This is a genomic window from Aeromonas sp. DNP9 (genome assembly GCF_001728955.1).
Lineage (GTDB): Bacteria > Pseudomonadota > Gammaproteobacteria > Enterobacterales > Aeromonadaceae > Aeromonas > Aeromonas veronii.
Genome location: NZ_LYSQ01000002.1, coordinates 113703 through 171373 on the forward strand (window position 1 = coordinate 113703; position 57671 = coordinate 171373).

Below are 57671 nucleotides of genomic sequence, written 5' to 3' on the forward strand. Positions count from 1 at the left end.
AGGCAGCCTGGCGCAACGCCTGGGTCGGCGCGTGGATCAATTTGTTGGTGAGGCGATGGGCCATCGCCTTGAGCGCCTGTTCGGCACTCTCGCCCTGTGCCAATGCCAGCAGGGCCCGTTGCAACTCTTCATCAGCCACTTGCTGTGACTGATGGCGGTAATCGCGAATGAGGTTGACCGAGCTCTGGCCGCGATACCAGCCCATAAACTCGTCGCGCTCTTCCTGCACGATCACTTCCGCCTGTGCGGCAGCCCGTTTACGGGTTTCGAGGTTCTGCTCGATGATCCCCTGCAAATCATCCACCGTGTAGAGATAGGCATCGGAGAGCTCATCGACTTCGGCTTCGATGTCGCGCGGCACGGCAATATCCACCAGAAACATGGGTTTGAAGCGGCGGGCCTTCAGCGCGCGCTCCACCATCCCCTTGCCGATGATGGGCAGTGGGCTGGCGGTCGAGCTGATGACAATATCCGCCTCGTGCAGATAGTCGGGGATCTCTTCGAGCGTCATCACCTGGGCGCCGAATTCGGCTGCCAGAGTCTGGGCGCGCTGCAGGGTGCGGTTAGCCACCATCATCTTGGTGACGTTCTGCTCGCGCAGATGACGGGCAACCAGTTCAATGGTCTCCCCCGCCCCGACCAGCAGTACCTTGGTCTGGGAGAGATCGGAGAAGATCCGCCGACCCAGACTGACGGCAGCAAACGCCACCGACACGGCACTGGCGCCAATCTCGGTATCGGTACGCACCCGTTTGGCCACCGAGAAGGATTTCTGGAACAGCCGCTCCAGCGCCCCCTTCACCGACTCCGCCTGCTGGGCGTGGGCATAGGATTGCTTGATCTGCCCCAGGATCTGCGGCTCCCCCAGCACCAGCGAGTCGAGCCCGCACGCTACCCGCATCAGGTGGCGCACCGCCTCTTCATCGTGATGCTGATAGATGGCAGTGACCAGTTCGGCCGCGTCCAGCCCGTGGAACTGCTGCAGCCAGCGCAGCACTTGCTCCTGCCGCTCCTCCTCCAGATTGCAATAGAGTTCGGTCCGGTTGCAGGTAGAGACGATCACCGCCTCGCTGACACCGGGTTGGCTCACCAGCTCACGCAAGGCGCGATCGATGCAGTCCGGGCCAAAGGCGACCCGTTCCCGCAAGGCGACACTGGCGGTGTTGTGGTTGATTCCGAGGGCAAGCAAACTCATGAGTGGGCGACGATCATTTCATACGCTGGGTGCAAAGGCTGCCAATTGTACGAGAAAGGGTAAGTCTTTAAAAGCAATACGGCCGCCCCGTATACTGTGGCAAATTCCTCTCTCTGGAGCCGTCTCTTGCTGCTACGTATTTTTACCCTCACCTGCCTGCTGTTGCTGGCCGGTTGTGCCACCACCCAGCCCCAGCGTGACCAGGTGAACTGGAACCAGGAGCGGACTCGTCTCGAGCAACTGACCCACTGGCAGCTATCCGGCAAGATGGCCATCATCACGCCCCAGCAAAAGGGCAGCGCCCGTCTCAACTGGCAGCAGGATGGCGAGGATTATCGCCTCAACCTCACCAGCCTGATTGGCACCAGTATTCTGGAGCTCTCCCGCAGCAAGGGAGAGATCACCCTGCTCGACAGCGACGGCAATCGCCACCAGAGCCAGGATGCCGAAGCGCTCATCTATCAACTGACCGGCTGGAATATTCCGGTTGCGGGATTACCGGAGTGGATCAAGGGGCTACCGGGTCAGGCGGAGTTTGAACTCAACCCCGACAGCAGTCTGGCCAGCGTGCGCGACGGCCAGTGGCAGATCGTCTATGGCGATTATCGGGATCAGGATGGCTACCGCCTGCCGCACCAGCTGACCATGACTGGCCAGAACAGCCGCCTCAAGCTTCAGATCAACCAATGGACTCTTGCACGTTAATGGCTTCCACACGCTGGCCGGCACCGGCCAAACTCAACCTGTTTTTACACGTCAATGGCCGTCGTCCCGATGGCTATCACGAGCTGCAGACCCTGTTTATCTTCCTCAACCACAGCGACTGGCTCGAGTTTGAAGTGATACCGAATAGCGACACTCTCACCCTAAGCCCGGCCATTCCCGGGGTGCCGGATGAGCAGAATCTGATTATTCGGGCAGCACGCCTGCTGCAGGCAACCCTGCCGAGCCCGCAAGGTGCCCATATCCGGCTGGAGAAAGTACTGCCGATGGGGGGCGGCATTGGCGGTGGTTCATCCGATGCAGCGACCACGCTGGTGGCGCTTAACCACCTCTGGCAAGCGGGTTTGAGCGAAGATGAACTGGCAGCACTTGGCGTCCAGCTGGGAGCGGATGTACCGGTGTTTGTTCGTGGCAAGGCGGCCTTTGCCGAAGGAGTAGGCGAGCGGCTGCAACCGGTCGAACTGCCCGATGCCTGGTATCTGGTACTCAAGCCCGATTGCCATGTGGCGACCGCGGCCGTATTCCAGGATCCGGACCTGCCGAGAGCCACGCCGAAAATGGCGCTGGACAACCTGCTGGAAGGCGAGTGGAAAAACGATTGCGAATCACTGGTGAAAAAGCGCCACCCCGAGGTTGCCAATGCGCTCGGCTGGTTGCTAGAATACGCGCCGTCAAGAATGACGGGCACAGGAGCCTGCGTCTTTGCTCAATTTGAAGACGAAGTGACTGCTCGGGAAGTGTTGGCCTGCGTGCCGAAGGGACTTGATGGGTTTGTCGCCAAGGGCGAGAACATATCACCTCTCTTCTCCACATTGCAACAGTTCAAATGATTGGGGTATCGCCAAGCGGTAAGGCAGCGGGTTTTGATCTCGCCATTCCTAGGTTCGAATCCTAGTACCCCAGCCAATTTTACCGAACGGTATTGATGATGATTAACGTGGCCGGTTTTGCACTCGGCCACGGATTCGGGTTACCGGTATCATCACATTCATTGGGCAGCAGACACCTTGTACGTTATCTTGATAAATCGTTTGCCCCAAAACGATAGGGTCTGATTTCAGACTCCCCCACATACTGGATGCAACCCCGAGGTTTCAAACCGTGCCTGACATGAAGCTGTTTGCTGGTAACGCAACGCCGGAACTAGCCCAGAAGATCGCAGATCGCCTGTTTATCAAACTCGGCAATGCTGCCGTAGGTCGCTTTAGCGACGGCGAGATCAGCGTACAGATCAATGAGAATGTACGTGGTGGCGATATCTTCATCATTCAATCCACCTGTGCCCCGACCAACGACAATTTGATGGAATTGATCGTCATGGTGGATGCTCTGCGTCGTGCTTCAGCTGGCCGTATCACTGCCGTTATCCCCTACTTTGGTTATGCCCGTCAGGACCGCCGCGTCCGCTCCGCCCGTGTACCCATCACCGCCAAGGTTGTCGCTGACTTCCTCTCCAGCGTTGGTGTGGATCGCGTGCTGACCGTTGACCTGCATGCCGAGCAAATTCAAGGTTTCTTCGACGTTCCGGTTGACAACGTGTTCGGTAGCCCGGTGCTGCTGGAAGACATGAAGTCCAAGAACCTCGAGTCTCCTGTCGTTGTCTCCCCGGACATCGGTGGCGTTGTGCGTGCCCGCGCCATCGCCAAGCTGCTGGATGACACCGACATCGCCATCATCGACAAGCGCCGTCCCCGCCCGAACGTCTCCCAGGTCATGCACCTGATCGGTGACGTTGCCGGCCGCGACTGCATCATCGTTGATGACATGATCGACACCGGCGGCACCCTGTGCAAAGCCGCAGAGGCCCTGAAAGAGCGCGGTGCCAAGCGTGTATTCGCTTACGCTACCCACCCGGTCTTCTCCGGTTCCGCCGTCGAGAACATCAAGAACTCCGTGATCGACGAACTGATCATCACCGACTCCATCCCGCTCACTGCGGAGATGAAAGCGGTCGGCAAGGTCAAGCAGCTGACGCTGTCAACTGTACTGGCCGAAGCCATTCGTCGCATCAGCAACGAAGAGTCCATCTCTGCCATGTTTGAGCATTGATAGATTCAGCAATAACGAAAACCGCCATCAGGCGGTTTTCGTCTTTCTGGACCTTCTCTTTCCAACTCTCTGCTATCTGGTACGACCCTGCCCCCGGCAGGCTTAAGGATTTACCCATGAATTGCTTGCGTCCCCTCCTGCTCGCGACCCTCACCTCCGCCCTGTTCGCCTGTCAGCCCGCCAAAGAGAACCCGCCCTTCGTGCTGACCCTGGCTCACATGAACGACACCCACTCCCAGTTTGATCCGGTCAATGCCGAGATCAAAGGGCAGATCTTTGCCCAGCAGGGGGAGACGGACACCCTCTATACCCGCTTTGGCGGTTATCCACGCCTGCTGACCATGGCGAAAGCCTATCAGGCCGAGGCGCTGGCCAAGAACCAGCCCTTGCTGCTGCTGCACGGCGGTGATGCCTGGCAGGGCAGCGGCTACTTCAAACTCAACGAGGGGATGGCCAACGCCGAGTTGCTGAGCCAGTTCGGCCTCGATGCCATGGCGCTGGGCAACCACGAGTTCGATCTGGATAACCAGAAGCTGGCCCGCTTCATCGAGGGGGTCAACTTCCCGGTGCTGGCCGCCAACCTCGACACCAAGGCCGATCCGGCCCTCAGCAAGGCTGACAACCTCAAGCCCTTCGTGGTCTACGCCTTTGACGGCAACCAGAAGAGCCCGGTCACCGATCTCGACAACCTGCCACAAGGCAAACAGCTGGTCGCCGTCATCGGTCTGGTACTGGAAGACATGGGCAATATCGCCCCCAACGTCGGCAAGCTGCGCTTTGGCAAGGAGGTCGCCTCGGCTCAAGCCACGGTCGACATGCTGCAAGCCAAGGGGATCCATCAGATCGTGGCGCTCACCCACATCGGCAACGAGCGAGATCTGGCGCTGGCCGCCAAGGTAAACGGCCTCGATGCCATCGTCGGTGGCCACTCCCACAGCCTGCTCGGCGATTTTCGTAATATCGGCTGGGGCAAGACCGGCGATTACGCCAAGCTGGTGACTAATCCGGATGGCATCGGCAAAACCTGCGTGGTGCAGGCGGGCTCCTACGCCCAGGCCATCGGTCTGGCACAGGTGACCTTTGACAGCCAGGGTCAGGTGACCGACTGCCAGGGCCACAACAGCCTGCTGGCCAGCCGCGACTTCTTCGCCGATGCGGCGCGCAAGCAGGCGCTCGACGACGCCCGCAGCAAAGAGGCAAGCCAGTTTGTCGACAACCAGCCCAATCTGGTCACCGTGGATGAAGATCCGCGCCTGCGCGGCATCATCGACAGCCACTACAAACCGGCGCTGGAAAAAGCCTACGGGCCAGTGATCGGCACCATCCCCGAGCAGTTGCAAAATGCCCGTCGTCCCGGCGACAACGGCAGCGACAGCCACGGCTCAGATGTAGCGCCGCTGGTTGCCGAAGGGGAGTTCTACTGGGCCAATACCCCTGCAGTGCAAGATCTGACCGGCGGCCCGGTCGATTTTTCTCTGGTGGCCGTGGGTGGCGTGCGCGCCGACCTGCCTGCAGGCGAATGGCGCGAAGGGGATAGCGCCCTCACCCTGCTGCCGTTCAAAAACCAGCTCGCGGTGCTGACCCTGACCGGCGCCGAGGTACGCGCTCTTTTGACCGAGACCATCACCGCCACCCTGCCCGCCAGCGCCCATGCCGGCAAGTTCCCCTATGGCGGTCACCTGCGTTACACCTTCCAGGAGACCGACGCAGGTAAAGCGGGCACCCTGACCCAATTGCAGCGCAAAACCGCAAGCGGCGAGTGGCAGGATCTGGTTGATAGCCAACGCTATCGGGTGGTGATGAACGCCTACAGCGCCAACGGCAACGATGGCTGGCAGGCACTGGCCAATGCCCAGCGCCACCAGAGCGAGCGGGTCGACATCGCCAGCGTCAATGGCAAGTTGACCGCCTTCCCGGTGCTGAAGGTGGCACAAAACGGTGAACTGCTGAGCGCCGTCTATGCCCCGGGCCAGGCCCTCGATTGCAAGGCCACTGGCGTGGATTGCGGCACCGATGCAGCTTCCTTTGTGGAGTATGTGCGCGATGCTCGCCCCACCCTGACCGCACTGGATGAAGAGACCGTCACCCTGTTGCGTGCCAAATAACGGCTGTAGTCAACTAGGCACAATCCATCGGTAAACTGAAACGGGCCTCTTGCAAGAGGCCCGTTTGCCCACCGTTAGCCACCCATTGGCCGCAATAATGCTGCAAATCCCGCCATAACATGCGCATTGGTTGAGTGATCGCCACTCGGCGGCTAGAATATTGCGTCCTATTGCCCTGGGTAGTGTGCCCACGGCAGCTGCGAGTGAAGACATCAAGCGTGACAAGCGAAATCAAACTGATCGTCGGACTGGGCAATCCCGGCCCGGAATATGCCAAGACCCGCCACAATGCGGGCGCCTGGTATGTGGAGCAACTGGCCCGCTGGCATAATGTCAGCCTGCGTGAAGAACCCAAATTCTTCGGCCATACTGCCCGCATTCTGGTCGAGGGGCAGGATGTGCGGCTGCTCATCCCGAACACCTATATGAACCTCTCTGGCAAGGCGGTGGCCGCACTGGCGCGTTTTTATCAGATTGAGCCGGAAGCGATGCTGGTGGCCCATGACGAACTGGATCTGCCGCCTGGCATCGCCAAGTTCAAGCAGGGTGGTGGTCACGGTGGCCATAACGGCCTCAAGGACATCATCGCCAAGATGGGCAACAACAATAACTTCTTCCGGCTGCGTCTCGGGATCGGCCATCCCGGCAGCAAAGAGCAGGTGGCAGGCTTCGTCCTGACCAAGGCCCCCAGCAGTGAACAGAACCTGATCGACGCCGCACTGGATGAATCCCTGCGCGCCACCGACATCCTGTTCAAACAAGATATGACCAAGGCCATGAATCGCTTGCACAGCTTCAAGGCGGAAAAGGGTTAGGTCGGTTTGACCCTGTACGGGCATTGTGCCGGTGCATGAGCAACGACCAGAACAAGCATGACATGGGCCGCCTGCGGGCGACCCCCAACAGCATCCATCAAGTAAGGTAACAATCCATGGGTTTTAAATGCGGTATCGTGGGCCTGCCCAATGTAGGCAAATCCACCCTGTTCAACGCGCTGACCAAGGCCGGTATCGAAGCCGCCAACTTCCCGTTCTGCACCATCGAGCCGAACACAGGTGTGGTGCCGATGCCGGACCCGCGCCTCGATCAGCTGGCTGCCATCATCAATCCGCAGCGCGTTGTGCCGACCACCATGGAATTTGTGGACATCGCCGGTCTGGTTGCCGGTGCCTCCAAGGGTGAAGGTCTGGGTAACCAGTTCCTGGCCAACATCCGTGAAACCGAAGCGATCGGCCACGTAGTGCGCTGCTTCGACGACGAAAACATCATTCACGTTGCCGGCAAGGTCTCTCCCGCTGACGATATCGAAGTGATCAACACCGAGCTGGCCCTGTCGGACCTGGACGCCTGTGAGCGCGCCATTCACCGTCAGTCCAAGCGCGCCAAAGGCGGCGACAAGGATGCCAAGCTGGAAGTGGAAGTGCTTGAGAAGATCAAGGTCGCGCTGGAAAACGGTCAGATGATCCGCGGCATGAAGCTGGATAAAGAAGAGCTGGCCGCCGTCAGCCACCTCAACTTCCTGACCCTGAAACCCACCATGTATATCGCCAACGTGGCGGAAGATGGTTTCGAGAACAATCCCTATCTGGACAAGGTGCGTGAAATCGCCGCCGCCGAGAACGCGGTCGTGGTCGTGGTCTGCTGCGCCATCGAAGCGGACATCGCAGAACTGGACGACGAAGATCGCGCCGAGTTCATGGCAGACCTGGGCATCGAAGAGCCGGGCCTGAACCGCGTTATCCGCTCCGGCTACCAGCTGCTCAACCTGCAAACCTACTTCACCGCCGGTGTGAAAGAGGTGCGCGCCTGGACTATTCCGGTCGGTGCCACTGCCCCGCAAGCGGCTGGCAAGATCCACACTGACTTTGAAAAAGGCTTTATTCGCGCCCAAACCATCGCCTTTGAAGACTTTATCAACTACAAGGGTGAGCAAGGCGCCAAGGAAGCGGGCAAGATGCGCGCTGAAGGGAAAGATTACATCGTCAAAGATGGCGATATCATGAACTTCCTGTTCAACGTCTAATCCCATGACAGGCCAGCATTTGCTGGCCTGTTTTTTATCTGCCATTGCCCGGGCAATCATGGCAATGTCTTAAAAAAAAGCAGATTGTTGGGCTTTTGCGCAACAGAGACCAATAACTGGTCAAACGCACTCAAATTGCGTTTTTCTGGCAAAAAAAGGGTTGACGCCCCAGAGCCAGATACGCATAATTCGGCCCGCACGGTGACGAGGTAACGACTCACCGGAAGCAAGGTTGGCTATGTAGCTCAGTTGGTTAGAGCATCGCACTCATAATGCGGGGGTCACAGGTTCGAATCCCGTCATAGCCACCATCTCTAGTTGGGGTATCGCCAAGCGGTAAGGCAGCGGGTTTTGATCTCGCCATCCCTAGGTTCGAATCCTAGTACCCCAGCCATTTTTAAAAGTTCTTTGCCAGTCTCGCGACTGTTGAGGAACGCTGTTGGGGTATCGCCAAGCGGTAAGGCAGCGGGTTTTGATCTCGCCATCCCTAGGTTCGAATCCTAGTACCCCAGCCATTTTTGAAAGATGTTTGATAGTTTCTGTCATGCATCACTGTTGGGGTATCGCCAAGCGGTAAGGCAGCGGGTTTTGATCTCGCCATCCCTAGGTTCGAATCCTAGTACCCCAGCCATATTTCTGTTCTCTTCCACATCAGTGGTCGATAACAAACGGCTATGTAGCTCAGTTGGTTAGAGCATCGCACTCATAATGCGGGGGTCACAGGTTCGAATCCCGTCATAGCCACCATTATTTCTGTTGGGGTATCGCCAAGCGGTAAGGCAGCGGGTTTTGATCTCGCCATCCCTAGGTTCGAATCCTAGTACCCCAGCCATTTTTCTGTTCTCTTCCACATCAGTGGTCGATAACAAACGGCTATGTAGCTCAGTTGGTTAGAGCATCGCACTCATAATGCGGGGGTCACAGGTTCGAATCCCGTCATAGCCACCATTAATATTGCGGAAGTGGCGAAATTGGTAGACGCACCAGATTTAGGTTCTGGCGCCCTAGGCGTGAGAGTTCGAGTCTCTCCTTCCGCACCATTAATAGCAGTACCAAACAGACCAGCTCACGCTGGTTTTTTTGTATCTGAAATTTGCCTCTCCCCAGTTTTTCTCTCTCGCCTCTATTAACCCATCTCCACGTTAATTCCCGTTCACGTCACTCTTCGCTTATTCCGAGCACGCCTTGCCACTCTTGTCTCCCGACCATAAAAAAGCGGCCCGCAGGCCGCTGGTACACACATTCATCATCCCGGTTATCAGAACGGGAAGAACCAGGGAATAGCCACCACGCTGACCGCCATCACCAACAGGGTGAATGGCACCCCGATACGGATAAAGTCGGCGAACTTGTAGTTGCCCGGCCCCAGTACCAGGGTATTCACCGGTGACGAGACCGGCGTCATAAAAGCGGCCGAGGCGGCGATGGCAATGGTCATGGCAAACGGATAGGGCGAGACTCCCATCTGTTGCGCCGTGCCCAGCGCAATGGGCGCCATCAGCACAGCTGTCGCGGTGTTGGAGATAAAGAGCCCGATCACCGCGCAGAGGGCAAACAGGCTGGCCAGCATGACCCGCGGCCCCATCTCCCCTACCGCATTGATCAGACCACCGACGATCAGAGCCACCCCGCCGGTTTTTTGCAGCGCCAGCGCAAAGGGGAGCATACCGACGATGAGGATCAGGGTCGGCCAGTGGATCGACTTGTAGGCACTCTCCATGTCGATGCAGCGAAACTTGCCCATCAGCAGGCAGGCGATCAGCGCGGCAATCACGTTGGGCACCGGATCGGTCACCATCAGCAGGATCATCACTCCAAGGCAGAAGAGGGCATGAATAGCCTGACTGCGGGCGGGGGCCATCTCGTCCACTTCGGCAGGCAAGCCCATCAGCAGAAAGTCGCGGCTATGGGTCTGCAACTGTCTGATGTGGCTCCAATTCCCTACCACCAGCAGGGTGTCGCCCATCAGCAAAGGCTCGTCCACCAGCTTGCCTGCCAGTGCCTCACCGTCGCGGCGCAGCCCCACCACGCTCAACCCATAGCTGGAGCGGAAGGTCACCTCACGCACGCTTTTACCCAGCAGCTTGGACTCGGGGATCAGCGACACCTCGGCCATCCCCACCTCCCGCGCCTGATCGGAGAAGTACTCCCCGCGCAGGATCATGGGTTCGAGCCGCGCCTCGGTGCAAAACGCCCGCACATCCACCTCGGGGTCTGACATGTCGATCAGCAGCACATCCTTGGCCTGGAACTCACTGATCCCGGACACCGGCACCATCACCCGGCGAAACTTGCGCCAGCGCTCCACCCCGATGACGTGGGCACCATAACGGGCACGCAGTTGCAGCTCATCCAGGGTATGGCCAATCAGCGGGGAGTCCGGCCGCAGCGCCAGACGACGAGCCCGACCGGCCAGTCGGTAGTCTCGGATCAGATCGCGCAGAGTGCGGCGCCCGGTCGACTTGCCCTTGCCCTCTTCCCCTTCACCCACCAGGGAGCCGCGCACCAGCAGCATGTAGAGGATGCCCAGCCCCAGGATCAGCACGCCCATGGGGGTGAAATCGAAGAACCCGAAACCGTGAATGCCGTGACGCATCAGCTCGCTGTTGACCACCATGTTGGGGGGCGTGGCCACCAGCGTCATCATGCCGCTGATCAGCCCGGCAAAACCGAGCGGCATCATCAGGCGACCAGCCGGGATCCCCATCCGGTTCGCCACGCTCAGCACCACCGGGATAAAAATGGCCACCACTCCGGTGCTGCTCATCACAGCCCCCAGACTCGCCACCGCCACCATCAGCAACACCAGCAGCTTGGTCTCGCTGCTGCCCGCCACCTTCACCAACGCATCCCCCACCTGATAGGCGATGCCGGTGCGCACCAGCCCCTCACCCACCACAAACAGGGCGGCAATCAGAATGACGTTGGGATCGCTAAAGCCCGCCAGCGCCTCCGGCAGGGTGAGGGTGCCGCTCAGCACAAAGAGGATAATGATCAACAGGGCGACCACATCCATGCGCACCTTGTTGGTCATAAAGAGATAGATGGCGCCAGCCAGCAGACAGAGCACCCAGACAAGCTCGGAATTCAATACAACCTCCTTTTATCACGTGATTCTCCTCCCGGAGAGTGGACTCTATCAGACCACAGCCACGGCGCTATCATCTTGCTACATATCAATAAAGTCCGGCCCGCCGGGGCACCATAACCCATCACTGCTGGAATAACCGGGCAGCAGCGGCGATTTCTTTGATATGGGCCAAGTACGGGGCGGACAAAAGTCCTGCCCCTCCTCCCCCTCACCCCTTAGAATGGCGCCCTCGCATACTAACCCTCATGCCCAAGGATCAGAAAATGAGCATATTCGAGCTGTTCAGCATCAATAACACGCTAGTGACCATACCGCTGGGTGGCGGCTATGCCATGTCATGGATTGAAGCCATCGGCACCCTGTTCGGGCTGGCCTGTATCTGGTTCGCCAGTCAGGAGAAGACCATCAACTACCTGTTCGGTCTGATCAACGTCAGCCTGTTTGCCATCATCTTCTTCCAGATCCAGCTCTACGGGCTGTTGATGCTGCAGCTGTTCTTCTTCTGCGCCAACGTCTACGGCTGGTACGCCTGGACCCGCCCGGCCAACGATCAGGGGGATACCCTGCAGATCCGCTGGCTCAGCAAATCCAAACTGATGGTGACCGCCGCCGTGAGCGTGCTGGCCATCGCTCTGCTGACCCGCTATATCGACCCGGTCTTCGCCACCCTGGCACGCACCTCGGTCTCCCTGCTCAACCTGTTTGGTGCCAACCTTGCCATCCCCGAGCCCTCCCCCGATGCCTTCCCGTTCTGGGATGCCAGCATGACGGTGCTCTCGGTGGTCGCCCAGATCCTGATGACCCGCAAATACGTGGAGAACTGGATCCTCTGGGTCGTCATCAACATCATCAGCATCGGTGTCTATGCCGCGCAGGGCGTTTACGCCATGTCGCTGGAGTACCTCATCCTGCTGTTTATCGCCGCCAACGGCACTCGCCTCTGGGTGATTGCCGCCAAGCGCCAGCCACAAGGTCTGTAAGCCATGACTCTGTTACCCCATCTCCAGTGCCGCCCCGACCAGATTGCCGAGCGGGTGGTGCTGTGCGGCGACCCGGCCCGGGTCGACCGCATCGCCAGCCAGCTCGAGCAGTGTGAAGTGCTGGGGCAAAACCGGGAGTTTCGCCTCATCAATGGCCGTTATCAGGGAGTGCCGATCACGGTTTGCAGCACCGGCATCGGCGGCGCGTCGGCCATCATCGCGCTGGAGGAGCTGGTGCAGGCGGGTGCCCACTCGCTTATTCGGGTCGGCTCCGCAGGTGCCCTGCAACACGACATCGGCCTTGGCGACCTTATCGTGGTGGAAGGGGCGGTACGCAATGAGGGGGCCTCGCAGGCCTATCTGCCCGCCGAGTACCCCGCCTGCGCCGATATCTGGCTGCAGGCCGCCTTGCTCAACCATGTGGCAACCGGCAGCCAGCCTCATTGGCACGGGCTGGTACGCTCCCACGACAGCTTCTATCGGGATGATGAGCAGGAGGTATGCCGCTACTGGCATGCCCGTGGCGTGCTCGGCGCCGATATGGAGACCGCCTCCCTGCTGACCGTGGGTCGCCTGCGCAAGGTGCGGGTCGCCGCCGTGCTCTGCAACGTGGTGCTGTTCGAGCAGGATGTGCAAAAAGGGGTGGCGGATTACGCCAGCGCCGAACAGGCGATGATGGCCGGTGAGCAGCACGCCATCGCCGCCGCCCTCAACGCCCTGGTGCAATAAACCGCAAACCGTTAACTGCGGCACATCCGCTACCGTGCGGGCTGGTATCCGGCCCGCACTCTTGCTAGCCTCATGGCCCTCGTCATCTGGTGCGACAGGCAAGTCATGCAGCAACAGCCCTACCCCCTCGGCCGTTTTCACGCCGAACTCCAGCAGCTTGAACCCCGCTTTGCCGCGGCGCTCGACACCTGCACCCTGTTTCTGCGCCGCTACCTGCCGGGCGAATTGATCATGCGGCAGGGGGAGCAGAGCGAGCAGCTCTATCTGGTCGAACATGGCCGGGTCTCCCTCAGCAGCACGGTACACTCTGGCCGCCGCTTCCAGCTCGGCGAAATAGCCTGCCACAGCCAGATCTTCGGTGAGATGGAGTTCTTCAGCGCCACCCCGGTGCAGTGGAACGTGGTGGCCGAGACCGAGCTGGATGCCCGGGTCATCTGCGCCCACAAGCTGGCCCAGCGGCTGCTGGCCGAACCCGAGCTGACCCTGTTCTTTGCCGCCGCGCTCGCCAGCGACTATCTCGATACCCTGGAGATCACCACCAGCCGACTGCTCCACCCCATCGCCTACAACATCGCCTATGAGCTGTGGCGTGAGCGCCAGCGCACTCCGATGCTGGGATCGCGCAAGCGGGCTCACGAGGCGGCCCGCTTCGGCACCACAGAGCGGGTCTACCGCCGCGCCCTCAAGGAGCTGGTCGAACAGGGCATAGTTGCCGACGGCAGCGATGGCCCTGTTATCGCCGATCTAGCCAGGTTGCGCGCCTATCTCGACCTTTGATTTCCATTCACCTCATTTCGATTCACCCTGTCAGGAGTCACCATGTCTGCCCATCCCTATCCCGAATTCACCTTCTTCAGCCGCTTCGTCGCCGATATTCAGGCGGGCCGCAAGACCATCACCATCCGCGACGAGAGCGAGGCCAACTGGCAGCCCGGCCAACGTCTGGCGCTGTTCACCAACCCTGAACACCAGCCCTTTGGCACCATAGAGGTGCTCTCCGTCAATGCTGTAGCCTTCGATGAGCTCAATAACGAGCATGCCCGTCAGGAGAACATGAGCCTCCCCGAGCTCAAACAGGTGATCCGCGACATCTACCCCGATCTGCCGCCGCTCTATGTGATTGAATTCGTGCTGATTGAAGCCTGATTTTGTGAGCTGCCTCAGCTAACGCCGGTTGCGCTCTTTGGCTAAAAGCGCAAAATAACTGTTTTTATATACAGTTGTTGGTGAATTATGGATACACAACTTGAACCGGCCATTGCGGCCATGGTGGCAGAGTTCATTGCAGCAGGCCGCCCCAAGGCGAGCAGCCTGAGCTGGCAGGAGCGGCGTGAAGGTTATCTTGCTTCAGCCATATTGGGTGGTGAACGGGAGGAAGTCGGCGCTGTCGAAGAGTGGCAAAATGGCCATCATTCCATTCGCCTATATCAGCCAGCGCCAACCTCAAGCGCAAACCGTCCGGCCCTGATCTACTTTCATGGCGGCTGTTTTGTCAGCGGCGAGTTCGACACCCACGACCGCCAGATGCGCATGCTGTGTAATCGCGCCGAAGCACTGGTGTTCGCGGTACATACCCGCCTTGCCCCTGAACACACCTATCCTGCAGCACACGACGACGCACTGGCTGCTACGCTCGCCATCATGGCCGATGTGGAGAAATGGCATGGGGATCCGGCGCGGGTTGTCCTTGCGGGCGACAGTGCCGGCGGCCACCTCGCCCTCATCACAACATTGCGACTCAAGGATCAAGGCGCCCCTTTGCCTGCAGCCCAACTGCTCATCTACCCGATGCTCGATGCTGCGGGCGACAGTGACAGCTATCGGCAGCTAGGGGATGACTACCTCATCACCCGCGACATGCTGTTAAGCGGTTTTCACGCCTATCTGGGCGAGCTACCCGCCACTCATCCCGAAGCCAGCCCGCTCCACCATCCAGCCCTGTCAGGATTGCCGCCGACCCATATCGTAACGGCGGAATATGATCCGCTGCGCGATGAGGGGGAAGCCCTCTATCGCAAACTACTACAAGCCGGCGTCACAACCACCTGTCAGCGGCAACTGGGTGTTATACACGGCTTCTTCCAACTGGCCGGAGTCAGCCCCGCGGCGCGTCAACTCATTGAACAGCTCTCACTGCTGATCAGGAGACTCTGATTTGGCCTTTGCCGAGCGATGTGTTAATAGTGTGCTCTTTTGAATCAGGGAGGTGACCCAAGTGTTTGAAATAGCGAGCCTGAGAGAAGGGATGATGCACGGGGTCGAGCTGTTCCAGCTGCTGCTGGAGATCATCTCCATCGCCTGTGTGGTGATAGGGCTTGGCAAGACCCTCTGGCTGGCGGCAAGAGTGCGGGATCACCAACCCGGCTTTCCGCGTATTCGCCTCTGTTTTGGCAGCTGGCTCATTCTGGCGCTGGAGTTCCAGCTCGCCGCCGACATCCTGGCCACCACGGTCGCACCGAGCAAGGAGGAGCTGATCCGCCTCGCCATCATCGCGGTGATCCGCACCTTCCTGAACTACTTCCTCGGCAAGGAGCTGGAAGCACAAGCGGAGCGCCAACAAGAGAAGGCAGAACGCCAGCAGGAGCAGCGCAGCGAGCAGGACAAGGCTGCTCAATAACCAGTATTCCTGCATAGCATCAACGCTAAGTGCCGTGCCATCCCGACCACAGCCGTGGCTTGGGATGGCACCTTTGTGACCCTTCCCGCACTTTTGGCAATCAGCCAACTATGGAACCCTTTTCAAGGTTTCCCCTGCCCTGTTGAGTGCCCGCTCATCTGCGTAAGATAGAAAATCTCTTCCCCCAACCGGCCAAGCTGATGAACCCGCATACCCTCCACACGCCCGATATCGACCTCGAGAGCTGCGTCATCTACCAGATCTACCCCATGAGTTTTCAGGACAGCGATGGCGACGGCATGGGCGATATCAACGGCATTCGTCAGCGCCTCGGTTATCTGGCCACCCTCGGGGTCGATATGCTCTGGCTCACCCCCATCTATCGCTCCCCCAAACGGGACAACGGCTACGACGTGGCGGACTACCGCTCCATCGACCCCGCCTTCGGCACCCTGACCGAGATGGAGCAGCTGATAGCCGAAGCGGCCGCTCACGGCATCGGCATCATGATGGATATCGTCGCCAACCACACCTCCACCGAGCACGAATGGTTTATGAAGGCACTGGCCGGGGCTCCCCGCTATCAGGACTACTACGTATTCCGGGATCAAGCCTTTGTCGATGCTCACCCCATTACCTCGATTTTTGGCGGCAGCGGCTGGCAGTATGTGCCGGAGCTTGATCGCTACTACCTGCACAACTTCGATCCCAGTCAGGCCGATCTGGACTGGGACAACCCGGCGGTGCGGGCCGAAATGGCAGCGGTGATCAACTTCTGGCTGGGCAAAGGGATCAAGGGATTTCGCTTCGATGTGATCGACATGGTGAGCAAGGAGTGGGACCAGCTTGCCATGAGCAACGGCCCGCGCCTGCACGACTATATCCGCGAGCTCAATGCCGCGAGCTTCGGCGGAAAGGGGATCATCACTGTGGGGGAGACCTGGGGAGCCGATCTCGCCCATATGCAGAACTATTCGAACCACGATGGCAGCGAGTTCAGCATGGTGTTCAACTTCGAGCATCTGGGGCTGGGCAGTGACAAGTGGTCATCCCGCTTTGATCCCCTCGCCTTCAAGCGAGCCATGGCCCGCCACCAGCAAGGGCTGCACGGGCGTGGCTGGAACAGCCTGTTTCTCGGCAACCACGACCTGCCTCGCGCTGTCTCCCGCTTTGGCGATGACAGGCCAGAGTGGCGGGAAACCAGTGCCAGGCTGTGGGCCATGGTGCTGCACCTGATGCAGGGCACTCCCTTCATCTATCAGGGGGAGGAGCTCGCCATGACCAACCGTCACTGGCAGCCGGACGAGCTACGCGATGTGGAGGCCATCAACTACTGCGCCAGCCACTCAGGGCTGGATCCTGCCGAGCTGAGTCGGCGGCTCGATGCCATCGGCCGAGACAACGCCCGCACCCCAATGCAGTGGGACGCCGGCCCCCACGCCGGATTCAGCACGGCCACGCCCTGGATTGCCCTCAACGCCAACCACATTGAAATCAACGCCGCCGAGCAGCTGGCCCGTCCCGACTCGCCGTTTCACTGCTATCGCCAGCTTATCGCCCTGCGCAAGGCTCACCCTGTCGTTCGCCACGGCAATTTCGAACTGCTGGATGGGGATGATCCCGAGCGCATCAGCCATCGCCGCCACTGGCAGGATCCGGCCAGCGGAGAGCGGCACACCCTGCTGCTGCTCGCCAATCTCACGGCGAACCCCTTGCCGATGCCCCACTTCGACAAGGTGGCAGACGGAATGCGGTTGCTGCTGGCCAATTACCCAAGCGAACCGATGCAGCTCTTCGCCCCTTATCAGTGCGCCATCTGGCTGCAAGTGGAGCAGGGTTAACCCCGTGCTGACGGGCCATGTCAATGGCCCGTCAGCCACCTCCCGTTTGCTGTCAGCAGAAAATCATGCACCCACGCGTCGGGATTAAATTAACCACTATTACTGACTTATTAATTGATTATTTATCCCGTTTGATACGCTCTCATTGCCCCTCTTACTATGCCTGCGACCTATCCATTGCCGATGCAACTATCGGCCTTCAAACTGGCATAGCAAAGTGGAAAACAGATGATCACCACAGACGGGAATAACGCAGTCGCCTCGGTGGCGTACCGCACCAGCGAAGTCATCGCCATCTACCCCATCACCCCCAGCTCGGCCATGGCGGAGCAATCGTCGGCCTGGTCGAGCGAGCGGGGCAAGAACCTCTGGGGGGATGTCCCCCGGGTTGTCGAGATGCAGTCGGAAGGGGGCGCCATCGCCGCCGTCCACGGCGCCCTGCAGACCGGCGCGCTGGCGACCTCGTTTACCTCGTCGCAGGGTTTGCTGCTGATGATCCCCAACCTCTACAAGCTGGCGGGTCAGCTCATCCCCTTCGTGCTGCATGTGGCGGCACGCACCGTGGCGACCCACGCGCTATCGATCTTTGGCGATCACTCGGACGTGATGGCGGTGCGCCAGACCGGCTGTGCCATGCTCTGTGCCAGCAATGTGCAGGAGGCGCAGGACTTTGCCCTGATCTCCCAGATAGCGAGCCTCAACAGCCGCCTTCCCTTTATCCACTTCTTCGACGGCTTTCGTACCTCTCACGAGATCGCCAAGATAGCGCCGCTCGCTGACGACACTCTGCGTGCCCTGCTGCCCGCAGATGCCATCCGTGCCCATCGTGACCGGGCACTCACCCCCGACAAACCGGTCATTCGCGGCACCGCCGCCAACCCGGACACCTACTTCCAGTGCCGGGAGGCGAGCAACCCCTGGTATGACGCCGCCTATGGCCATGTGAGCGAGGCGATGCAGGCTTTTGGCAAGCAGACTGGCCGCCACTACCGGCCGTTTGAATATGTCGGCCACCCACAGGCGGAGCGGATTGTGGTGCTGATGGGCTCGGCCATCGGCACCTGTGAAGAGGTGATCGAGCGCCTGCTGGCCCAAGGGGAGAAGGTAGGTCTGGTGAAGGTGCGGCTGTTCCGTCCCTTCTCGGCCGGGCACCTGTTGGCCGCGATTCCCGAGAGTGCCCGCGCCATCGCCGTGCTGGACCGCACCAAGGAGCCGGGCGCACAGGCCGAGCCCCTCTATCTCGACGTGATGACGGCGCTGGCCGAAGCGGTCAGCCGGGGCGAGCGGGCAAGCCTGCCGCGGGTGATCGGCGGCCGCTATGGCCTCTCCTCCAAAGAGTTCGGCCCCGCCTGCGCGCTGGCTGTGTTTGCCGAACTGGCGCAGGAGAACCCGCGCCCACGCTTTACCGTCGGCATCTTCGATGACATCACAGGTCTCTCGCTACCGCTGCCCGCGCTCAATTCGCAAAGCCCCATCCACAGCCAGCAACACAAGCTGGAGGCGCTCTTCTACGGCCTTGGCAGCGATGGCACCGTCTCGGCGGCCAAGAACAGCATCAAGAGCCTCGGCAACCACACCGACCTCTATCCGCAGGGCTATTTCGTATACGACTCGAAAAAGGCGGGCGGCCTCACCGTCTCTCACCTGCGAGTGGGCGAGCGGCCGCTGCAATCGGCCTATCTGGTGGAAGAGGCGGACTTTATCGGCTGCCATCAGTGGCAGTTTGTCGACAAGTACCGGATGGCGGAGCGCTTGAAAGCGGGCGGCATCTTCCTGCTCAACACCCCCTACAGCGAAGCGGAGATCTGGCAACGACTACCCAGCGAGGTACAGCATGCCCTGCGCGAGAAAGAGGCGCGCTTCTACATCATCAACGCAGCCAAAATTGCCCGCGACTGCCAGCTCGGCAACCGCATCAATACCGTGATGCAGATGGCCTTCTTCCAGCTCAGCGCCATCATCCCCCCCGCAGAGGCGACCAGCCTGCTGAAGCAGGCCATCGCCACCAGCTATGGCAGCAAGGGACAAGCGCTGGTCGAGCGTAACTGGCAGGCACTGGAGGCAACCTGCGCCGCCCTGACCCGAGTGCCGCTGGGTGAGCTGGAGCCCGCCAGTCGCCCACGCCCGCCGGTGGTTTCCGCCAAGGCCCCCGATTTTGTCCAGACCGTCACCGCCGCCATGCTGGCGGGACTGGGTGACAGCCTGCCGGTCTCCGCCTTCCCGCCGGATGGCACCTGGCCAGTCGGCACCACCCGCTGGGAGAAGCGCAATATCGCCAAGGAGATCCCCATCTGGGAGGCGGAGCTCTGTACCCAGTGCAACTACTGCGTCGCCTCCTGTCCCCACTCGGCCATTCGCGCCAAGGTGGTAGAACCGGATGCGCTGGCCGCTGCCCCCGCCACCCTGGATGCGCTGGATGTGAAATCTCGTGACATGCGCGGCCAGCAGTACGTGCTGCAGGTGGCGCCGGAGGATTGCACCGGCTGCAATCTCTGCGTCGAGGTGTGCCCGGCCAAGGATCGCAGCAACCCGGATCGCAAGGCGATCAATATGGCTTCACGGCTCGATCACCTCGACGAGCAGAAGGCCAACTACGACTTCTTCCTCGACCTGCCAGAGCGCAGCGCCGAGCAGCTGGAGCGCATCGATATTCGCACCTCCCAGCTTATCTCGCCGCTGTTTGAATACTCGGGCGCCTGCTCCGGCTGTGGCGAGACTCCCTATATCAAGTTGCTGACCCAGCTCTATGGCGATCGGCTGCTGATTGCCAACGCCACCGGCTGTTCGTCCATTTATGGCGGCAACCTGCCCACCACCCCCTACACCACCAACGCCGACGGGCGCGGGCCGGCCTGGGCCAACTCGTTGTTTGAAGACAACGCCGAGTTCGGACTGGGCTTCCGTCTTACCGTCGATCAGCACAGGGAGCGGGTGCGCCGTCTGCTGGCGAGCCTGGGCGACACCATTCCGGCAGCGCTGCGCGAGGCGTTCGGCGATGCCACCCTGCCGGTTTCCGAGCAGCGGGCCCATATCCAGCAGTTGCGAGCGCTGCTGCAGGAGAGCCAGACCCCGGCAGCCCAAGAACTGGCTCGCGATGCGGACTATCTGGTGGAAAAATCGGTCTGGCTCATCGGCGGCGATGGCTGGGCCTACGACATCGGCTTTGGCGGGCTCGACCATGTGCTGAGTCTGGGGGAGAACATCAATGTGCTGGTACTCGACACCCAGTGCTACTCCAACACCGGCGGCCAACAGTCGAAGGCGACGCCACTCGGTGCCATCACCAAGTTTGGCGACCAGGGCAAACGCAAGGCACGCAAGGATCTCGGCGCCAGCGTGATGATGTATGGCCACGTCTATGTGGCGCAGATCTCCCTCGGCGCCCAGATGAACCAGACGGTGAAGGCAATTCAGGAGGCGGAAGCCTACCCGGGCCCCTCGCTCATCATTGCCTACAGCCCCTGCGAGGAGCATGGCTACGACATGGCCGAGAGCCACGAGCAGATGAAGCAGCTGACCGCCACCGGCTTCTGGCCCCTCTACCGCTTCGATCCGCGCCGCGCTGACGAGGGTAAATTGCCGCTGGCGCTCGACTCGCGGGCCCCCAATGCCTCGCTGGCCGAGACCTTGCGCCACGAGCCCCGCTTCCAGCGGCTGGAACGCCAGCTGCCGGAGGTGGCCAGCCAGCTCTATGAAGAGGCGGAGCAGGAGGCCAATCGCCGCTTCGCCTGGCTGAGCCAACTGGCGGGCAAGGAGAGCCCGGCGCAGGAGTAAGCCGCGTTCGGCTTGATGGCAGCAGCCACGCTATTCGCCAAATAACAATCAGGGCTCCCCGCGGGGAGCCCTGATGCTATCTATGGTGAGCCAATATCGGCGCAGGCCAAATCAGGCACTGATGGAGGCCAGCTCGTGGCGCTTCAACGCCAGCAATGTGATGAGCAGCGCCAGCGTGGCGATCAGTGCCATGCCGATATAGGTCGCGCTGAAGCCCGGGGCCAGCAGATCGGGGGCGAGCCGGCTCAAATCACCATCGCTGCCGGCCGGCAGGCGCAAGTGGAACAGCATGGAGCAGATGGCCACGCCGACGGCACCGCCGAGCTCCCGCCCGAAGTTGAACAGCGACATGCCGATGCCGCGATCTTCCCGTGGCAGGGCATTTTGCACTACTACCGAGAGTGCGGGCAGCACCAGACCCAGACCAATACCGGCAAACCCGAGCGCCAGTCTGACCCAGGCATCGAAGTGGATCTGCCACAGAGCCACTGCCGCGAGGCCAAAGCCCACCGCAACAAAGCTCTTGTAGTGACCGGTACGGCCAATCAGTTTGCCACCGACAAAAGCGCCAGCGGTGATGCAGATCATGAAGATGACCATGATGGCGCCGCTCTCGCTGGCGCTCATCCCCTTCTGCCACTGCATCTGCAACGGCAGATAGACCAGCACGGCAAACATCAGCAACTGGGAGAGCATCACCAGCAGCACGCTCACCAGATAACCGGGCAGCCGTGCCAGATGGGCAGGCAATATGGGGTCGTGAGCACGCCGCTCAATCAGAATCAGCAGCAGCAATGCGACGCCCAGCGCCGCCGAGAGCCAGACTGCAGGCAGCGCCGCTTCCGGCGAGAGCAGCAACAGGGTGAGCGTGGTGACGGTAATCAGCAGACCCGCCCCCTTCCAGTCGAAGCGACTGTGGCGACGCACGTTGAGCTGTTTGAGGTTGCGGTTGATGAGAAAGACCGCCAGCGCCCCGAGCGGCAGATTGATCCAGAAGATCCAGCGCCAGCTGAGCTGCTCGGTGAAATAGCCGCCAAGCAAGGGGCCAGCGATGCTGGAGACTGCATAGACCGCTGAGATGTAGCCCTGATACTTGCCCACCTCCCGCGGCGGAATGGTGTCGGCAATCACGGTAAACGCGAGGGCAATCAGACCGCCGCCTCCCAGCCCTTGCAGCACCCGCGCTGCCAGCAAGGTCGGCAGATCCTGGGAGAGCGCACAGGCCACCGAGCCCGCCAGAAACAGGCCGATGCCGATATTGAGCATCCGCACCCGGCCAAAGAGATCGCTCAGCTTGCCGTAGAGGGGCAGCACGGCGGTCGCGGCCAGCAGGTAGGCGGTCACCACCCAGGTGAGGGCGGCACCAGCATGCAGCTCGGCGCCAATCATGGGCAGCGGGGTGGTGACTATGCTCTTTTCCAGTGAACCGAGCGCGATCACCAGCGCCACACTGGAGAAGATGGTTTTGGGGGATATTTTCGAAGTCATAAGCGGACTCGCTGATCTGATATGCCAAAGTATCCGGCAATGAACGGATTATTGTCTCACAAATCAGCAAGAGATAGAAAAAACGGCGGCCACAATCTGCCCAACCATGAGGCCGATCCCACAAAACGCCGATAGTTTCTGCTAGCCTGCTCTATTTGATTCGAGGAGCCCCCATGAGCGAGCGTGAGCAGTACGGGTTTGATCACTACGATGCCCTGATTTTCGATATGGATGGCACTTTGGTAGATTCCATGCCTCTTCATCTGGATGCCTGGGAGCTCACCTGCGCCGAATTCGGCATCCCCTTCGAGCGGGATCAGCTCTATCAGTATGGCGGCATTCCCACCCGCAAGATCATCGCCATGCTGGCCGAGCAGCAGGGGCTGACGGTGGATGTCGAGGCCTTTACCCGTCGCAAGATTGCCCTCTATATGGAACATATCGACAAGGTCAGCGTCTTTCCCAAAATGTGGGAGCTGGTCAGGCACTATCACGGCAAGGTGAAGATGGGGATTGGCACCGGCTCACCGCGCAATCAGGCGGAGGCCATCCTGAAAAGCACCGGGCTCGATGCCTATATCTCGGTGGTGGTGAGCGCCGATGATGTCACCAACCACAAACCGTACCCGGACACCTTTTTGCAGGTGGCCGAACAGCTGGGCGCCAATCCCGCCAACTGTCTGGTGTTTGAAGATACCCGGATCGGGCTTGAGGCCGGCAAGGCGGCAGGGATGGATACCGTGCTGGTTATCGAAGGTGACCTGCACCAGCGCTAAACGGCTCAGGGCAAGCAGGCAAACCGATAAAATGGTGCCACGACAGTGGCACCATTTTTTGTTTACGTGAGCATAGCGGCAGCGTCAGTGCCCGGTCAGCGCGGCGATCGCCGCCGGAATAGCGGCAACCGTCAGACAAAGGGCGTTGGCCTGCGCCTCGTCATGTAGTGCCTGATGAGCGCGCAGCAGCTCAAGGGCCTCGGCCGGAGTATCTGCAAAGGTGGGGGCGGCGATGGCGGCAAATCCCTGTTCGACCAGTTGACGACGCTCATCGCTATAGCTGGGTGCATTCGCATCGAGATAGGTAAGCGACTGACCTTGCTTGAAAAAGTGATAGTTAGGCATCGATTGGCCCCGCAAAAATAAAGCGTCATTCTACTCCTTTTTGCTCCATCGCCAGCGTCAATCTGTGTCGTCTCAAGTGATCTCGTTCACATTTTTATCAACAAACTTTCACCTATTAGGCGCCGTCCAAATCCCCTCTTCACGCGGCGTCAGACAACACCCGATACCGTCACTCTGCGCCAAACAAAACGCCTCCACAAAGGAGGCGTTGCGACTGAAACAGGGTGGCTCCCGTTACATGGCATTCGTCGATTCGAAGATCTTGTCCGCCGAGGCCTCGACAAAGCCCGGATAGAGCACACCATCGGCCTGCGGATAGCGCAGGGCAAACTCGTAGAAGCAGCTCGGGATGGTACGCACCCCATCGCTGAACGGCACCTCGGCTTTGTCCGCCATGGTGGAGGATTGCTCCAGCATAACCTGCGGATCCCCCTTCACCTCGCCACCCACACTGTTGAGGACAAAACCCGCAGCCTTGAGCGCAGCATTGACCTGATGGATGGTGTCGAAATCCTTCAACTTGTTGATATTGACCGTGAAGTGGTTGGCACGATAACCCCAGGCTGCCATCCAGGCCGCATACTCGCTCTCCGCCAGCAGAGTCTGATAATCGGCATAGGAGACCTGCCAGGGGGCGCCGGTGTAGAGAAATGCCGGGGTATCGGTCAGATGATCAGGCACCTGATCCGCCAGCTTGTGGATGATGGCCTGGGCAGCCGGGGAGAGCTCTTCCACCTTCAGCTCACTGATAAACACCTTGGGAGCGTCCGGATCCTGATGCTCAAAGTGCTTGGCATAGAGCTTCTTGGCCTTGAAGACGTACTCGCCCTTCTGCTCGTAACCGAGCGCCAGAAAGTGGGCGGCCAGCTTCTCCAGCCCCAGCTTGGGCAGGTTGTAGGTACGAAACGCCACGTGATCGTTGACGATGGGCTCGCCGCCACCCAGCAGGGTGTGCACCTTGAGGGCACTCGGGGTCACCTTGATGTAGTTGTCCCACAGATGGCTGAACAGGGTGTCGATATCCTTTTGCATCTCTCTTTCCTTTGATTGCGGGTACAGACAAGGGCACCTGCTCAGCGCCCCTTTTATTGTCGTGGTCAGGCGCTAGCTCCAACGGAGATAGCGCCGACCTTGGCTTTCTTAAAACGTCAAACCAGGAGACAGCTGCTCCGGCATGGCGGCCTTGCTGTCTTCAACGGAGGCAACTGGATACGCACAGTAGTCAGCAGCGTAGTAGGCGCTCGCTCTGTGGTTGCCGGAAGCGCCGATGCCACCAAACGGCGCGGCACTGGAGGCGCCGGTGATGGGTTTGTTCCAGTTGACGATACCGGCGCGGATCCGCTTGAAGAAGTGGTGCCAGTCCGCCTCCTTGTCCCCCAGCAGACCGGCCGAGAGACCATAACGGGTAGCGTTGCCCTGATCGATGGCTGCATCGAAATCATCGTAACGAATGAGTTGCAGCAACGGGCCGAAGTACTCTTCGTCAGGCAGCGCGCTCACTGAGGTCACGTCGATAATACCCGGGGAGACAAAGCCTGTGCCCGCTTCCAGGTGCTTGAGGGTAAGCAGGCTCTCGCCACCGAGGTGCTGCAGGTTGGCTTGCGCCTCGACCATGCCCAGTGCAGCCTTCTCGCTTATCATCGAGCCCATGAACGGCTGCTCGGCGGCGTCATAGAGGCCGACCTTGATCTGGCTAACCACCTCGACCAGTCGATTGACCAGGGCATCGCCCCGCTCGCCGCGCTCGACAAACAGACGGCGGGAGCAAGTACAGCGCTGACCAGAGGTAATAAACGCCGACTGGACGATGGCATGGACGGCGCCGTCGATGTCGCTCACCTCTTTCACGATCAGCGGGTTGTTGCCGCCCATCTCGAGGGCCAGAATTTTGCCCGGCAGACCGGCAAACTGCTGATGGAGGAAATGACCGGTGCGGGAGGAGCCGGTGAAGAAGAGGCCGTCAATGTCGGGATTGCCCGCCAGCGCCTTGCCAGTCTCGACCTCCCCTTGCACCAGATTGAGCACTCCCTTGGGCAATCCGGCCTGCTGCCACACCTTGACCATGGCTTCGGCCACCATGGGGGTCAGCTCGGAGGGTTTGAACACCACGGTGTTACCCGCAATCAGCGCCGGGACAATATGGCCGTTGGGCAGATGACCCGGGAAGTTGTAAGGGCCGAACACCGCCACCACACCGTGGGGCTTGTGACGGACAAACGCCTTGGCGCCCGGCATGGCATTTTCAACGGTGCCGGTACGCTCGTCGTGCGCACGGATGGAGATGGCAATCTTGCCCTGCATGGCGGCTACTTCGGTGCGGGTCTCCCACAGCGGTTTGCCTGTTTCGCGGGCGATGGTCAGGGCCAGCACCTCTTTCTGCTCGCCAAGCAGGTCGGCATAACGACGCACTATGGCCAGACGATCCTCAAGGCTCATGTCCGCCCAGTGGTAGAAGGCGGCACGGGCGGCCTTGACGGCGGCATCGACCTGCGCCGCACTGGCGGCAGCCCCCTGCCAGATCACCTCGTTCTTGGCCGGATCCCGTGACTCGAACAGCTTGCCTTCACCGGCAAGCCACTGACCGTCGATAAATTGCACTAACTGGCTCATCCATTCACTCCCTGTCGCTGGCAGGCAGCCTCGGCTGCCTGTCTGATAATCGGTTTGCTTGTCCTGTTTGCCTCAGTCGAGGTCAACCACCCGCACCATGTCGCCATCCTGCACCTTGAGTGCCGCCGCCATCTTGGGCGGGATAATGGCTTCGTGCTTGTCGAGATCGACCCGGATATTGCCGTAGCAGGCGCGGTAATGCTCGAAACGGCTGTTGCAGATAAGGTGGGTCTTGCCACCGATGGGCTCGCCCACCAGCACCCGCAGCTTCTTGCTGCGGCGCACACTGCGGATATTCTTCACGTCACACTCGACGGTGGGGCCCGCATCGAAGATATCGACGTAGCCACGGTTCACGAAGCCCTCGTCCTGCAGCATCTTGATGGCTGGACGGGTCTTCTCGTGGGTCTGACCGATAACAGCCCGCGCCTCTTTGCTCAGCAAATTGACGTAGATGGGGTACTTGGGCATCAACTCGGCGATAAAGCGCTTCTTGCCGATGCCGGTCAGATAGTCGACGGTGGGAAAATCCATCGAGAAGAAATGGGTTTGCAGCCACTCGTAGAAGGGGCTGTGACCGTTGGCATCGGAGACGCCGCGCATCTCGGCGAAGACGGTCTCGTCAAACAGCTCGGGGTGCTCGGCCATAAACAGGAAGCGGTGCTTGGAGAGCAGGCGGCCGTTGAGCCCCTCGCGGGCACATTCGCGCAAAAACAGGGTGCAGAGCTCGGAGTTGCCGGTGTAGTCGTTGGAGAGGGTCAGGGTTTCAACGACGTTGTAGATGCCGAGCTTGGGAGAAGAGTGCACCACCTTGCCGATGTGGTAGTTGTAAAACGGCTGGGAGAGGCCAACCGCGGCATCGATGGCACAGGTGCCCACCATCTCGCCGGTCTCCAGATCCTCAGCCACGAAGAAGTAAAGGCAGTCCCCCTTGCCTGCGGGCTTGTCGGAAAAAGTCTGGGTAGAGGCATCGATCTTGCGCTGCAGCAACTCATCGTTGACGGGCAACGAGGTCATGCCGGTGCCGGACTCGATGGCGCAGGTCTTGAGCCCGGCAAAATCTTTTTGCTCGATGGGACGGATAACCAACATAAATGACAACTCCCTTTCATTGACGACAGGTGGGGTCCCGGCTCCTGCCGGGAGAGCTCCCCACCTCAATTTGGAATCAGGCGTTAACCACCTGGGCAACCGCCTTCTCGAAGCGGGCCAACCCTTCCTTGATCTCCGCTTCCGGGATCACCAGTGAAGGGGCAAAACGAACCACGTTGGTACCAGCCACCAGTGCCATCAGCCCCTGATCGATGGAGGCCAGCAGGAAGTCACGGGAACGCCCCTTGTAGGCATCGCTCAGGGCCGCGCCCAGCAGCAGACCCTTGCCGCGGATCTCGCTGAAGCAGTGGTATTTGGCGTTGATTGCTTCAAGGCCATCGCGGAACAGCTGCTCGCGCAGCTTGATGCCAGCCAGCACAGCCGGGGTATTGATCACATCGATCACCGCCTCTGCTACCGCACAGGCCAGCGGGTTGCCGCCGTAAGTAGAGCCGTGAGTGCCCACTTTCAGGTAAGAGGCGATTTCGTTGGTTGTCAGCATGGCGCCGATGGGGAAACCGCCCCCCAGCGCCTTGGCGCTGGTGAGGATGTCCGGCGTGACGCCCAGACCCATATAGGCATAGAGATCACCGGTCCGGCCGACGCCGGACTGCACTTCGTCATACACCAGCAGGGCATTGTGTTTGTCGCACAGCTCGCGTACCCCTTTGGCAAACTCGTCGGTAGGACGAATGATGCCCCCCTCCCCTTGCAACGGCTCCATCACCACGGCGCAGGTGTTGTCGGAGATCACCTCGGCCAGCGCCGCCAGATCGTTGTAGGGAACATGGGTAATGTCACCGGGCTTGGGACCGAAGCCATCTGAGTAGGCAGCCTGGCCACCGACGCTGACGGTAAAGAAGGTACGACCGTGGAAGCCCTGATTGAAGGCGATGATCTGGGTCTTCTGCTCGCCAAACTTCTCGATGGCATAGCGGCGTGCCAGCTTGAGGGCAGCCTCGTTTGCTTCGGCGCCGGAGTTGCAGAAGTAGACCTTGTCGGCGAAGGTGGCGGCGACCAGCTTCTTGGCCAGACGCAGGGCAGGCTCGTTGGTCATGACGTTGGAGAGGTGCCACAGCTTCTCGCCCTGGGTTTTCAGGGCCTCGACCAGCTTGGGATGACAGTGACCCAAACCGTTGACGGCGATGCCACCGGCGAAGTCGACATACTCGCGCCCTTCCTGATCCCAGACACGTGACCCTTCACCACGCACCGGGATGATCTTGGCGGGCGCATAGTTGGGAACCATCACTTCATCAAACACTTCACGTGTCACTGCCAACAACTCTGACATATAGCTCTCCTTCGATTCGGCGACAGAATAATCCACCGCCCAAAAGTTAAATCCGTGTAAACGTGACGGGATTATCACAGAAATAAAGTAAAAAGTCTGTAACAAGACGGCCTATAAGGAACAATGTTCGATTGCTCTTGAGATTTTAGGCAACCGCATTGCATAACGACTCAGGGGGGCTTGGCAAGAGATAATTTGGGCAGGAGAGGGGGTGAATAAAGTGTCAGGGAAATTTTTTTTGCCTTCTCTCGAACTTGAGAAGGCGATCACAACTTTTTATGAACGCGCCAGAAAGTTGGCCAGCAACTGATGGCCCTGCTCGCTCAAAATGCTCTCCGGATGGAACTGAACACCCTCGACAGGGAGCGTCTTGTGGCGCAGCCCCATGATCTCGTCAAACGAGCCATCGGCATGCTCACTCCAGGCGGTGATCTCGAAGCAGTCGGGCAGCGTGTCGCGCTCCACCACCAAGGAGTGGTAACGGGTCACCCTCAGCGGGTTGTTGAGCCCCTTGAACACCCCCTCATGGCGATGGCGGATGAGCGAGGTTTTGCCGTGCATTACCTGACGGGCACGCACTACGCGGGCGCCGAAGGCCTGCGCCAGCGACTGATGACCGAGACAGACGCCGAGAATGGGCAGCTTGCCAGCGAAGTGGCTGATAGCATCGAGAGAGATCCCCGCCTCATTGGGCGTACAGGGACCGGGAGAGATCACCAGAAAACGGGGGGAGAGCTGCGCTATGGCATCAAGCGTCAGTTCATCATTGCGCTTGACCACAACCTCTTGTCCCAGGGCGCCGAAATATTGCACCAGGTTCCAGGTAAAAGAGTCGTAGTTATCGATCAACAACAGCATGAGATAACCAACAGCGGAGAATTAACGATCGAGATAACGACCCTGTTCCATTTCCCGTTCACGCTGACACTCGGCCAGATAGATGGCGGCAGCAACGGCAGGGGTTTTATGGTGCTTGTCGATGGCATTGGAGACCATCAACTGCAGGGTATTGAGGTTTTTCGCCTTGCGAAATTTACGTAGCCAGTGACCTTTGTCACTCAGCTCTTCAGCAGAAATAGTTGGTTGAACAGGCATGCTTTCTCTTGGGGATATTACCCAGGTTGAAATAAAGAAATTAAACAAAATAGCCGGGCAGAAAATAAAGAAAGCCAGGCAAATACCCAGCTCTCTTCTACTACACCTTCCCAGTATGTCAGGCTCGAGGAACGAAGCCGACTACATCATATACGCTGGTCAGGGTTTTTTCAGCTCTTTCGCGCGCCTTTTGTGCGCCTTCTGCCAGAATCGCGATCAGATGGGCCTCATCCTGACGCAGCTCATTGAAACGGGCCTGAATCGGCTCCAGCAGTGCGACAACCGCCTCGGCGGTTTCGGTCTTGAGGTGACCGTACATCTTGCCTTCAAAATGCTGCTCCAGCTCGGGGATGGAGCGGCCGGTCACACCAGACATCAGGGTCAGCAGGTTGGAGACACCCGGTTTGTTTTCCGGATCGAAACGCACCACAGCCGGCTCGTCGGAGTCGGTCACCGCACGCTTGATCTTCTTGACGATCTGCTTGGGATCTTCCAGCAGGCCGATGAAGTTGGCTTCGTTGTCATCCGACTTGGACATCTTCTTGGTCGGATCCTGCAGACTCATCACCCGCGCCCCTTCGGTCGGAATGAAGGGCTCCGGCATGGTGAACACGTCACCGTAGAGGTTGTTGAAACGAGTGCAGATGTCACGGGTCAGCTCCAGATGCTGCTTCTGGTCGTTGCCGACCGGCACCTGATTGGCCTGATAGAGCAGGATGTCGGCCGCCATCAGCACCGGATAGCCGAACAGGCCGACGTTGACGTTGTTCTCGAAACGGGCGGACTTGTCCTTGAACTGGGTCATGCGCGACAGCTCACCCATCTGGGTGTAGCAGTTGAGGATCCAGCCCAGCTCGGCGTGCTGCGGCACGTGAGACTGGATGAAGACGGTGCTCTTCTTGGGATCGATACCGACCGCCAGATAGAGGGCGGCTGCGTCCAGACAAGCCTTGCGCAGGGCCGCCGGGTCCTGACGAGTGGTGATGGCGTGCAGATCGACGATGCAGTAGAGGCAGTCGAACTCATCCTGCATGTTGACCCACTGACGCAGGGCCCCCATGTAGTTGCCGATGGTCAGTTGACCGGAGGGTTGCGCTCCGCTCAATACGATTGGTTTAGTCATGAGAGTGTTAATCCTTGTTATTCAGCCAGCCCAGCTGCGCTATTAGACCAAAAGTGCATCGAGCTGGGCAAACTGCTCGAATACCCAGTCTGGATGGGAGTCGGCGATGGGGCGGCCATAGTTGTAGCCGTATGTAAGGCCCACCACCTTCATGCCGGCAGCCTTGGCAGCCAGCACATCATTTTCGGAGTCACCTACCATCAGGGTGCGAGCCGGACTCACTCCCAGCTCCTGGCAGGCGTGCAGCAAGGGCTCCGGACTCGGTTTCTTGACCGGTACGCAGTTGCCACCGAGCCAGAGCGCGAAGCAATCACTGATGCCAAGGGCATCGAGGATAGGGGCCACGAAATCGCTCGGCTTGTTGGTGACGATCGCCTGCTTGTAGCCCAAGCTTTGCAAGCGACGCAGACTCTGGGCCACCCCGTCATACATCGCCAGCCCTTGCAGCAGGCAGGCGTTGTAGTGCTGGAAAAAGATCGGGCGGGCCTTGGCAAACAGCTCGGGATCGGCCTCGCGATAGGCGAGCGCCCGCTGGATCAGCTTGTCGGCTCCGTTGCCGACCCAGGTACGGATCACCGCTTCATCAGCCTGCTCCAGACCCAGATCGGTCAGCGTCAGATTGACCGCCAGCGCCAGCTGGGCGGCGCTGTCAATCAGGGTGCCGTCCAGATCGAACAGCACCAAATCAAATGCGCGCTCAGCGTGTGGCATGAGCCAGCTCCGCACGCATCTGGTCGATCACCGCCTTGTAGTCAGGCTGGCTGAAAATGGCCGAGCCGGCGACAAACATGTCGGCGCCCGCTTCGGCGATCTCGCGAATGTTGTCGACCTTCACCCCGCCATCGATCTCGAGGCGGATATCGCGGCCGCTCTCGTCGATCAAGCGACGCACCTGACGCAGCTTGTCGAGGGTGCCGGGGATAAAGCTCTGGCCGCCGAAGCCCGGGTTGACCGACATCAGCAGGATCACGTCCAGCTTGTCCATCACATACTCGAGGCTGGAAAGCGAGGTGGCCGGATTGAGCACAAGGCCCGCCTGGCAGCCCATCTCCTTGATCAGGCCCAAAGAGCGATCAACGTGATCGGACGCTTCCGGATGGAAGGTGATGAGGGAAGCACCCGCCTTGGCAAAATCGGGAATGATGCGATCCACCGGCTTGACCATCAGGTGCACGTCGATGGGGGCCTCGATACCGTAGTCACGCAGCGCCTGACAGACCATGGGGCCAATGGTCAGGTTGGGGACATAGTGGTTGTCCATCACGTCGAAGTGAACCACGTCGGCACCGGCAGCCAGTACCTTGGCTACATCGTCACCCAGACGGGCAAAATCGGCAGAGAGGATCGAGGGGGCAATCAGAAAGTCTTTCATCAGCATCATCCATTGGCAGCCAGGGAGAAAAAGCGGCGCAATTTTAACGTAAAAGGCGGGCGAAAACGACTCGAATGCGGGGTAAATGGGGCAATCGCCTCCCCTCCCCCAGCAACCCGGGTTATAGGACATCGGCACGGGCGCGGACTCGCCCATAAAAAAACGGCGCCCCTGGGCGCCGCATGGTCTGTTACGTCAGTGGCAGCAGTTCGCTGTCGCTGGGATAGTAGCCCTGCTCCGGCTCGATACCGGGGGGATAGAGCGCCAGCAACTCGGCCACCTTGTTGCGGGTGCCGCCATTGCGGCTGATGGTGCGCTTGACCAGGATCTCGTCGAGGCGGGCACCGCGATAAAGCTCACGAGTCAGCTCAATATCGTGGTTGCTGATCAGCACCGGTACCCCTTTGTGAGCGGCTGTGTGACGGGCCAGTCGCGCCAGGATCGCCTGATCATCCAGGGTAAACCCACCGGAGGCATAGGTGGTGAAGCTCGCCGTAGTGGAGAGCGGCGCATAGGGTGGATCACAATAGATAACCCAATCCTCTTCGGCACGCTTGATGGCGTCGGCGTAGCTCTCGCAGATAAAGGTCGCCTTCTGCGCCTTTTCGGCAAAGGCCCACAGCTCTTTTTCCGGAAAATAGGGTTTCTTGTAGGAACCGAACGGCACGTTGAAGCCGCCCTTCTTGTTGTAGCGGCACAATCCATTGAAACCGTGACGGTTGAGGAACAGGAACAAGAGTGCCCGCTCGAAGGTGGTCTCGGTCTGATTAAACTGGGTACGCAGCCGGTAATAGGCCGCCTTGTGGTTGTGCTCTGCCACAAACAGCTTGCGCGCCTCGGCAATGAAACTGTCCGGCGTCAGCTTGAGGTGGTTGTACAGGCAGATCAGATCCGGATTGATGTCGTTGAGCACATACGCGTCGTAGTCGGTGTTGAGAAACACAGACCCGGCCCCGACGAAGGGCTCCAGCAACACACGCCCGGCCGGCAGGCGCTCGGCAATCTCTTCAACCAGGGAGTATTTTCCCCCGGCCCATTTTAAAAAAGCGCGTGTTTTTTTCATGGAAATCCGGTGTGTAAGAAGGCAAGACCCAAAAAGGGGGACGATTCTACCCCCTTATCCGGTATCAAGGCTATTGCTTCAGCTCTTTTTGTACTTGTGCAAACGACTTGGGCCAGGGCTGACCTTTCAGCAAGGCTGGCGGAAGCTTGCGAATGGCACTCTTGGCCTGGGTCAGACCGGCATAATCCCCTTGCAGCACAACGTACCAGGGGCTGCCACGGAATTTGGTCTGATAGACCCAGACCTTGCCCGCCAGACCATGCTCGGCGACAAATTGATCCACCGCCTTGGTGTTGCTCGCCCCCATCAGCTGAACGCTGTAGTGATTGCGCGGCTTCTTGTTCAAGGTGGCGACCGGTGTCAGGTCCACCTTGGGTGCTGGCGCGGCAACCGGCTCGTTGCTGGCTGTTTTGGTGGTGGCAGCAGGCGTTGCGGTTGTCACCGGGTTCTGTACCTTGCTAGTGCTGGCTGGTGGTGTGGTTGCGACTGCACCACTGGGGGCTGTGCCACTCGGGTTTTTGCCGGTCAGCTCGTCCACCACGTCAGTAGGCAGAGCGCCGCTCACCTTGGGTTCGGTCATCAGCTTTTGCACGACCTCGTCGGAGATCACCACCCGACGCCCTTCGTAATTGGTTGATTCGGTGGTCACGGTTTCGCTCTCTACCGACTTTGGCAGCACTTTCGCCTCCGGCTGCCAATCCTTCACTACCCCGTTGGGATTGCTGGCTGCATCGCTGTTTTGCGCACCTTGTGCAGCGGCATCTGTATTCGAACCGCCTACGGTGAGGGGATCGCCTCCCGCTACCGGGATCGGCAATGCCGTGTTCTGCGCCGGATCCTGCAATGCCGGTTTGCTTTCATTGTCAAACAGAGCAGGCAGCAGGTAGCTCAAAGCCAGCAGGCCGCCAGCGACCAGCGCGATAGCGGTGGCAATCTTCTTGACAGGCAACTCCGCCTGACGCTTCTTGGGCCTTCTGTCGGTCATGATATCCTCCAGTAACTGCATGATGGTGGACGGATGTCCGTTCGCCGTTTTCAGGATCTCCTCCACTTGCGGCTTGGGCAAGAGGGTCGCCGGGATCTTGAGCTCTTTGGCTTTCTCATACAAGAAGATGCGCTGCTCGGGCGGGCTAAGTGGCGGCACTTCCAGCTCAAGGGCTGGCATGGCACGCCCCTTGAGCTGCAGTCGTTGGGTACGACACCAGACGTCACTGCCCGAGACAATAATGGCCAGCTGATGGGGCGCCGCCAGGGTATCGTTATGACGGATGATCGCCCACAACTCTCCCAGCAATTCGGCTGGCAACTGATCAGCCCGCTCTATCAGCAGCAGCAGGGTGGCAGGCTTGCTCCCCTCCAGCATGCGAAAGAAGCTCTCCGCCAGCGCATCCTGTGGATTGAACAGCGGGCGCGCCACTACCTGTGGCAATAACAGCTGACGCACATCCACCATCTTCATGGCAGGTGTACCAATCAGGCTTACCACCCGCACTTTTTCAGGCAACATGCCGAGCAGGGATTCGCACAGGGTACCGCGACCACAACCGGGTTTACCGGAGAGAAAAATGAAAGGGTGATTGAATTCAATCAGATGCAGCAGCCGGTCAACCAGCTGCCGCTGGGAAGGAAGTTTTAGCAGTTTATTCGTCACGACCAGACTCGATCACCGCCAGCAACTCGGCATCGGACACATCCCCCACCACCTGCGCATGGCCGATGCCAACCGGCAACACCAGACGCAGCTTGCCTTCCAGCACCTTCTTGTCACGGCGCATATGGCGAATAAAGGCGGCGAAATCCATCTCGGCAGGCGCATGAATGGGCAGATTGGCGGCCAGCAGCAGAGCGCGCACTCGCGCAACGTCCTCTTCGCTCATATCGCCACGGGCCTGCGCAGTCCAGGCTGCCAGCATGGTGCCGGCGGATACTGCTTCACCGTGCAGCCAGTTGCCATACCCCTGCTCGGCCTCGATAGCATGACCAAAGGTGTGACCCAGATTGAGCAGCGCACGGACGCCGTGCTCGGTCTCATCCTGACCGACCACATCGGCTTTGATCTCGCAGCAGCGTTTGATGGCGTAGGCCAGCGCGGCAGGTTCCAGCTGTTGCAGACGCACCATGTTCTGCTCCAGCCAGCTGAAGAAATCAGCATCCCAAATGATGCCGTACTTGATCACCTCGGCCATCCCTGCGGCAAATTCGCGGGCTGGCAAGGTACTCAAACATTCGGTATCGATAACAACTTGTTTGGGCTGATAAAAAGCCCCAATCATGTTCTTTCCGAGGGGGTGGTTGACAGCGGTTTTACCGCCGACAGAGGAGTCAACCTGGGAGAGCAGAGTGGTCGGGATCTGGATAAAAGGAATGCCACGTTGATAGCTTGCTGCCGCAAAGCCCACCACATCCCCGATCACGCCGCCCCCCAGAGCGATCAGTGTCGTATCGCGCCCATGGTTGGTTTCAAGCAGAGCAGACATGATCTGCTCAAAGGTCGCCAGGTTCTTGTACGCCTCGCCGTCAGGCAGGATCAGGTGTTCAACCTGAAAACCCGACAGCAGAGCGGTTACCCGTTCAAGATAAAGCGGAGCAACGACCGTGTTGGTCACTATCATCACCCGCTTGCCCTTGATGGTCGATACCAGCGCCTCGGGGCGCTGCAACAACCCGGCAGCTATCTCGATGGGATAGCTGCGTTCACCCAGTTCGACCTTCAACCGTTCCATGGACGTCCTCTAGATTACATACCGATCAGCTTTACAATTTGATTGGCAACGATTTTTGCGCTCTGGTCATCGGTGTGCACAACAAAGTCGGCAACCTCTTCATACAGGGCATTGCGCTCTTGTGCCAGACGTTCCAGCACTTCGCGTGCCGGTTCTTCGGTCTGTAGCAGAGGGCGGCGTTTGTCTCGCTGTGTGCGCGCCAGCTGCTTTTCGATAGTGGTTTCGAGGTAGACCACGATGCCACGAGCAGACAACTTGTTGCGGGTTTCGCGACTCTTGATGGCACCGCCACCCGTCGCCAGCACGATACCCTGCTGCTCTGACAATTCGCCGATCACCTTCTCTTCGCGAATCCGGAAACCTTCTTCGCCTTCAACATCGAACACCCAGCCGATATCAGCACCACTGCGGCGCTCAATCTCATGATCTGAGTCGAAAAACTCCATATGCAGTTGTTCTGCCAGATGTCTACCTATGGTGCTCTTGCCCGCACCCATGGGACCTATCAGGAAAATATTGCGTTTCTCAGCCATGTCTTTTCGTTAGTAATTACAAACTGTACGACCCCGATGAATACTGGATCGGGGTACCTATGAACCTTATCTTGCGATGGATCAGGAGGGGGATTATCTCAATAGATATCGGGACTGGCAACCGCAGCCCTTACGCCCCAGCCTCATTGGGGCGTAAGGTTATATGTGTTTTACCCTCACATGTAAAGCATTCAGAAGGCGTCGGTGACTATCTTGGGCGTCACGAAAATCAGCAACTCCCGCTTTTTGTTCTCGCTGGTGGTCTTGCGGAACAAGGCCCCCAATCCGGGAATATCACCCAGCAGCGGCACCTTGGTCACATCGCTCTTGATGGTCTGCTGATAGATACCGCCGAGCACCAGCGTCTCGCCATTATTGACCAGCACCTGAGTGGTGATGGACTGGGCGTTGATGGAGACAGCATCACCGGTACCGGTCGGTACCGTTTCACCCTTGGTATCCTGGGTCACGGTCAGGTCGAGAATCACCCGATTGTCAGGGGTGATCTGCGGGGTAACCTTCAGGCTCAATACCGCCTTCTTGAAGGTAACCGAGGTAGCACCACTGGAAGAGGACTCCACATAGGGGATCTCGGTACCCTGCTCGATCAGCGCCGGTTTCTGGTTCGCCGTGGTCACCCGCGGACTGGCGATAATCTCGGCCTTGCTCTCTTTTTCCAGCGCCGACAACTCGAGATCCAGCAAGGTGCCATCAGCCAGACGAGCGACCTGAAATGCCAGGGTGCCAGCGGCATTGGTTACCGGTAGATTGACATTGAGACGCTGATCCAACGCAGCCGGGTCCCGGGTTATGGCAGAGTTACCATTATCATTACCAGATGAATCATTGCCTTCGATAGAACCGGACGTACTGTTGCCATGACCATCGTTTTTGGTCACCCCCCACCGCACCCCGAGCGCTTCATCAAAACCATCATCAATGGTCACCATCCGCGCCTCGATAACCACCTGCTTGACCGGAATATCGAGAATATCGAGCATCCGCTTGATGCTGCTGATGACATCGGCGGTATCCTTGACCACCAGCACGTTGGTTCGCTCGTCCACGCTCACCGCACCACGGGGTGAGAGCAACTTGGTACTTTCGGAAGAGAGCAGGGCCGCCACTTCCGAGGCCTTGGCATAGTTTATCTGCAGATACTCGGTATAGAGCGGGGCCAAATCGGCAACCTGATTTCGGCTCTCCAGCTGTTGCTTCTCGCGTGTTGCGATCTCTTCCGCTGGCGCTACCAGCAAGATGTTGTTATCCAACCGCTTATCCAGACCCCGCACCTTCAAAATAAGGTCGAGCGCCTGCTCCCACGGCACCCCATCCAGACGCAGGGTAATATTGCCTGATACCGAATCTGTGGTTACCAAGTTAAGGTTGTTGAAATCGGCAATCAGCTGCAATACGGTACGGACTGGAATATCCTGAAAGTTCAATGAGATGGGCTTGCCCTGATACTGCTTGGATGCCGTGGCCGTCGTCCGCTTTTTCACCTCGATAATGAAGAGCTTGTCTGCCTGATCGTAACGGTAATCAAACTGACCATTGATCGACAGTTCAAACAGGGTATCGCTGCCCTGCCGGGAGACTTCAACCTGAGAGACCGGCGTTGCAAAATCCTGCACATTGATCAGATTAAGCAAGCCATCCGGTACCCGAGTGCCATGAAACTTGGCCAGTACAGTCTGGCCGCGGCTGCTGACATCGACGGCGGCCGAGCTGTTATCCAGCGTGACCAGAAACTCCCCCTGGCCATCCTTGCCACGACGAAAATCCACACCGGTAACCGAGTTGAAGTAGGCGCCGCCCCCACTGCTTTGATAGTTGTTAAGCACCGGCTTGCTGGCGGGCTGTGTTGCTACCGGCGTTGTCACGGGCGCAACAGGCATCGACCGGGCAACGACTTGAGGATTGATCAACGCCGAGGGAGAAGGTGTGGCCACCATCGCAGAGGGCGCTGGCACAGTAGTAACCGAGGTTGCGGGTGCAATCAGCGTGCTCTCACCATTGATGAGCCCGGAAGAGGCCCCCTCGCCCAATGACACCAGTAATTTGTTCCCCTGTTGCTGCACCTGATAGGGAGCAAGCTGATCGAGTGCGATCTTGATATCCAGACCTGCGCCCTTACCCTCAACCTTGATATTATCAACCCCCAGGCGCTGGATCGGCAGCGGGTTCACTTTCAGCGCCCCTACCGCACCGGGAACATGCAACAACAGCTGATTGGGTTGGTAAGAGAGACGATCGGTAAAGCCCGTGACCGGCTCACTGAAACTGAGCTCCACCAGCAATTGATCGGCCAGCAGCGGATTGACCTTGATCTCCTGCAGGGTTGCCACTGCCCACGCCTGACTGAGGGCGCTGGCGCAAAACAGCAAAGCCACTTTGGATACACTCTCTATTGTTGTTCTCATTGCTGTTCGTCCCTGATTATTGTTTTTCTTGCACATTGGCCATCGCCAACTGGGTTTCTCTTGTTACCCAGCACCCCTTCCCGTCCGGAATGGTTTCCAGCAAATCCACGGCAGTGTCAGTGATCTTGATGACCCGGCCCTGATCAAGCCCCATATACTGGTTGAGTCCGACTCGCATCGATTTGCCATCCGGGGTGCTGATCAAGGCCCACAACTGACCTGCCTTACCCAAAGAACCATGCATCGACAGACTGGCCAGCGAATAATTTTCCAGCACCTCTTTCTCACGATCCATCAGGGTCTGAGCACAATCCGGCTGGGACTTGGTAGTGCTTGTGCTTCCGACCGTCGCCTCAGGCTGAGGAACCATGAAGGGGCTGCGCAGCTCGCGTTGCTGGTAGTGCATAGGGGCAAAAGGCTTCAGCTCGGGCAAGGGCTCGATAGGTATGGGTGGCCTTGCTTTGGTCTGGGCGACATAGCTATCCATGTCCTCCTGGCCACCACACGCCGCCAGCAAGAGGGCAGGCAATAACCAGCAGATGCGTCTCATTGTTTCGGCTTCACTGTTTTACCGTTGTACTTGTAGGTCTTTGCCAACATCGACATCGAAATCAGCTCCCCTTCATCCTTGCTCTGACCCAGAGTGAAGGAGTCAAGGATGACGATACGGGGCAAAGCGGCCATGTCAGCGGTGAACTTGCCAATTTCATGGTAAGTGCCCACGACTTCGATACGCATCGGTAGCTCTGTCGAAAACTCGTGCTTGACCTCGGGTTCCCAGTTGATCCGGTTCAATTTCAAGCCATTGTCGGTAGCAATAAAGCTGATATCGTCCAGCAGACCGGCGACCTCATGGGTATTGGGCAACTGCTTGAGCTGGGTATCAACCAGTTGCTCAAGCTGGACCATTTGTGCCTTGTATGCCCCCAGGTTGGCAGCCAGCATCGCCTTGCTTTCAAACTGGGCTTTCAGTTCGGTCTCTTTCCCCGCTTCCTGAGTCAAACTGGTCAGTGAGTTGGCAATCACGTAGTAGTAGATGGCTCCGCCGGTCAACACGCAGCAGAAAAAGATGAAGACCCCTTTTGCCCATTTTGGCCAGCTTGCTATGTCATTGATATCCAACTCGTTGAGTTGCTGAAGGTTCATTGTTGCTCCTTGGCCACATTCCCTGCAGCCGCAGCATTGTTGGCGATCAGGAACATCATGGAAAACTGGCTCAATGACACTGGCGCAACATCAGCCGCAAAAATAGTGCTTATCTTTGCCTGACCCAGCCAGCCGGAACCATCAATCCGCCGCATCATGCTGGCCACCCGACCATAGGCTTCGGTCTTGCCATTTACATCAATAATATTGTTCTGCATCGAGAGGGTGTTGAGGTAAACCCCGTTGGGCACCAATGAAGGCAGCTGATTGAAGAGGCGGACGGGCACATTGCGGCGCATCTGCAACTGCTCGATGAGCTGCATCCGATCGATCAGTTCCTTGCGACGCTCTTTGAGCAGACGGATCTCCCCCAGCTGGGCATCCAGAATAGTCATCTCCTGAACCAGCCGCTGGTTGCGCTGCTGCTGGGCGACGATCTGGCGATCAACCAGCCAGTTGGCAAAAAATCCCAACGCGACCGTGGCCAGCACAAAAATCCCCAGCAAGGCCCCGAACTGTTTCTTTTGGCGCTGGGCCCGGGCTTCACGCCAGGGTAGAAGGTTTATATTTGACATGGTGTGAAACTCCTCAGAGCCAACCCGAATGCCGTCATATATTTAGCACCATGTACCAGCTCGGCCTCCCCTTTCGGTTTGCCAAACAGGGCGAACAGATCCGGGTGCAACACCTCACAATTGACCTCTTCTTTTACCTGTACCAACAAACCGGGTAGCAGACTGCCTCCCCCCGTCAGCACCAGTTTTGCGATGTCGCGATAACCGGATGAACTGCAAAACAGCTGGATATTGCGCCGCACTTGCTGCAGCAGCGAGTTGATGTGGGGCATCAGCACATCCAGCTCATGGTCAACAGGCAAGGTACCTTTGGTTTTAGCCTGCTCAGCCTCATCCAGCGTCATGCCATAAAAGGAGGAGAGCGCCTGGCTGTACTGATCGCCGCCGAAGTTTTGCAAGCGGGAGTAGATCACCTCCCCCTTGACCAGCGCCGCAAAGGTCATGGCACTGGCACCTATGTCTATCACCCCGATTGGCCGCTCACTCTCCTGCAATTCGGGCAGACAGGCCACCACGGCACGCCCCAACGCATGGGCGCCCACATCCACCACCTTGACGGCAATACCGGCTTCGGCAAGGGCGCTGACCCGGCCGTTGACACTCTCGGTGCGGGCTGCACTCAGCAGCACATCCTGACGATCTTCACTGTTATTGGTGCTCAGCACCTCAAAGTCGAGGCTCACTTCATCGAGGGGGAAGGGAATGATCTGCTCGGCCTCCAGCTGCACCTGACTCTCAAGCTCCTTGTCGCTGAGGCGGGCATCAATCTGGATCACCTTGGTAATCACGTTGGAACCGGTCACCGCAGTGGCGGCATAGTCGCTGTGAGTTGGAATAAGACGCTTGAGGGTCTTGAGAGATTGGCTGACGCGCTCGATATCCTGCAATTGATAGTCAACCAGCGTCCCTTTCGGGGTGGCAATATCGGCGACCGATTCGAGATGAAGCTTGCCAGGTCGACCACTGAGGGTAACGGCCTTGATGGTCTGGCTGCCAAAATCAATGCCCACCAGAGGGAGGAGGGATCCCTTGTTAAAAAGCCCAAACATATACACATCCATGCGTTATTTGGTTTTATTCCTGAACAGAGTGTAGGACACCCGATCAGAGGAGTGCTTCACTCATCCTAAATGCTCTAACTATCAATGTCATAAAGTTTATGTCGAAAAGTGACCCATCTCGCTTTCTTCATGGCAAGTGGCCCTCCTTGGTTATTGCTCCCTGTAGTGCTAACCTCTCGCATCCTTTTGAGGTGGGTGGCTCGCCACAGGAAAACCTCGAATTCCCGATGGCAAAAGGGCTATACTCTGCGCCCGTTGGCTAATTTTAAGACGATTGGTAGTTCTTCCATGCTGAAATGGCTCGTTCGCCTGTTTATTGTCATGATGCTGGGTGCTGTGCTGGGTGTTGCCAGCCTCATCGGTATCTACTTCTATATCAAACCCCAACTGCCCGATGTCACCGCACTGCGTGATGTCAAGCTGGCAACCCCGATGCGGGTTTACAGCCGGGATGGGGAGTTGATCGCCCAATATGGCGAAATTCGTCGCATTCCGCTGCGTCTGGACGAAATTCCGCAACCCATGATCGATGCCGTACTGGCGACCGAAGATGCACGTTTCTATGAGCACCCGGGCATTGACCCGATTGGTATCATTCGAGCTGCATCCGTCTGGGCTGTTTCCGGCCATGCCCGTCAGGGGGCCAGTACCATCACCCAGCAGGTTGCCCGCAACTTCTTCCTGAGCAATGAGAAGACCATCATCCGCAAGATCAAGGAGGTCTTCCTGGCCTGGCGGATCGAGCAGAATCTCTCAAAAGATGAGATCCTCGAACTCTACCTCAACAAGATCCCCCTCGGTTATCGCTCCTTCGGGATCGGTGCTGCGGCACAGGTTTACTTTGGTAAAGAGGTCAAGGATCTGGGACTTGACGAGATCGCCATCATTGCAGGTCTGCCGAAAGCCCCCTCCATGCTCAACCCCATCCGCTCCCCCGAGCGCGCCTTTGCTCGCCGCAACGTCGTGCTGGGCCGGATGCTGGAAACCGGCAAGATCACCCAGGCTCAGTTTGACGAAGCGTCCAAAATGCCGATCAAGGCACGTTTTCACGGCGCCGAAGTGACCCTGCACGCCCCCTATCTGGGGGAAATGGTGCGCCAGAAGATGGTCGAGCAGTTCGGTGAAGATGCCTACACCATGGGCCTGCACGTCTACACTACCGTCTCTGCCGAACGTCAACGGGCAGCCAGACAGGCACTGCTGGATGGCGTCTTTGCCTATGATATGCGCCACGGCTATCGTGGCCCGACGGCTCAGTTGTGGAAGGCTGGCGAGACAGCCTGGGATTACGAGCAGATCGTCGCTCACCTTGGCAAGCAGCCCACTTATGATCCACTGATGGCGGCGGTCGTGACCAAGCTTGGTGATCGCAGCGCCACGCTGGTACTGAAAAATGGCAAGGAAGCAGAGCTCGGCTGGAACGGTATTAAATGGGCCCGCTCCTTTATTACCGACGACCGTCAGAGCTATGCCCCGAAATCGGCGCGCGATGTGCTGAAAGTCGGCGCCCAGATCTGGGTGCGGGAAGAGGGCGAAGAGTTGCTGCTGGCCCAAATCCCGGACGTCAACGCCGCGCTGGTTGCCATGAACCCGAAAAATGGCGCGCTGGAAGCACTGGTCGGTGGTTTCAGCTTCGAACTATCCAAATTCAACCGGGTCGATCAGGCGCGTCGCCAGATCGGCTCCAATATCAAGCCTTTCCTCTATGCGACCGCGTTGGAGCACGGCTATACCCTGGCGTCACTCATCAACGATGCGCCGATCAACCAATGGGATCCGTCAAAAGGGCCCATGTGGCAGCCCAAGAACTCCCCGGCCGTTTATGATGGCCCCACCCCGCTGCGTCTGGGACTGGCCAAGTCCAAGAACGTGATGTCGGTTCGACTGATGCGCGCCATCGGTCTGGATACCTATATCGACGGTTTAACCCGCTTTGGCTTCCCCCGCGACTTCATCTCTCCCCATGAGTCGCTGGCACTGGGCGCTGCCGAATTCACCCCCCTCGAAGTGGTACGTGGTTACTCGGTTCTGGCCAACGGTGGCTTCCTGGTGACCCCATACTTCATCGACAAAGTGACCGACAGTCTGGAGAACACCCTCTATCAGGCCAATCCTGCTATTGCTTGCACCACCTGCGAACAGCAGGCCGCGCCCGAGCAGAGCACACTGCCGGAGCCAACTGTTGATGGTGCCGCACAAGATGGCACGCAGACCCCGCTCGCGCCAACCATCGCCCCGCATACCATCAGTGCCCAGAGCGCATTCCTGATCACCGACACCCTGAGCACAGCCATCTGGGGTGGCAATGGCTGGCGTGGTACCGGCTGGCGCGCAGCCCGCGACCTGAAACGTCACGACATCTCCGGTAAAACCGGTACCACCAACGAATCGCGGGATGCCTGGTTCTCCGGCTACACCCCGGACATCGTTGCTACCTCATGGATCGGTTTTGACAACCACCAACGTGGCCTTGGCCGTGCCGAGTTTGGTGGCGGCGCCGCGCAGCCTATCTGGATCGACTTCATGAAAGTCGCCCTCAAAAAGCTGCCGGAGCACAAAATGCCGGTTCCCGAAGGGATCATGACGGTGAAGATTGATAGCGAAACCGGCCTGCTGGCAACCAGTGGCGGCACCGACGAATACTTCAAGGAAGGGACCGAGCCGACCCGCTACGCAGCACCGAGCTCGGATGGCAATCAGGTCTACGGCGGTGACAACCCCGATGTAGAAGGGCCTGTCTCAACCGACGATATCTTCTAAGCTGCTCTCGCGGCAGAAGCAAAACCGGCAGCCTTGGCTGCCGGTTTTTTTATTGGGCCAACTGCTTGCTCATCAGTGTGGCGATCGAGGCGGCCAACTCATTGAAGCAGGGGCGACGCACCGAGTAGTGGCGATAGAGCAGCGAGATGGTACGCCCCGGCACAGGGTCAACCACAGGACGATAGCTCACCCCTCCCTCATCATGATCAGCAGGTACAGCCAGCTTTGGCACCAGGGTCATGCCGCTACCGGCGGCCACCATGTTGCGCAGCGTCTCGAGACTGGTCCCCTTGAAACGTTGATCCTCACCTATCCCGCCGGCGAAACAGAATCCCATCGCCTGATCCCGCAAACAGTGGCCATCGGCCAGCATCAGCAATTTCTTGCCCTTGAGATTGCCAAGCGGCACCTGTCTGGCCTGTGCTTCGGGGTGATGGCAAGGCACCGCCAACCACATCGGCTCATGATAGAGCTGGATTGAACCAAACCCCTCCATCCCCGGCATCTCGGCCAGAATGACGCAATCCAGCTCCCCCTCTTCCAGCCGTTTGAGCAGGGTTTGGGTCTGCTCCTCATAGAGGTAAAACTCCAGCTGGGGAAAACGCTCACGCAGGGTCTGGATAATGCGGGGCAACAGGTAGGGGCCCACGGTCGGAATAAAACCGATATGGATCTCCCCTGACATCGGCTCGGAGAAGTGCTGACCGATGCTCTTGAGCTCGCGCACCTCCTTGAGCACCCGACGCGCCTGATGGGCCATGGCATCGCCAGCAGGTGTAAACAGCACCTTGCGCGAGGTACGTTCGATCAGAATGACCCCGAGTTCATCCTCCAGCTTGCGCAGCTGGCCGCTCAGGGTGGGTTGACTGACAAAGCAGCGTTCAGCGGCTTTGCGAAAATGTTTTTCCTCATCCAGCGCCACCAGATATTCGAGATCGCGAAGATTCATACAGCAAGAGTCCTGCCTGGAAAATGGGCCATCAGCATGCACAATATCGTCCGGCGGGACAAGTCATCCACTTGCAGTGAGCCTCTCTGGCTCCCCCTCCAAAACAGAAAAGCCCGATCACCTTGCGGTAATCGGGCTGTTTGGCTCGCCGAGGGATTACACCCTGAAACGGCGCACCATATCCTGCAACTGGGTGGCCAAATGGTTCAGCTCGTTGCACGCCTGAGCCATCTGGGTGGCACCAGCGGCCACCTCTTCGGAAGCATGGCTGATATTGACCACGTTGCGGTTGAGCTCCTCGCTCACCGCTCCCTGCTCTTCGGTGGCCGTTGCAATCTGGATGTTCATGTGGGAGATACTGCTGACCGAGCCACTGATCTGGGAGATGGACTCGCCCGCTTCCCGCGCGGTAGCAACCGTGGTGTTCATCAGCTCCTGACTCTGTTGCATGGTACTGCCGGCCTGTTCGGCACGCTGTTGCAACTCGGCAATGATGGTATTGATCTGGGAGGTGGAGTCCTGAGTGCGCTTGGCCAGAGTACGCACCTCATCGGCCACCACCGCAAACCCCCGTCCCTGCTCACCGGCACGGGCCGCTTCAATCGCCGCGTTCAATGCCAGCAGGTTGGTCTGTTCGGCAATGCCGCGGATCACCTCCAGCACCATGCCGATATTGCGGCTGTCATCCCCCAGTTGGCGGATCACCACCGCAGTGCTCTCGATAGCACCGGCGACCCGTTCAATACGTTGAATGGAGTCATTCACCGTTTGCGCACCAAGTTCGGCCGTCTCACTGGCCGAGGTGGCGGCACTGGCCGCATCGCTGGTATTGCGAGAGACCTCCTGCACCGTAGCCTGCATCTCATTCATCGCCGTCGCCAGCTGGTTCAGCTCATGTTGCTGGGAGTTCATATTGTCTGCTGACTGCCTTGCTACGGCACTGATCTCTTCTACCGCAGAGCTCATCTGTACAACAGAACCGGATACCTCCCCAACCAGTTTGCGCAAGTTTTCTTGCATCTGCGCAAAGCCTTTCGCCAGTTGTCCTAATTCATCCTGATTAAACGCATTCAACTCCACACGATGAGTCAAATCACCAGCCGCGACGCTACCAACAAGTTCCAGCAAGCGATTAACGGGTCTTTTGATTTGTTGACTCAAATACCATGCTATCAACATTACAAAGATGAGAGTCGCGGTGCCAGTCAAGATACTGAGGAATTTGGAGCTGGTGTATGCCTCCTCCCCTTGAGCATCCAACTCCTTGCCAATGCGTTCATTAATCTCTCGTAAATCCACAGTTAACTTTGTGGCTTGTTCCAGCGTGGTTCTGATATTCCCTTGCAGAATATCTCTTATCTTGTCGCTACCCTGTTTTACTGCCTGATATAACGGATCATGGGCTGCAAAATAGGCATCCCCTGCAGTTCTCAACGCGTTAAAAGTTTGCTCTTCATCAGCCGCATTAAAATCCAAGCCACCATAGTCAGCCGCAGCTTTATCGAACCGGATCTTGGCCTCCATCACACCTTGTTGAGTTCGTTCAATATCCGCGCTGTCGTTGTGGGCCATCGCAATCACCATAGATAATTGGAAACGCCGAGCATCAAGCAGTGCGATATGCATCTGACTTGCATAGCGAACAGAAGGGATCAGATTCTCTGCCAATACAGTGTTTTGTTGATTGAGATACGACAGTCGTGAGACGCCATACCCGGCAAGCAGGCATACGCACAGTGCCAGCACTGCAAAGCCAGTACTCAACTTCTGGCCTATGGACATATTCTGGAGCATAGATTCATCCTTAACTGCGTGTCATCGTTTAATGTCGGTTTTGATAGGTGCTATGGGGTCATGTTTTTGTAATTGAGCATAGCCGTAGAGCTGTGCTTTTGTAGTTTGCATAAACACCATATATCGCTATCGACACGCAGAGAGGGGCACTTTAACTACCGCAGACTATTAACGGTTTACTCTATTGCACGCAACAGTCGTGGGATCAGCAACTCCGGCTCCCCCAGATACTGGTTCACCTCTATCCTTTCGAGTTTTCCTCCTCGCTCTATACGCAAAGTAGGATAACCCTGACCACCCAGCCGTTTCATCCAGCCCTGGCTATCTGCCAGATGTTGCAGCAAGGGGGCCTGCAGATAAGCTTGCTGAAATGCCTCGGCTGCAATTCCCTGCTCTGCCGCCAGCGTGGCAAGAAACGCAAGCTCACCAATCCAGATCCCGTCCCGATAGTGGGATTGCTGGATCCGGTGCAACATGGCCAGCCCATCGCCCCCCAAGGCCGTGACGGCCAAAACCGCACGGATCGGCGGCTCGGAGTCCAGCAGACAGCCTTCCCGCAGCAGCAGTTCGTTAAAGTAGCGTTCGCCAAAATGCTGGCCGGTCAGCGCTTCGATCCGCTGATCATGGGGGCGCACATAATCACGCAATGCCTCGCCCATCGGCTGACGGCGACTCCCCATCCAGAGACCGCCCGCATGCAGATCGATCTTGAGCCCAGCAATGGTGGCTGCCGCCTGCAACAGGGGGGCGGCACCGTAGCACCAACCACAGAGCGGGTCATAGACATAATGGAGGGTGGTTTGTTGTTCGCTCATCTTTATTCTCGCTTCAATCTCGGATAAAAAACCGGGCCCTTAGGCCCGGTAAAAAAACACAGGGAAAGCAGGCTCAGTGGCTTACCACTTCATCTCGCCGGTATTGACCTTGGCACCGATGGCCAGACCATCGTCAACCGGCAGTGCCGGATAGGCTTTCTTCAGAGCCTCAATCAGCTCACCGGAGTTTTTCGCCTTGGCCAGCTCCTGTTCGAAACGCTCTACATAGTCACGGGTAAAGCTCACAGCAGCAGTGCCTTTGGGAGCAGTGCCCAGGAAGTGGCCCGGTACCACGCGCTCGGGTTTCAGGGCCAGCAGGTTGTCCAGCGCCTTGACCCAGTTGCTGCGGGCCGCCTTGGTCTGGCTGTCCGCCATCCAGACATGCACCCCGTGGTAAACCGGCACACCACCAAAAGCAGTCTTGATGGAAGGGGCCCAGAGGTAGGCATTCGGGGTATTCATCTCTTTGATTTCAATCTTCTCGCCATCCAACGTCAGGTGGCTGGCGGTCATCACTTGCGGTACGGTCAGGCTCTTCGGTGTGCCCTTGCCGAGGATCGGGCTCCAGTAGCTCAGCTTGGCATCCTTGGTTTGGTTAATGTGGTCAACCACATGCTGATCGGCCAGCACTTTGACATCCGGGAACGCCGCCATGACCGGCTCCAGACCGAAGTAGAAGTCGGGGTCACCGGCACTGATATAGACAGTGGTCAGCTTCTTGCCGCTCTTCTTGATCATGTCGACCAGAGCCTGACCATTTTGCACATCGAATTGGGCATCGATCAGGATGGCCTCTTTGTCACCGGTCACCAGTGAGGAGGAGACCGGGAAGATCGCCTTCTCGCCAGGGTTGTAGACGGTCACGCTCAGGGGGGAGGCCAGTACGGCGCCACTCAACAGGGTAGTAGCCAGAGTCAGGTTGCGGATCAGGGTGTTGTTCATCATCTATTCCTCATTAAGTATTCGGGGGTTCATTTGATGGACACAGTGTATTGGATCACTTAAGGTGCAAATACAGCATAAAAAGCGCATCACTGTTGCACATATCGAACATATAGAGAGCCGTACATGGATCGACTGACCGCCTTGCGGGTCTTTGTCAGCGTAGTCGAACAAGGGAGCCTGAGCGGCGCCGGAGAGAAACTGGATATGTCGCGCGCCATGGTGTCGCGCTATCTGGCCGAGCTGGAGAGCTGGATGGGCGCCCGCCTGCTGCACCGCACCACCCGTCGTTTGAGTCTGACCGGACCGGGAGAGGAGGCGCTGAACCGGGCCCGCGCCATGCTGGCGCTCGGCGAAGAGATGGAGCAGATCGCCGTGAAGGGGGATGACGCCCCCAAGGGACAACTGCGGATCACCAGCAGCTACTCCCTGTCAGAAGCGCTGCTGGTCGGGGCTGCCAACGACTATCTGACGCAATACGCGGGGACGGCCATCGACATTCTGCTGCTCGACAGAACCGTCAATCTGGTGGAGGAGCGGATCGATCTGGCGGTGCGCATCACCAACGACCTCGACCCCAATCTGGTGGCACGCCGTCTCGGCACCTGCCACTCGGTAGTCTGTGCCAGCCCGGCCTATCTGGCCCGTCATCCGATGCCACACAAGGTGCAGGATTTGGCGCTGCACAACTGCCTCACCTACACCTACTTCGGCAAGAGCCTGTGGGAGTTCAATGGACCGGATGGCCCCGAGTCAGTACCGGTCAGCGGTAACCTGAGCGCCAATATCTCCAACCTGCTGCTGGAAGCAACACTGGAAGGTGCCGGGATCAGCCTGCAACCCCGCTACTCGGCCCAACCCTATCTGGAGCGCGGGGAACTGGTGCCCCTGCTGACCGACTGGCAACCCAAGCGACTCGGGGTCTACGGGGTGTATGCCACCCGCAAACAGATGTCGCCACTGCTGCGCAGCTTCCTCGATTTTCTGCTGGCCCGCATGGCGGCGGATCCCATCTGGCAGGAGTAAGCACTCCGCACACCCAAACATAACGAAGGGGCCGCTGCGGGCCCCTTCTTCACTCTGATCCCTTGATCAGGCTTCAAATCCGAATGGTTCTGAGTGCGGCGCTTCCGGCTGCGCACTCTCGTCCAGGAAAATATCCCGATAAGCCACATAGATGGAGTAGTTGAGCGCCGGGATCACCACCAGCAGACCGACCAGCAACAGCACAGCGCCAAACAGCAACAACATGGCTGAGAGCAGCCCCCACCAGAAGAAGGGAAAAAAATTGCGCCAGCAGCCGAAGAAGCTCAGCCGTACCGCCTGGATGATGCCGATATCGTGGTGGAAGATCAGCGCAGGAGCAAAGGTGACCCCCATCAGCACGGGAATGATGAGCAGCATCCCCACCAGCAATACCAGCAGCAGTTGTTGCAACTGGCTGGCTGAGACCACCATGCTCTCGGGATCCTGCGTCAGCAGCGGGAGCAGCCCCCACATGGAGAGCAGACCGAGACAGACGAGGCCCACCAGGCTAAACAGCAGCAACACCAGCAGACCACCTAGCATCAGCGGGGTCAGCTTGTGGCGAAAACCGGCGAAGAGATCGGCAAACTGCAACGGCTCCCCCCGATAACCCCGAGCGGCGACCGCCACCCAACCCGCGCCCCACACCATGTAGAGCAGCTGGGAGATAAGGCCACCCGCCGGCAGTTGCTCCAGCAGCATACCCACCATAAACCAGACCAGCACCATGGCTACGCTGATCCCCATCCCCTTGTTGAAGATATCGAACCCGCTGCGAACCCAGAGCCAGCCACGACCTGTCGTGTACCGGGCCGGCGTGGTGCGCAAAGGGGGTAATCCGTTCATATCGTCTCCTCGGAGTGTCGGTGGCATCAGTGCCGGAAGCCGATTCTAGAGCCAGGGCGGGGGCGACTCAATGGCGAAGCGGCCCGACCACGACATAAAACCTGACGCAGCTATGCACAAAAGGGGCGTCAGCCACGCCTCGCCTCTGGCTGCCCCGACCATAACGAGGCACAATCTGTCCCCTCCCCCAGCCGCGCCAATCATGGCCAGCATGTCGTGATCACCCTTTAGTGATCGACGAATACCGGACAGGGGGTTGTCATCCCGCCATCCCGGGCGTTTTAACATCGCGTGGTATCGTCATGAGAGTTGTGTGTTGTCTGTTGTTGTTACTGGCCAGCCAGTCGGCCCTGGCCGAGGGTTTTATCAGTCGCCTGCTCAACCATCCGTTGCCAGGTGGCGTTGCGGTGATCCCTCTTGGCGCGTCACCCACTGCCCCCACGGCCCGCTTTCATGACAAACCCGTGCTGGTAGTGCGCGAAGACAACCAGTGGATCGCCATCGTCGGCATCTCTCTGAAAAGCACGCCCGGCGCCCAGCAACTGACCACAGGCGATGGCCGTACTCTCGGCTTCACCGTGACCCCCAAGCACTACCGCGAACAGCACATCAAGCTCAAGAGCAGCCGTCAGGTCAATCCACTCGCCGAGGATATGACACGTATCAACCGCGAGCTGGCGGAGCAGACCCGGGCTTACCAGACCTTCAGCCCCAACCAGCCGAGCAACCTGATGTTCGACAAGCCGGTCAACGGCCCCCTCTCCAGCCCGTTTGGCCTGCGTCGTTTCTTCAATGGCGAGGAGCGCAATCCCCACTCCGGCCTCGACTTCGCAGTGGGCGCCGGCACCCCGATCAAGTCCCCCGCCGCAGGCAAGGTGATCCTGATCGGCAACTACTTCTTCAATGGCAATACCGTCTTTGTCGACCACGGTCAGGGGCTCATCAGCATGTTCTGCCACATGTCGAAGGTAGATGTGAAGCTCGGCCAGAGCCTGCCACGTGGCGGCATCGTCGGGCGAGTCGGTTCGACCGGCCGCGCAACCGGCCCCCATATGCACTGGAACGTCAGCCTCAACGACACCCGGGTCGATCCCGCTATCTTTATCGGCGCCTTCAAGCCCTGAATCGGCAGAACCCGTTAACAAAACATCCTCTAACCAAAACAGGCAGCCTATGGCTGCCTGTCTGCTATCTGCACGTCGAACCTGATTACCTATCCGGCCAGCGCGTGGGCGCCGGACTCCCGACGCATCGCCCGCCACATCACCAACACCAGCAATGAGCTGCACGTTGGCAATGCCAGCCAGACCCCGGGCACGCCCCACAGGGTCGAGAATCCCCACAAGAAACCGCCGATCAGCACCAGCTTGCCACCGGTGAGCAGGGAGGCGATGCGGGCCCGGTTGATGGCCTGGAAGTAGGTGGCCCCCACCAGCAGCAAGCCCTCCATCGGCAGCCCCCAGAAGTAGAGCCAGATCCCGAGGCTCGCCACCGGCAGCAGGGTAGCGTTGTCCCCTGCAAACAGATAGACCGCCGCCTCCGGCCACAGATAAAGCGGGAACATGGCGCACAGGGCGATCCCCAACGTCACTCCGAGTGCCAGATTGCGGATCCTCAGCACCCGCAGCCAGTGACCGGCGCCCGCGTTGAAGCTGGCGATGGGCTGGATACCCATGGCGATCCCCTCGAACACCAGGTAGAAGAAGGCCTCGGTGTAACTGATCACCCCGTAGGCCGCCACATGCAGCGAAGTGCCAACCGCCAACAACGCCTTGTTGTGCAGCGCCAGCACTACCGAGAGATAGAGGTACATCAGAAAACTGGAGACCCCGAGGCGCACCGTCTCGCCCATCAGCCGCAGATCGGGGCGCAAGGTGTCCCAGCTTATCCGCAGCTGGCTGCGCGGTGTGAAGAAGTGCCACAGGCAGGCGAGGCCCGTCACTGCCTGGGAAAGCATAGTGGCCGTCGCCACCCCGGCCAGTCCGAACGGAAACACCACCATCAGCAGATAGTCGAGCAGCACGTTGAGCAGCCCCCCGACTACCATGATGAGGGTGACAAATCCGGGGCGGCCATCGTTGCGCAGCAGCGAGCTGAACGCCATCGACAGCACCGCAAAGACGCCCAGCCAGGCGTAGGTCTGCAGGTAGGAGAGCCCGGCGGTGAAGATCTCCCCCTCCGCCCCCATCCAAGCCAGCATGGGCTCACCATAACGGATCCCGATAAAACTGAGCAGTGCCGAGGCCAGCAACACCATCACCAGCGCATTGCCGACGATATGGCGGGCTTTGGCCGGGTTGCCCTGCCCCAGATAGAAGGAGACCAGCGACGAAGCCCCCATACCGATCAGCGCCCCCACCGCATAGAGCACGGCGCAGATGGGATAAGCCAACATCAGACCGGCCATGCCATCCTGACCCAGCACATGGCCAACGAAGATGCCATCGATGGTGACATAGATGCCGGTGATCAGCATGGCCGCCACGGTCGGGGTTACGTAACGCCAGAAAAGGCGAGATAGCGGGGCTGTGCCCAGATCAACAGCTGACATATTCGACTCGGTGGAGAGAAAGCGGCCGGGATCATAGCGAAACAGCAGCACGACTTCCTGTTATTTGTGTTATGAATCATTAATATAGACTGCTTTACCCGCCTCCCTGCCCTGTTTTAGGCTAGGGCCACCTCTTCTGAACGGAAACGAGCCTCATGTTGCAACGCCTGCTCACCCTCTTGCTGCTCTCCCTTATCTTGTTGCCGCCAGCCGTGCGCGCCGACGATGCAATTGCCCAGGCCGAATCCCTGTTGCAGAGCGTGCCCAAGAGCGATACCCCGGAAAACCAGAAACTGCGGGAGAGCTACCAGCAGGCGCTGCAATTTGCCAGAGAGGCCGAGCGCTACCGGGAGCAGAGCAAAGCCTATCAGCAGATCCTTATCGATTACCCCAAGGAGTCGGCGCGCCTCAAGGAGAGCCTGCACAACTATCAGCCCGCAGCTCGCCCGCCACTGGCGAGCCTCAAGGAGGAGGCGCTGCGCCAGGCCATTGGCCTGAGCAGCAACCGCCAGCTCAACCTGCGCAAGGAGCGGCAGGGGGTGATGGATAGCCTCAACCAGCTGGAGAGCACCGGGCAGGAGTATCACCTGCGGGTGGACGATCTGCGCAAACAGCTGCAACTGACCCGCAGCCAGCTGGAGCGACTGAGCTTCAGCAGCGAATCGGATCGCCAGCAGGAAGCCCAGCTGCTGCTGACCAGAATGAAGGAGCAGAGCCTCTCCGACCGGATCCAGATGCTGGAGCTGGAGCAGCTTTCGGCCCAGCAGCGCAACGATCTCGGCAAGCTGAAACTGCAGGAGCTCAATCTGGCCATCGCCGACGAGGATGAGTGGCAAGCCAGCCTGCTGACTCAGCAGAACCAGCTGCGGCGGGAGAAGACCGAGCAGGCGCTGGAGGAGAGCGAGCGGCTGCGCAAACAACTCACCACCGACATGCCGCTGCTGCTGGAGCAGCAACAGCAGAATCAGGCGCTCTCCATCCAGCTCGGCACACTGGAAGATCAGATTGAGCGGGTGCAGGACGAGCAGCGCAGCGTCGACAAGAATCTGTTTGAACTGAATGAGCTGGTCAACTCGGTACGCGAGCAGCTGGAGTGGTTGCAGATCAGTAATGCCTACGGCGAGAACCTGCGCAGCAAACTCTCCGATCTGCCCCCCCAGTTCCCCCTCGACAAGCTGGAGTCCGCCATCGTCAGCGCCCGCATGGCCAAGTACCAGTACGAGAGCGAGCAGGATGGGCTCAAGGATACCCGCCAGCTGCGCGACAAGCTGATGGCCGAAGAGGAGGTGACGCTGGATCGGCCGCAGCAAGCGGTGCTCGACAACCTGCTCAAGGCCCGGCGCCAGCTGCTGACCCGGCTCAACGACGCCTCCGACACCCTCATTCAGGAGCAGACCCGCCTCAAACTGCTCTACAGCCGTCAGAACAGCAAGATCGACGAGATCCGCGAAATAAGCGCCAGCCACCTGTTCTGGATGCCCGATGTGCGCCCCTTTACCCCGCAGGTCATGCTCGGCATTCCCGCCGCGCTGACCCTGGCCTTCAACCCGGACAACTGGTTGCAACTGCCCTACGCCATCGCCGAAAACAGCCCGCTGAGCCTCACTCTAGCCGGTATTGGTCTGCTGGTGCTGGCCTGGAGCTGGTTCAAGCTGGCCCGTCACCTGAGCCTCTATTGCGACCATATTGCGCCTCGGATCGGCAAGGTGACCCAGGACAAATTCAGCCTCACCAGCCGCTTGCTGCTGCGCTCCCTGCTTGCCGCCCTCCCCTTGCCCGCCATGGTGCTGATGGTGCGCGGCCTGCTCGAAGGGGCCTGGCAATACCCGTTTGCGGTGGCGGTGGCGCGCGGTCTTGGCGAGATCTGGTTTCTGCTGCTGGCGCTGGTGATGGCCCGCCATCTGACGCTGGAGCGGGGGATTTTGATCCACCACTTCCGCTGGCCTCGGGAACAGGTGCAAAAGGTGTGGGGGCAGTTTCGCACCCTGCTGCTGGTGCTGATCCCGAGTTTCTTCGTGCAGGGGATGGCCAACAGCTATCAGGAGCACGCCTTCTACGACTCCCTCGGCCGGATGGCCTTCATGATCGGTGCACTCTGGCTGCTGCTCTTCTTTGCCCGCCTCAACCGGGAGCGGCTGCCACTCACCTGGGGCCAGACCGACATGACCAAGCCCCATCTGCTGCACCACTTCATCTGGAACAGCCTGATGCTGGCGCCGCTGCTGGCGGTAATTGGCGCCCTGTTTGGCTACTTCTATACCTCGCGCACCCTGCTGCGCCAGCTGGAGCTTAGCCTGCTGATGGGGCTGGGTTGCCTGCTGGTCTACTATCTGGCCAGACGCTGGATGCTGATCCAGCGCCGCCGCCTCGCCTTCGAGCGCGCCAAGAGCAAGCGGGCCGAGATCCTGGCCCAGCGCGGCCGGGAAGAGGGGCATGACGAGCTCAGCTCCGAGACCCCGGACGTGGTGGAAGAGACTGAGCTGGATCTCGATACCATCAGCGCCCAGTCGCTGGGACTGGTGCGCACCCTGCTGATGCTGGGCTTCACCATGCTGGTGGTGGTGCAGTGGTCGGATCTCAACTCCGCCTTCAGCTTCCTCAGCAATATCGAGGTGTGGCAGGTGAGCAGCAAGATTGGCGGCATCGAGCAGCTCTCGGCCATCACCTTGCAGGATCTGATGCTGACCGCCTTCGTCTTCATTCTGACCGTGGTGACAGCCCGCAACCTGCCGGGGCTGATGGAGCTGACCCTGCTGCAACACCTCAGCCTCTCCCCGGGTACCGGCTTTGCCCTAACGACCACCAGCAAGTATCTGGTGATCCTGATCGGCGCCCTCACCGGCTTCTCCATGCTGGGCATCGACTGGTCGAAGACCCAGTGGCTGGTCGCCGCCCTCTCGGTGGGGCTGGGTTTCGGTCTGCAGGAGATATTCGCCAACTTTGTCTCCGGCCTCATCATCCTGTTTGAGAAGCCAATCCGGCTCGGTGACACCGTCACCATCCGCGATCTCACCGGCACCGTCACCAAGATCAAAACCCGGGCGACGACTATCGTGGATTGGGATCGCAAGGAGATCATCGTGCCCAACAAGGCTTTCATCACCGAGCAGTTCATCAACTGGTCGCTCTCCGATGCCATCACCCGGGTCAAACTGCGGATCCGGATCGGCCTGACCCGGGATCCGAAACTGGTGCAGCGCATTCTGGAAGAGTCCATCCAGGCATCGACCCTGGTATTGGAGACGCCAACGCCAGAGGTCTTCCTGATCGAATTCACCGACTCGGCACTGATCTACGAGATCCGCCTCTACGTCAACAACATGGATCACCGGATGCCCATCACCCACGAGGTTCACTCGCTGGTGCTGGAGAAGATGCAGCAGCAGGGACTTACCCTGCCCCATCAACAGATCGACATTCACCTGAGCCGCGGCTGATCCGCGAGGTAAAAGGAGCAGAACATGCAGATTATTGCCCATCGTGGCGCCAGCGGTCTGGCACCGGAGAACACCCTAAAGGCGATGGCCAAAGCGCTGGAGCTGGGAGCATCAGCCATCGAGATCGACGTGCAGGCGGCCGATGGCGAGTTGTGGGTCTTCCACGACCGGCGGCTGGAGCGCTGCACCAATGGCAAGGGGGTGCTGGCCGAGCAATCCCGCTCCTATCTGGAGCAGCTAGATGCCGGTGAGGGAGAGGTGATCCCGACCCTGTGGCAGGTGATGGAGATCATCGCCGGACGCTGCGAGCTGCATATCGAGCTCAAGGGCGCCCATACCGCCGATACGGTGGCAGCCCTGACCCGACGGGCAGAGGCCGAGCTGGGCTTTACCCCCGGCCAGTGGGTGGTCTCCTCCTTCCATCACCCGGAGCTGGCCCGATTTGCCGTCTTGCGGCCCGATATCCGGCTCGGTGCCCTGACCGCCAACCTGCCGCTCAACCTGGCGCAGTTTGCCGACGAGCTGGGGGCCTGGTCCATCAATTGCGATGTTGATTTCATCGACACCGCGCTGGTCGATGATGCACATCGCCGGGGGCTCAAAGTTCTGGTTTATACCGTTGATTATCCAGAAGATTATGAAGCGCTCTCTAGCATGGGGGTCGATGGAATCTTCACCAATCGACCAGATCGTTTTCTGACGCAG

48 protein-coding genes and 9 tRNA genes (2 of these 57 cut by a window edge) are annotated in these 57671 nt (G+C 59.0%); 29 read left to right on the forward strand and 28 right to left on the reverse strand.

Annotated elements, in window-relative coordinates:
* Positions 1–1195 carry the 5' portion of a glutamyl-tRNA reductase gene (gene hemA, locus A9G06_RS01585; RefSeq protein ID WP_069554065.1) on the reverse strand. 65 nt of this gene lie to the left of the window's left edge, so the window shows 1195 of its 1260 coding nt (coding positions 1–1195); it begins with the start codon at positions 1193–1195; its stop codon lies off the left edge, out of view.
* A 126-nt stretch (positions 1196–1321) separates the two neighbouring features.
* Here hemA and lolB point away from each other — a divergent pair, with 126 nt between their 5' ends.
* The 15 genes from lolB (at position 1322) to A9G06_RS01660 (ending at position 9135) form a co-directional block, all read left to right on the forward strand.
* Entirely contained in the window at positions 1322–1900 is a 579-nt protein-coding gene (gene lolB, locus A9G06_RS01590) for a lipoprotein insertase outer membrane protein LolB (protein ID WP_005353907.1), read from the forward strand.
* Positions 1900–2748: a 4-(cytidine 5'-diphospho)-2-C-methyl-D-erythritol kinase gene (gene ispE / locus A9G06_RS01595; RefSeq protein WP_042054540.1), complete on the forward strand. Its 849-nt coding sequence runs from the start codon at positions 1900–1902 to the stop codon at positions 2746–2748. The genes lolB and ispE overlap by 1 nt, the downstream gene beginning before the upstream one ends.
* Before the next feature lies 1 nt (position 2749).
* Positions 2750–2824: transfer RNA gene (locus A9G06_RS01600), tRNA-Gln, on the forward strand.
* Positions 2825–3019: 195 nt separating this feature from the next.
* Positions 3020–3967 carry a ribose-phosphate pyrophosphokinase gene (locus A9G06_RS01605; RefSeq protein ID WP_005343846.1) on the forward strand — a complete coding sequence of 316 codons (948 nt, stop codon included), beginning with the start codon at positions 3020–3022 and terminating at the stop codon, positions 3965–3967.
* A 116-nt stretch (positions 3968–4083) separates the two neighbouring features.
* Positions 4084–6072, forward strand: coding sequence for a bifunctional metallophosphatase/5'-nucleotidase (locus A9G06_RS01610; RefSeq protein ID WP_069554066.1), 1989 nt, complete (start codon positions 4084–4086; stop codon positions 6070–6072).
* A 218-nt stretch (positions 6073–6290) separates the two neighbouring features.
* Positions 6291–6887, forward strand: coding sequence for an aminoacyl-tRNA hydrolase (pth, locus tag A9G06_RS01615; RefSeq protein ID WP_005334960.1), 597 nt, complete (start codon positions 6291–6293; stop codon positions 6885–6887).
* A gap of 116 nt (positions 6888–7003) precedes the next feature.
* Positions 7004–8095 (forward strand): redox-regulated ATPase YchF, encoded by a 1092-nt coding sequence (ychF, locus tag A9G06_RS01620; RefSeq protein ID WP_005353921.1) that lies wholly within the window; start codon positions 7004–7006, stop codon positions 8093–8095.
* A gap of 234 nt (positions 8096–8329) precedes the next feature.
* Positions 8330–8406 (forward strand) — tRNA-Met (locus tag A9G06_RS01625).
* 8 nt (positions 8407–8414) lie between these two features.
* Positions 8415–8489 (forward strand) — tRNA-Gln (locus tag A9G06_RS01630).
* A 46-nt stretch (positions 8490–8535) separates the two neighbouring features.
* Positions 8536–8610: transfer RNA gene (locus tag A9G06_RS01635), tRNA-Gln, on the forward strand.
* Positions 8611–8651: 41 nt separating this feature from the next.
* A tRNA-Gln gene (locus A9G06_RS01640) sits at positions 8652–8726 on the forward strand.
* 39 nt (positions 8727–8765) lie between these two features.
* A tRNA-Met gene (locus A9G06_RS01645) sits at positions 8766–8842 on the forward strand.
* A gap of 10 nt (positions 8843–8852) precedes the next feature.
* Positions 8853–8927, forward strand: a tRNA-Gln gene (locus tag A9G06_RS01650).
* Between the two features lie 39 nt (positions 8928–8966).
* Positions 8967–9043: transfer RNA gene (locus A9G06_RS01655), tRNA-Met, on the forward strand.
* 8 nt (positions 9044–9051) lie between these two features.
* A tRNA-Leu gene (locus A9G06_RS01660) sits at positions 9052–9135 on the forward strand.
* Between the two features lie 218 nt (positions 9136–9353).
* On the opposite strand, the gene A9G06_RS01665 is transcribed toward A9G06_RS01660, so the two are convergent.
* Complete coding sequence (locus A9G06_RS01665; RefSeq protein WP_069554067.1) at positions 9354–11186, reverse strand: SLC13 family permease; 1833 nt, start codon at positions 11184–11186, stop codon at positions 9354–9356.
* A 263-nt stretch (positions 11187–11449) separates the two neighbouring features.
* Here A9G06_RS01665 and pnuC point away from each other — a divergent pair, with 263 nt between their 5' ends.
* From pnuC to nifJ, 8 genes are all read left to right on the forward strand, one after another.
* Complete coding sequence (gene pnuC / locus A9G06_RS01670) at positions 11450–12166, forward strand: nicotinamide riboside transporter PnuC (protein ID WP_040066934.1); 717 nt, start codon at positions 11450–11452, stop codon at positions 12164–12166.
* A gap of 3 nt (positions 12167–12169) precedes the next feature.
* The gene (locus A9G06_RS01675) at positions 12170–12895 is read left to right on the forward strand and encodes a nucleoside phosphorylase (RefSeq protein WP_069554068.1); all 726 of its coding nucleotides are present in this window, start codon (positions 12170–12172) and stop codon (positions 12893–12895) included.
* 105 nt (positions 12896–13000) lie between these two features.
* Positions 13001–13672, forward strand: a complete 672-nt coding sequence (locus A9G06_RS01680; protein ID WP_069554069.1) for a Crp/Fnr family transcriptional regulator — start codon at positions 13001–13003, stop codon at positions 13670–13672.
* A 42-nt stretch (positions 13673–13714) separates the two neighbouring features.
* Positions 13715–14041 carry a N(4)-acetylcytidine aminohydrolase gene (gene yqfB, locus A9G06_RS01685; protein WP_069554070.1) on the forward strand — a complete coding sequence of 109 codons (327 nt, stop codon included), beginning with the start codon at positions 13715–13717 and terminating at the stop codon, positions 14039–14041.
* An 87-nt stretch (positions 14042–14128) separates the two neighbouring features.
* Entirely contained in the window at positions 14129–15049 is a 921-nt protein-coding gene (locus A9G06_RS01690) for an alpha/beta hydrolase (protein ID WP_069554071.1), read from the forward strand.
* Between the two features lie 61 nt (positions 15050–15110).
* Entirely contained in the window at positions 15111–15512 is a 402-nt protein-coding gene (locus A9G06_RS01695; protein ID WP_069554072.1) for a DUF1622 domain-containing protein, read from the forward strand.
* A gap of 200 nt (positions 15513–15712) precedes the next feature.
* Positions 15713–17353 (forward strand): alpha-glucosidase, encoded by a 1641-nt coding sequence (locus A9G06_RS01700; RefSeq protein WP_069554131.1) that lies wholly within the window; start codon positions 15713–15715, stop codon positions 17351–17353.
* 228 nt (positions 17354–17581) lie between these two features.
* The gene (gene nifJ / locus A9G06_RS01705) at positions 17582–21127 is read left to right on the forward strand and encodes a pyruvate:ferredoxin (flavodoxin) oxidoreductase (RefSeq protein ID WP_069554073.1); all 3546 of its coding nucleotides are present in this window, start codon (positions 17582–17584) and stop codon (positions 21125–21127) included.
* A 111-nt stretch (positions 21128–21238) separates the two neighbouring features.
* Here the strand turns inward: nifJ and A9G06_RS01710 are convergent, their stop codons facing one another.
* Positions 21239–22615: an MDR family MFS transporter gene (locus A9G06_RS01710; RefSeq protein ID WP_171903371.1), complete on the reverse strand. Its 1377-nt coding sequence runs from the start codon at positions 22613–22615 to the stop codon at positions 21239–21241.
* A 173-nt stretch (positions 22616–22788) separates the two neighbouring features.
* On the opposite strand from A9G06_RS01710, the gene A9G06_RS01715 reads away from it, so the two are divergent.
* On the forward strand, positions 22789–23391 hold the full coding sequence (locus tag A9G06_RS01715) for an HAD family phosphatase (protein WP_069554074.1): 603 nt from the start codon (positions 22789–22791) through the stop codon (positions 23389–23391).
* 84 nt (positions 23392–23475) lie between these two features.
* On the opposite strand, the gene A9G06_RS01720 is transcribed toward A9G06_RS01715, so the two are convergent.
* The 19 genes from A9G06_RS01720 to tapM form a co-directional block, all read right to left on the reverse strand.
* Positions 23476–23736, reverse strand: coding sequence for a hypothetical protein (locus A9G06_RS01720; RefSeq protein WP_069554075.1), 261 nt, complete (start codon positions 23734–23736; stop codon positions 23476–23478).
* A gap of 234 nt (positions 23737–23970) precedes the next feature.
* Positions 23971–24768, reverse strand: coding sequence for a DUF1338 domain-containing protein (locus tag A9G06_RS01725; protein WP_021229798.1), 798 nt, complete (start codon positions 24766–24768; stop codon positions 23971–23973).
* Positions 24769–24876: 108 nt separating this feature from the next.
* Positions 24877–26346, reverse strand: coding sequence for a succinylglutamate-semialdehyde dehydrogenase (astD, locus tag A9G06_RS01730; protein ID WP_069554076.1), 1470 nt, complete (start codon positions 26344–26346; stop codon positions 24877–24879).
* A 72-nt stretch (positions 26347–26418) separates the two neighbouring features.
* Positions 26419–27438, reverse strand: a complete 1020-nt coding sequence (gene astA, locus A9G06_RS01735; RefSeq protein WP_005334994.1) for an arginine N-succinyltransferase — start codon at positions 27436–27438, stop codon at positions 26419–26421.
* Between the two features lie 76 nt (positions 27439–27514).
* Complete coding sequence (locus A9G06_RS01740) at positions 27515–28732, reverse strand: aspartate aminotransferase family protein (RefSeq protein WP_069554077.1); 1218 nt, start codon at positions 28730–28732, stop codon at positions 27515–27517.
* 276 nt (positions 28733–29008) lie between these two features.
* Positions 29009–29590, reverse strand: coding sequence for an aminodeoxychorismate synthase component II (locus A9G06_RS01745; protein ID WP_042082624.1), 582 nt, complete (start codon positions 29588–29590; stop codon positions 29009–29011).
* A 21-nt stretch (positions 29591–29611) separates the two neighbouring features.
* Positions 29612–29827 (reverse strand): hypothetical protein, encoded by a 216-nt coding sequence (locus tag A9G06_RS01750; RefSeq protein WP_005334997.1) that lies wholly within the window; start codon positions 29825–29827, stop codon positions 29612–29614.
* A gap of 118 nt (positions 29828–29945) precedes the next feature.
* On the reverse strand, positions 29946–30950 hold the full coding sequence (trpS, locus tag A9G06_RS01755; protein ID WP_069554078.1) for a tryptophan--tRNA ligase: 1005 nt from the start codon (positions 30948–30950) through the stop codon (positions 29946–29948).
* Between the two features lie 42 nt (positions 30951–30992).
* Positions 30993–31661 (reverse strand): phosphoglycolate phosphatase, encoded by a 669-nt coding sequence (locus A9G06_RS01760; RefSeq protein ID WP_069554079.1) that lies wholly within the window; start codon positions 31659–31661, stop codon positions 30993–30995.
* Positions 31648–32322 carry a ribulose-phosphate 3-epimerase gene (gene rpe, locus A9G06_RS01765; protein ID WP_069554080.1) on the reverse strand — a complete coding sequence of 225 codons (675 nt, stop codon included), beginning with the start codon at positions 32320–32322 and terminating at the stop codon, positions 31648–31650. The genes A9G06_RS01760 and rpe overlap by 14 nt, the downstream gene beginning before the upstream one ends.
* A 190-nt stretch (positions 32323–32512) precedes the next feature.
* On the reverse strand, positions 32513–33385 hold the full coding sequence (locus A9G06_RS01770) for a Dam family site-specific DNA-(adenine-N6)-methyltransferase (protein ID WP_005335008.1): 873 nt from the start codon (positions 33383–33385) through the stop codon (positions 32513–32515).
* A 70-nt stretch (positions 33386–33455) separates the two neighbouring features.
* Entirely contained in the window at positions 33456–35036 is a 1581-nt protein-coding gene (locus A9G06_RS01775) for an AAA family ATPase (RefSeq protein ID WP_069554081.1), read from the reverse strand.
* Entirely contained in the window at positions 35026–36108 is a 1083-nt protein-coding gene (gene aroB, locus A9G06_RS01780) for a 3-dehydroquinate synthase (protein WP_019446352.1), read from the reverse strand. The genes A9G06_RS01775 and aroB overlap by 11 nt, the downstream gene beginning before the upstream one ends.
* A 14-nt stretch (positions 36109–36122) precedes the next feature.
* Positions 36123–36641 carry a shikimate kinase AroK gene (aroK, locus tag A9G06_RS01785; protein ID WP_005335014.1) on the reverse strand — a complete coding sequence of 173 codons (519 nt, stop codon included), beginning with the start codon at positions 36639–36641 and terminating at the stop codon, positions 36123–36125.
* A 191-nt stretch (positions 36642–36832) separates the two neighbouring features.
* Positions 36833–39064 carry a type IV pilus secretin PilQ family protein gene (pilQ, locus tag A9G06_RS01790; RefSeq protein ID WP_069554082.1) on the reverse strand — a complete coding sequence of 744 codons (2232 nt, stop codon included), beginning with the start codon at positions 39062–39064 and terminating at the stop codon, positions 36833–36835.
* Between the two features lie 16 nt (positions 39065–39080).
* Positions 39081–39614: a pilus assembly protein PilP gene (locus A9G06_RS01795; protein WP_069554083.1), complete on the reverse strand. Its 534-nt coding sequence runs from the start codon at positions 39612–39614 to the stop codon at positions 39081–39083.
* Entirely contained in the window at positions 39611–40210 is a 600-nt protein-coding gene (gene tapO / locus A9G06_RS01800) for a PilO family type IV pilus biogenesis protein TapO (protein WP_069554084.1), read from the reverse strand. Before tapO ends, A9G06_RS01795 begins: the two co-directional genes overlap by 4 nt.
* Positions 40207–40785: a PilN family type IV pilus biogenesis protein TapN gene (tapN, locus tag A9G06_RS01805; protein ID WP_005353997.1), complete on the reverse strand. Its 579-nt coding sequence runs from the start codon at positions 40783–40785 to the stop codon at positions 40207–40209. The genes tapO and tapN overlap by 4 nt, the downstream gene beginning before the upstream one ends.
* Positions 40773–41834: a PilM family type IVa pilus assembly protein TapM gene (gene tapM, locus A9G06_RS01810; RefSeq protein WP_040066887.1), complete on the reverse strand. Its 1062-nt coding sequence runs from the start codon at positions 41832–41834 to the stop codon at positions 40773–40775. The genes tapN and tapM overlap by 13 nt, the downstream gene beginning before the upstream one ends.
* A 300-nt stretch (positions 41835–42134) precedes the next feature.
* Here tapM and A9G06_RS01815 point away from each other — a divergent pair, with 300 nt between their 5' ends.
* Positions 42135–44606, forward strand: a complete 2472-nt coding sequence (locus A9G06_RS01815; protein WP_042054572.1) for a penicillin-binding protein 1A — start codon at positions 42135–42137, stop codon at positions 44604–44606.
* Between the two features lie 49 nt (positions 44607–44655).
* Here the strand turns inward: A9G06_RS01815 and oxyR are convergent, their stop codons facing one another.
* The 4 genes from oxyR to A9G06_RS01835 all read right to left on the reverse strand — a co-directional run bounded on the left by oxyR (position 44656) and on the right by A9G06_RS01835 (position 49106).
* Positions 44656–45555, reverse strand: coding sequence for a DNA-binding transcriptional regulator OxyR (gene oxyR, locus A9G06_RS01820; RefSeq protein ID WP_005354003.1), 900 nt, complete (start codon positions 45553–45555; stop codon positions 44656–44658).
* 156 nt (positions 45556–45711) lie between these two features.
* Positions 45712–47349, reverse strand: coding sequence for a methyl-accepting chemotaxis protein (locus A9G06_RS01825; protein ID WP_069554085.1), 1638 nt, complete (start codon positions 47347–47349; stop codon positions 45712–45714).
* A gap of 176 nt (positions 47350–47525) precedes the next feature.
* Complete coding sequence (locus A9G06_RS01830; RefSeq protein WP_069554086.1) at positions 47526–48164, reverse strand: DsbA family protein; 639 nt, start codon at positions 48162–48164, stop codon at positions 47526–47528.
* Between the two features lie 81 nt (positions 48165–48245).
* A complete protein-coding gene (locus A9G06_RS01835) occupies positions 48246–49106 on the reverse strand; it encodes a Vmh family MBL fold metallo-hydrolase (protein ID WP_069554133.1) in 861 nt (286 codons plus the stop codon).
* 126 nt (positions 49107–49232) lie between these two features.
* On the opposite strand from A9G06_RS01835, the gene A9G06_RS01840 reads away from it, so the two are divergent.
* Positions 49233–50132: a LysR family transcriptional regulator gene (locus A9G06_RS01840; RefSeq protein WP_069554087.1), complete on the forward strand. Its 900-nt coding sequence runs from the start codon at positions 49233–49235 to the stop codon at positions 50130–50132.
* 66 nt (positions 50133–50198) lie between these two features.
* Here A9G06_RS01840 and A9G06_RS01845 read toward each other — a convergent pair whose 3' ends face one another.
* Positions 50199–50978: a BPSS1780 family membrane protein gene (locus A9G06_RS01845; protein ID WP_069554088.1), complete on the reverse strand. Its 780-nt coding sequence runs from the start codon at positions 50976–50978 to the stop codon at positions 50199–50201.
* A 302-nt stretch (positions 50979–51280) separates the two neighbouring features.
* On the opposite strand from A9G06_RS01845, the gene A9G06_RS01850 reads away from it, so the two are divergent.
* Positions 51281–52102 carry a peptidoglycan DD-metalloendopeptidase family protein gene (locus A9G06_RS01850; RefSeq protein ID WP_069554089.1) on the forward strand — a complete coding sequence of 274 codons (822 nt, stop codon included), beginning with the start codon at positions 51281–51283 and terminating at the stop codon, positions 52100–52102.
* 89 nt (positions 52103–52191) lie between these two features.
* Here the strand turns inward: A9G06_RS01850 and A9G06_RS01855 are convergent, their stop codons facing one another.
* The gene (locus A9G06_RS01855) at positions 52192–53529 is read right to left on the reverse strand and encodes an MATE family efflux transporter (RefSeq protein ID WP_069554134.1); all 1338 of its coding nucleotides are present in this window, start codon (positions 53527–53529) and stop codon (positions 52192–52194) included.
* Positions 53530–53684: 155 nt separating this feature from the next.
* Here A9G06_RS01855 and mscM point away from each other — a divergent pair, with 155 nt between their 5' ends.
* Both mscM and A9G06_RS01865 read left to right on the forward strand, forming a co-directional pair.
* Positions 53685–56966 carry a miniconductance mechanosensitive channel MscM gene (gene mscM, locus A9G06_RS01860; RefSeq protein ID WP_021229779.1) on the forward strand — a complete coding sequence of 1094 codons (3282 nt, stop codon included), beginning with the start codon at positions 53685–53687 and terminating at the stop codon, positions 56964–56966.
* Positions 56967–56990: 24 nt separating this feature from the next.
* Positions 56991–57671, forward strand: partial view of a glycerophosphodiester phosphodiesterase gene (locus A9G06_RS01865; protein WP_069554090.1) — the 5' portion only. 3 nt of this gene lie beyond the right edge of the window; 681 of the gene's 684 nt are visible here — the first part of the coding sequence; the start codon lies at positions 56991–56993; the stop codon falls past the right edge of the window.

Coding starts and splice junctions, on each gene's coding strand:
- A9G06_RS01700 (WP_069554131.1), top strand. CDS start 15,713: ATGAACCCGCATACCCTCCACACGCCCGATATCGACCTCGAGAGCTGC.
- ychF (WP_005353921.1), top strand. CDS start 7,004: ATGGGTTTTAAATGCGGTATCGTGGGCCTGCCCAATGTAGGCAAATCC.
- A9G06_RS01770 (WP_005335008.1), bottom strand. CDS start 33,385: ATGAAAAAAACACGCGCTTTTTTAAAATGGGCCGGGGGAAAATACTCC.
- A9G06_RS01690 (WP_069554071.1), top strand. CDS start 14,129: ATGGATACACAACTTGAACCGGCCATTGCGGCCATGGTGGCAGAGTTC.
- A9G06_RS01830 (WP_069554086.1), bottom strand. CDS start 48,164: ATGAGCGAACAACAAACCACCCTCCATTATGTCTATGACCCGCTCTGT.
- A9G06_RS01815 (WP_042054572.1), top strand. CDS start 42,135: ATGCTGAAATGGCTCGTTCGCCTGTTTATTGTCATGATGCTGGGTGCT.
- A9G06_RS01760 (WP_069554079.1), bottom strand. CDS start 31,661: ATGCCACACGCTGAGCGCGCATTTGATTTGGTGCTGTTCGATCTGGAC.
- A9G06_RS01740 (WP_069554077.1), bottom strand. CDS start 28,732: ATGTCAGAGTTGTTGGCAGTGACACGTGAAGTGTTTGATGAAGTGATG.
- astD (WP_069554076.1), bottom strand. CDS start 26,346: ATGAGCCAGTTAGTGCAATTTATCGACGGTCAGTGGCTTGCCGGTGAA.
- aroB (WP_019446352.1), bottom strand. CDS start 36,108: ATGGAACGGTTGAAGGTCGAACTGGGTGAACGCAGCTATCCCATCGAG.
- aroK (WP_005335014.1), bottom strand. CDS start 36,641: ATGGCTGAGAAACGCAATATTTTCCTGATAGGTCCCATGGGTGCGGGC.
- oxyR (WP_005354003.1), bottom strand. CDS start 45,555: ATGAATCTTCGCGATCTCGAATATCTGGTGGCGCTGGATGAGGAAAAA.
- tapO (WP_069554084.1), bottom strand. CDS start 40,210: ATGAACCTTCAGCAACTCAACGAGTTGGATATCAATGACATAGCAAGC.
- A9G06_RS01840 (WP_069554087.1), top strand. CDS start 49,233: ATGGATCGACTGACCGCCTTGCGGGTCTTTGTCAGCGTAGTCGAACAA.
- A9G06_RS01750 (WP_005334997.1), bottom strand. CDS start 29,827: ATGCCTGTTCAACCAACTATTTCTGCTGAAGAGCTGAGTGACAAAGGT.
- A9G06_RS01845 (WP_069554088.1), bottom strand. CDS start 50,978: ATGAACGGATTACCCCCTTTGCGCACCACGCCGGCCCGGTACACGACA.
- tapN (WP_005353997.1), bottom strand. CDS start 40,785: ATGTCAAATATAAACCTTCTACCCTGGCGTGAAGCCCGGGCCCAGCGC.
- rpe (WP_069554080.1), bottom strand. CDS start 32,322: ATGAAAGACTTTCTGATTGCCCCCTCGATCCTCTCTGCCGATTTTGCC.
- yqfB (WP_069554070.1), top strand. CDS start 13,715: ATGTCTGCCCATCCCTATCCCGAATTCACCTTCTTCAGCCGCTTCGTC.
- A9G06_RS01850 (WP_069554089.1), top strand. CDS start 51,281: ATGAGAGTTGTGTGTTGTCTGTTGTTGTTACTGGCCAGCCAGTCGGCC.
- pilQ (WP_069554082.1), bottom strand. CDS start 39,064: ATGAGAACAACAATAGAGAGTGTATCCAAAGTGGCTTTGCTGTTTTGC.
- astA (WP_005334994.1), bottom strand. CDS start 27,438: ATGTTGGTTATCCGTCCCATCGAGCAAAAAGATTTTGCCGGGCTCAAG.
- A9G06_RS01725 (WP_021229798.1), bottom strand. CDS start 24,768: ATGCAAAAGGATATCGACACCCTGTTCAGCCATCTGTGGGACAACTAC.
- tapM (WP_040066887.1), bottom strand. CDS start 41,834: ATGTTTGGGCTTTTTAACAAGGGATCCCTCCTCCCTCTGGTGGGCATT.
- A9G06_RS01675 (WP_069554068.1), top strand. CDS start 12,170: ATGACTCTGTTACCCCATCTCCAGTGCCGCCCCGACCAGATTGCCGAG.
- A9G06_RS01720 (WP_069554075.1), bottom strand. CDS start 23,736: ATGCCTAACTATCACTTTTTCAAGCAAGGTCAGTCGCTTACCTATCTC.
- A9G06_RS01745 (WP_042082624.1), bottom strand. CDS start 29,590: ATGCTGTTGTTGATCGATAACTACGACTCTTTTACCTGGAACCTGGTG.
- A9G06_RS01795 (WP_069554083.1), bottom strand. CDS start 39,614: ATGAGACGCATCTGCTGGTTATTGCCTGCCCTCTTGCTGGCGGCGTGT.
- ispE (WP_042054540.1), top strand. CDS start 1,900: ATGGCTTCCACACGCTGGCCGGCACCGGCCAAACTCAACCTGTTTTTA.
- A9G06_RS01855 (WP_069554134.1), bottom strand. CDS start 53,529: ATGTCAGCTGTTGATCTGGGCACAGCCCCGCTATCTCGCCTTTTCTGG.
- A9G06_RS01710 (WP_171903371.1), bottom strand. CDS start 22,615: ATGACTTCGAAAATATCCCCCAAAACCATCTTCTCCAGTGTGGCGCTG.
- trpS (WP_069554078.1), bottom strand. CDS start 30,950: ATGACTAAACCAATCGTATTGAGCGGAGCGCAACCCTCCGGTCAACTG.
- A9G06_RS01610 (WP_069554066.1), top strand. CDS start 4,084: ATGAATTGCTTGCGTCCCCTCCTGCTCGCGACCCTCACCTCCGCCCTG.
- mscM (WP_021229779.1), top strand. CDS start 53,685: ATGTTGCAACGCCTGCTCACCCTCTTGCTGCTCTCCCTTATCTTGTTG.
- A9G06_RS01680 (WP_069554069.1), top strand. CDS start 13,001: ATGCAGCAACAGCCCTACCCCCTCGGCCGTTTTCACGCCGAACTCCAG.
- A9G06_RS01715 (WP_069554074.1), top strand. CDS start 22,789: ATGAGCGAGCGTGAGCAGTACGGGTTTGATCACTACGATGCCCTGATT.
- A9G06_RS01825 (WP_069554085.1), bottom strand. CDS start 47,349: ATGCTCCAGAATATGTCCATAGGCCAGAAGTTGAGTACTGGCTTTGCA.
- A9G06_RS01835 (WP_069554133.1), bottom strand. CDS start 49,106: ATGAACAACACCCTGATCCGCAACCTGACTCTGGCTACTACCCTGTTG.
- nifJ (WP_069554073.1), top strand. CDS start 17,582: ATGATCACCACAGACGGGAATAACGCAGTCGCCTCGGTGGCGTACCGC.
- pnuC (WP_040066934.1), top strand. CDS start 11,450: ATGAGCATATTCGAGCTGTTCAGCATCAATAACACGCTAGTGACCATA.